This is a genomic window from Streptomyces sp. NPDC058051, from assembly GCF_042885475.1.
GTDB lineage: Bacteria > Actinomycetota > Actinomycetes > Streptomycetales > Streptomycetaceae > Streptomyces.
Map to the genome: position 1 here is coordinate 115,344 of NZ_JBHVRW010000009.1, position 52,732 is coordinate 168,075.

The 52,732-nt window shown below is 72.7% G+C and carries 40 protein-coding genes (1 of these 40 running past the window's edge); 12 read left to right on the plus strand and 28 right to left on the minus strand.

What is annotated here, in order from left to right; all coding sequences use genetic code 11:
* A protein-coding gene (locus ACFVUT_RS16750) for a hypothetical protein (RefSeq protein WP_389649002.1) crosses the window boundary here: on the minus strand, positions 1-430 show its 5' portion. Its footprint begins 398 nt before the window's first position; the window shows 430 of its 828 coding nt (coding positions 1-430); it begins with the start codon at positions 428-430; its stop codon lies beyond the left edge, outside the window.
* 119 nt (positions 431-549) lie between these two features.
* Positions 550-2,730, minus strand: coding sequence for an N-6 DNA methylase (locus tag ACFVUT_RS16755; protein WP_389648999.1), 2,181 nt, complete (start codon positions 2,728-2,730; stop codon positions 550-552).
* A 215-nt stretch (positions 2,731-2,945) separates the two neighbouring features.
* Here ACFVUT_RS16755 and ACFVUT_RS16760 point away from each other — a divergent pair, with 215 nt between their 5' ends.
* From ACFVUT_RS16760 to ACFVUT_RS16775, 4 genes are all read left to right on the plus strand, one after another.
* Entirely contained in the window at positions 2,946-3,803 is an 858-nt protein-coding gene (locus tag ACFVUT_RS16760; RefSeq protein ID WP_389648996.1) for a DUF4190 domain-containing protein, read from the plus strand.
* Between the two features lie 74 nt (positions 3,804-3,877).
* Positions 3,878-4,702 (plus strand): hypothetical protein, encoded by an 825-nt coding sequence (locus ACFVUT_RS16765; protein WP_389648993.1) that lies wholly within the window; start codon positions 3,878-3,880, stop codon positions 4,700-4,702.
* Between the two features lie 297 nt (positions 4,703-4,999).
* Complete coding sequence (locus tag ACFVUT_RS16770; protein ID WP_389648990.1) at positions 5,000-5,815, plus strand: ABC transporter ATP-binding protein; 816 nt, start codon at positions 5,000-5,002, stop codon at positions 5,813-5,815.
* Positions 5,812-8,307 carry an ABC transporter permease gene (locus ACFVUT_RS16775; RefSeq protein WP_389648988.1) on the plus strand — a complete coding sequence of 832 codons (2,496 nt, stop codon included), beginning with the start codon at positions 5,812-5,814 and terminating at the stop codon, positions 8,305-8,307. Before ACFVUT_RS16770 ends, ACFVUT_RS16775 begins: the two co-directional genes overlap by 4 nt.
* Positions 8,308-8,460: 153 nt before the next feature.
* On the opposite strand, the gene ACFVUT_RS16780 is transcribed toward ACFVUT_RS16775, so the two are convergent.
* Both ACFVUT_RS16780 and ACFVUT_RS16785 read right to left on the minus strand, forming a co-directional pair.
* On the minus strand, positions 8,461-9,216 hold the full coding sequence (locus ACFVUT_RS16780; RefSeq protein ID WP_389649288.1) for an HNH endonuclease family protein: 756 nt from the start codon (positions 9,214-9,216) through the stop codon (positions 8,461-8,463).
* Between the two features lie 344 nt (positions 9,217-9,560).
* Positions 9,561-10,352 carry an SDR family NAD(P)-dependent oxidoreductase gene (locus tag ACFVUT_RS16785; protein ID WP_389648985.1) on the minus strand — a complete coding sequence of 264 codons (792 nt, stop codon included), beginning with the start codon at positions 10,350-10,352 and terminating at the stop codon, positions 9,561-9,563.
* A gap of 87 nt (positions 10,353-10,439) precedes the next feature.
* Here ACFVUT_RS16785 and ACFVUT_RS16790 point away from each other — a divergent pair, with 87 nt between their 5' ends.
* Entirely contained in the window at positions 10,440-11,324 is an 885-nt protein-coding gene (locus tag ACFVUT_RS16790; protein WP_389648982.1) for a helix-turn-helix transcriptional regulator, read from the plus strand.
* Positions 11,325-11,555: 231 nt separating this feature from the next.
* Here the strand turns inward: ACFVUT_RS16790 and ACFVUT_RS16795 are convergent, their stop codons facing one another.
* The 3 genes from ACFVUT_RS16795 to ACFVUT_RS16805 form a co-directional block, all read right to left on the minus strand.
* Positions 11,556-12,872, minus strand: coding sequence for an MFS transporter (locus tag ACFVUT_RS16795; protein ID WP_389648980.1), 1,317 nt, complete (start codon positions 12,870-12,872; stop codon positions 11,556-11,558).
* Positions 12,869-13,477, minus strand: a complete 609-nt coding sequence (locus tag ACFVUT_RS16800; protein ID WP_389648977.1) for an ArsR/SmtB family transcription factor — start codon at positions 13,475-13,477, stop codon at positions 12,869-12,871. Before ACFVUT_RS16800 ends, ACFVUT_RS16795 begins: the two co-directional genes overlap by 4 nt.
* Before the next feature lie 530 nt (positions 13,478-14,007).
* Positions 14,008-14,874 carry a hypothetical protein gene (locus tag ACFVUT_RS16805; protein WP_389648975.1) on the minus strand — a complete coding sequence of 289 codons (867 nt, stop codon included), beginning with the start codon at positions 14,872-14,874 and terminating at the stop codon, positions 14,008-14,010.
* 106 nt (positions 14,875-14,980) lie between these two features.
* Here ACFVUT_RS16805 and ACFVUT_RS16810 point away from each other — a divergent pair, with 106 nt between their 5' ends.
* Positions 14,981-15,616, plus strand: a complete 636-nt coding sequence (locus tag ACFVUT_RS16810; protein ID WP_389648972.1) for a TetR/AcrR family transcriptional regulator — start codon at positions 14,981-14,983, stop codon at positions 15,614-15,616.
* A 185-nt stretch (positions 15,617-15,801) separates the two neighbouring features.
* Here ACFVUT_RS16810 and ACFVUT_RS16815 read toward each other — a convergent pair whose 3' ends face one another.
* Together ACFVUT_RS16815 and ACFVUT_RS16820 are read right to left on the minus strand one after the other, a co-directional pair.
* Positions 15,802-16,581 (minus strand): GntR family transcriptional regulator, encoded by a 780-nt coding sequence (locus tag ACFVUT_RS16815; RefSeq protein ID WP_389648969.1) that lies wholly within the window; start codon positions 16,579-16,581, stop codon positions 15,802-15,804.
* Entirely contained in the window at positions 16,578-17,120 is a 543-nt protein-coding gene (locus ACFVUT_RS16820; protein ID WP_389648967.1) for a UTRA domain-containing protein, read from the minus strand. Before ACFVUT_RS16820 ends, ACFVUT_RS16815 begins: the two co-directional genes overlap by 4 nt.
* A 146-nt stretch (positions 17,121-17,266) precedes the next feature.
* Here ACFVUT_RS16820 and ACFVUT_RS16825 point away from each other — a divergent pair, with 146 nt between their 5' ends.
* The gene (locus ACFVUT_RS16825) at positions 17,267-17,668 is read left to right on the plus strand and encodes an ATP-binding protein (RefSeq protein ID WP_389648964.1); all 402 of its coding nucleotides are present in this window, start codon (positions 17,267-17,269) and stop codon (positions 17,666-17,668) included.
* A gap of 115 nt (positions 17,669-17,783) precedes the next feature.
* On the opposite strand, the gene mfd is transcribed toward ACFVUT_RS16825, so the two are convergent.
* Positions 17,784-21,314: a transcription-repair coupling factor gene (mfd, locus tag ACFVUT_RS16830; RefSeq protein ID WP_389648961.1), complete on the minus strand. Its 3,531-nt coding sequence runs from the start codon at positions 21,312-21,314 to the stop codon at positions 17,784-17,786.
* Between the two features lie 114 nt (positions 21,315-21,428).
* Complete coding sequence (locus ACFVUT_RS16835; protein WP_389648958.1) at positions 21,429-21,551, minus strand: hypothetical protein; 123 nt, start codon at positions 21,549-21,551, stop codon at positions 21,429-21,431.
* A 177-nt stretch (positions 21,552-21,728) separates the two neighbouring features.
* Here ACFVUT_RS16835 and ACFVUT_RS16840 point away from each other — a divergent pair, with 177 nt between their 5' ends.
* The gene (locus ACFVUT_RS16840; RefSeq protein ID WP_389648955.1) at positions 21,729-22,727 is read left to right on the plus strand and encodes a LuxR C-terminal-related transcriptional regulator; all 999 of its coding nucleotides are present in this window, start codon (positions 21,729-21,731) and stop codon (positions 22,725-22,727) included.
* Positions 22,728-22,939: 212 nt separating this feature from the next.
* Here ACFVUT_RS16840 and ACFVUT_RS16845 read toward each other — a convergent pair whose 3' ends face one another.
* Positions 22,940-23,233, minus strand: coding sequence for a hypothetical protein (locus ACFVUT_RS16845; RefSeq protein ID WP_389648952.1), 294 nt, complete (start codon positions 23,231-23,233; stop codon positions 22,940-22,942).
* Entirely contained in the window at positions 23,230-24,606 is a 1,377-nt protein-coding gene (locus tag ACFVUT_RS16850; RefSeq protein ID WP_389648949.1) for an amidohydrolase, read from the minus strand. The genes ACFVUT_RS16845 and ACFVUT_RS16850 overlap by 4 nt, the downstream gene beginning before the upstream one ends.
* 213 nt (positions 24,607-24,819) lie before the next feature.
* Between ACFVUT_RS16850 and ACFVUT_RS16855 the strand changes: the two genes are divergently transcribed.
* Positions 24,820-24,996, plus strand: a complete 177-nt coding sequence (locus ACFVUT_RS16855) for a thiazolylpeptide-type bacteriocin (RefSeq protein WP_359213941.1) — start codon at positions 24,820-24,822, stop codon at positions 24,994-24,996.
* Positions 24,997-25,086: 90 nt separating this feature from the next.
* On the opposite strand, the gene ACFVUT_RS16860 is transcribed toward ACFVUT_RS16855, so the two are convergent.
* The 13 genes from ACFVUT_RS16860 to ACFVUT_RS16920 all read right to left on the minus strand — a co-directional run bounded on the left by ACFVUT_RS16860 (position 25,087) and on the right by ACFVUT_RS16920 (position 45,679).
* On the minus strand, positions 25,087-27,090 hold the full coding sequence (locus ACFVUT_RS16860) for a TOMM precursor leader peptide-binding protein (RefSeq protein ID WP_389648945.1): 2,004 nt from the start codon (positions 27,088-27,090) through the stop codon (positions 25,087-25,089).
* The gene (locus ACFVUT_RS16865; protein ID WP_389648943.1) at positions 27,087-27,842 is read right to left on the minus strand and encodes an ABC transporter permease; all 756 of its coding nucleotides are present in this window, start codon (positions 27,840-27,842) and stop codon (positions 27,087-27,089) included. Before ACFVUT_RS16865 ends, ACFVUT_RS16860 begins: the two co-directional genes overlap by 4 nt.
* Positions 27,843-27,907: 65 nt before the next feature.
* Entirely contained in the window at positions 27,908-28,879 is a 972-nt protein-coding gene (locus ACFVUT_RS16870; protein ID WP_389648940.1) for an ABC transporter ATP-binding protein, read from the minus strand.
* A gap of 41 nt (positions 28,880-28,920) precedes the next feature.
* Complete coding sequence (locus tag ACFVUT_RS16875) at positions 28,921-30,075, minus strand: peptidase M50 (RefSeq protein WP_389648937.1); 1,155 nt, start codon at positions 30,073-30,075, stop codon at positions 28,921-28,923.
* On the minus strand, positions 30,072-31,130 hold the full coding sequence (locus tag ACFVUT_RS16880; RefSeq protein ID WP_389648934.1) for a lantibiotic dehydratase C-terminal domain-containing protein: 1,059 nt from the start codon (positions 31,128-31,130) through the stop codon (positions 30,072-30,074). The genes ACFVUT_RS16875 and ACFVUT_RS16880 overlap by 4 nt, the downstream gene beginning before the upstream one ends.
* Complete coding sequence (locus tag ACFVUT_RS16885) at positions 31,127-33,898, minus strand: lantibiotic dehydratase (protein WP_389648930.1); 2,772 nt, start codon at positions 33,896-33,898, stop codon at positions 31,127-31,129. Before ACFVUT_RS16885 ends, ACFVUT_RS16880 begins: the two co-directional genes overlap by 4 nt.
* Before the next feature lie 47 nt (positions 33,899-33,945).
* The gene (locus tag ACFVUT_RS16890) at positions 33,946-35,538 is read right to left on the minus strand and encodes a nitroreductase family protein (RefSeq protein ID WP_389648927.1); all 1,593 of its coding nucleotides are present in this window, start codon (positions 35,536-35,538) and stop codon (positions 33,946-33,948) included.
* A gap of 14 nt (positions 35,539-35,552) precedes the next feature.
* Positions 35,553-37,559, minus strand: a complete 2,007-nt coding sequence (locus ACFVUT_RS16895; RefSeq protein ID WP_389648924.1) for a TOMM precursor leader peptide-binding protein — start codon at positions 37,557-37,559, stop codon at positions 35,553-35,555.
* On the minus strand, positions 37,549-39,741 hold the full coding sequence (locus ACFVUT_RS16900) for a TOMM precursor leader peptide-binding protein (protein WP_389648921.1): 2,193 nt from the start codon (positions 39,739-39,741) through the stop codon (positions 37,549-37,551). The genes ACFVUT_RS16895 and ACFVUT_RS16900 overlap by 11 nt, the downstream gene beginning before the upstream one ends.
* Before the next feature lie 4 nt (positions 39,742-39,745).
* A complete protein-coding gene (locus tag ACFVUT_RS16905; RefSeq protein ID WP_389648918.1) occupies positions 39,746-41,599 on the minus strand; it encodes a BTAD domain-containing putative transcriptional regulator in 1,854 nt (617 codons plus the stop codon).
* 9 nt (positions 41,600-41,608) lie between these two features.
* Complete coding sequence (locus tag ACFVUT_RS16910; RefSeq protein WP_389648916.1) at positions 41,609-41,869, minus strand: hypothetical protein; 261 nt, start codon at positions 41,867-41,869, stop codon at positions 41,609-41,611.
* Between the two features lie 439 nt (positions 41,870-42,308).
* Complete coding sequence (locus ACFVUT_RS16915) at positions 42,309-44,894, minus strand: ABC transporter permease (protein WP_389648913.1); 2,586 nt, start codon at positions 44,892-44,894, stop codon at positions 42,309-42,311.
* The gene (locus tag ACFVUT_RS16920) at positions 44,891-45,679 is read right to left on the minus strand and encodes an ABC transporter ATP-binding protein (RefSeq protein ID WP_389648910.1); all 789 of its coding nucleotides are present in this window, start codon (positions 45,677-45,679) and stop codon (positions 44,891-44,893) included. The genes ACFVUT_RS16915 and ACFVUT_RS16920 overlap by 4 nt, the downstream gene beginning before the upstream one ends.
* A 706-nt stretch (positions 45,680-46,385) precedes the next feature.
* On the opposite strand from ACFVUT_RS16920, the gene ACFVUT_RS16925 reads away from it, so the two are divergent.
* The 3 genes from ACFVUT_RS16925 (at position 46,386) to ACFVUT_RS16935 (ending at position 50,317) form a co-directional block, all read left to right on the plus strand.
* Positions 46,386-47,861, plus strand: a complete 1,476-nt coding sequence (locus ACFVUT_RS16925) for an MFS transporter (protein WP_389649285.1) — start codon at positions 46,386-46,388, stop codon at positions 47,859-47,861.
* Between the two features lie 366 nt (positions 47,862-48,227).
* Positions 48,228-48,698 (plus strand): DUF485 domain-containing protein, encoded by a 471-nt coding sequence (locus tag ACFVUT_RS16930; RefSeq protein WP_389648908.1) that lies wholly within the window; start codon positions 48,228-48,230, stop codon positions 48,696-48,698.
* Positions 48,695-50,317: a cation acetate symporter gene (locus ACFVUT_RS16935; protein WP_389648905.1), complete on the plus strand. Its 1,623-nt coding sequence runs from the start codon at positions 48,695-48,697 to the stop codon at positions 50,315-50,317. The genes ACFVUT_RS16930 and ACFVUT_RS16935 overlap by 4 nt, the downstream gene beginning before the upstream one ends.
* Before the next feature lie 33 nt (positions 50,318-50,350).
* On the opposite strand, the gene ACFVUT_RS16940 is transcribed toward ACFVUT_RS16935, so the two are convergent.
* Positions 50,351-51,250, minus strand: a complete 900-nt coding sequence (locus ACFVUT_RS16940; protein WP_389648902.1) for a cellulose-binding protein — start codon at positions 51,248-51,250, stop codon at positions 50,351-50,353.
* Positions 51,251-51,494: 244 nt separating this feature from the next.
* The coding region (locus ACFVUT_RS16945) for an SUKH-4 family immunity protein (protein WP_389670975.1) at positions 51,495-52,732 on the minus strand (1,238 nt) is incomplete at its 5' end.

A 52,732-nucleotide genomic window follows, 5' to 3' on the forward strand; every position in this document is an offset into this window, starting at 1 on the left:
CGAAGGGCGCTCCGTGCATCGGCACCGTGGGCGCGTATGCGTACCCCGGCGTCGAAGGCCCGTATCCGCCCGGGGGAATCGGCTTCGTGAGCTGGTCGTAGTGACGGATGTCCGCGACCAGGTAGTACGCGGGAGCGGCCACCATCGCCAGCAGCAGCAGCGGTATGAGGACGTAGTCGATGCCGGTCGGATCGTCGTTGCCGTCCCTGCCGAGGATCGGCAGCAGCACGCAGACGAACACGAATCCGGCCCCGGCCAGCCACCAGTCGGCCGTCCGGCGGCGCACGAACGCGAGGCGGAGCAGCGAGCTCCACAGCAGCAGTCCGAGCGAGCACACCGAGAGCGCGAAGAACAGCACACGCATCGAGACGATCCAGGCCCGGCTGGGAACGCGGCGCGGCGGCGTCGGCGGATGACCCGGGGCGTACATGGCTGCTCCTGGAGACCTGGTCGTGAACGTCCGCGCACACGCTGCGTGTGTGCGGATCCGAGCGTAAAGGGCGACACCGGCATCCGGCCCCGGGTTGTACGGAACGGCTGTGGTTCAGCTCACTCCGGCGCCACCGTGCCGTCCGTCAGTCCGTCGTACATCCCCTGGACCAGCTGTCCGCCGAGCCGGCCGGCCAGCCGCAGCGCCTCCTCGAACTCGGCCAGGGCACGGAACCGTTTCCCGTACCTCTGCTGGTCCGCCAGCGGCAGCCGGGGCAGTTGGAGACGGCGCGCGTCGAGCCGGGTGGCGGTGGAGGCGTAGCTGCTGGCCTGACGGTTGTTGGCGGTGCCCCGCAGGAAACCGGCGAGGAACCAGGGGTCGAGGGCGGCCGGGTCGGGGCGCAGCAGCTGGAGGTTGCGGCCCAGGGCGGCGCCCGCGGTGGCGTCGTCGACGACGCGCGCGGCGGAGCCGCCGCCGAGCACGGGGACGACGACGTCGCCCGGTTCGACGAGAACCGGCTCCTCCGGGGGGCCGTCGACGGGGAGGCTTCCCGAAGGGGCGGCCCCGCCGAGGACGTCGTGTTCCGTGAGGACGGGGACCTGGCCGGTGCCCGAGCCGCCGGTGCGGAGCTGGAGGGCACCGGCACGGGCGAGCTCACCGACGGTCGTGAGCGGCCAGTGGGCGGGGTCGGAGGGGGACACGGCCGGCGGCGTGAGGGTGCCGGTGAGACCGAGTGTCTCGGTGAGTCGTTCGCGTACGCGGATCAGCTCGGCCGGTCCGCCCGCGGCCGTGGGGGGCGGCAGGTGGCGGGCGGGGGCCAGGTCCACGTCGTCGTCGAGGAGTTCGATGACGGGGACGGCACGCCCGCCCGTGCCTTCGCCCCTGCCCGCGCCGTCGTCCGCGCCTTCGCCCCTGCCCGCGCCCGCGCCTTCGCCCGCGCCTTCGCCCGCGCCCCCGCCGTCGCCGTCGCCGTCGCCGTCGCCGTCGAACGACCGCCAAGCGTCGAGTACGGCGCCGCGCACCGCCTGCCAGTCGATCCGGTCACGGCCGCCGGACGGGGCGGACGCCGCCGGGCCGGCCGCGGGGGAATCCGACGGTTCGGCGGTGTCGACGAGCAGCAGCTCCGGCGAGGGGTGCAGGCCGCTGCCGGGCTTGCGCAGCACCCAGAGGTGGAGCGGGATGCCGTACGGGGGTGCGGCGCCGGCGGGGAGCGCGATGACGGCACGCAGGGCGCCGCGCCGCAGCAGATCGGCGCGGATCCGGCGGCCCGAGCGACGCGACGCGGCGGCCGGGGGCATCAGAAGCACGGCGGTTCCGCCCTCGCGCAGATGGGCCAGGGCGTGCTGGACCCAGGCGAGTTCGGACTCGGTACGGGCCGGGAAGCCGTACTCCCAGCGCGGGTCGTAGGCGAGTTCGTCGTGGCCCCAGTTGCGTTCGTTGAAGGGCGGGTGGCAGAGCACGGCGTCGGCGGCGAGTTGCGGGAAGGCGTCCGCGCGCAGGGTGTCGCCGGTCCGTACCGCGAGGGTGCAGTCACTGCCCCTCTCGGTGTGCAGGGCGAGCCTCAGCGCGGTGAGCGCGGCGAGGTCGGGATCGGTCTCCTGCGCGTACAGAGCGGCCGGGCGGCCGACGGCACGCAGCAGGGCACCGGTGCCCGCGGCGGGGTCGAGGACCGTGCGTGCGGGCCGGGCCCCGGTCTCCACCAGGGCGGCCATCAGGTCGGCGAGGCCGGGCGGCGTGAGCGTGTACTGGCGCGGGTTGGCGTCCAGTTGGCGGCCGAGCAGGAACTCGAAGGTCTGCCGCGGGTCTGTCTCGGCGGCGAGTTCCGCGGCTGCGCGGAGCAGCGGAACGGACGGCAGCAGTTCCGCGCGGCCGGGGGTGTGAACAGCCCGTCCGGCTTCCGCCGCGGGCCCGAAGCGTGCGGCGAGCACGTCGTCCAGCGCGAGGGACAGCACACCGGCCATCGCCTTGTCCGACACGGAGGTGATCTCCCGCCAGGCGGCGGGGCTGTTCCGCAGGAGCAACAGGGCGCAGCCCGTGTGGACCAGGGCGGGGACCGGGCCCGCAGGGTGCCCCGCGAGCTGCTGCCAGACCCGTTCACGGAGGGGGATCTCGGCAAGCTTCCCCTGCTCGCGCAGCCAGCGCTCGACCTCGGGCAGCGCGAAGGACGGGCTGGTCTCGGTGCCACCGACGGGCTTGGGGAAGTCGGTGTGACGGCGGCGCCAGTTGCTGACGGCGGCGCGCCCCACGCCCGCGAGCCGGGCGATCCCGGCCGCGGTCACCTCTGTCGAGTTCTCCGGCACTGACTGTCTCCCTGGTCCTGGCCCTGCCCATGTGCGCTGACCGCGAGCATACCGATCCGCATCACGCAAAATCGATTCACAGCGTGCACCAATCCATTCCATGTGAAGGGTGTTGACTCGGTTCACAAGCTCTGGTGTCATTGACTCATCGCTCCACGAGAGCGATGCGCAGAACCGCTCACCACTCATCTCTGTATTCGCCGGAGGGCACAGCCATGTCCCAGTTCACGCAGCCGCCTCAGTCCCCGCAGCCCCAGCAGCCGTACGCCCCCGCCCACGCGCCGGGTGCGCGCCCGGCCCGTAACGGACTGGGGATCGCCGCGCTCGTCCTGGGTGTCATCGGAGCCGTGTCGGGCCTGATCCCGTTCCTGTTCTGGCTGGCGGGCATCCTCGGCCTCATCGCCCTGATCCTGGGCCTGGTGGGCCGGGGCCGGGCCAAGCGGGGCGAGGCCACCAACAAGGGCATGGCCACGTTCGGTGCCGCCCTCGGCCTGATCTCGCTGATCCTCACGGTGGTGGGCGCGGTGATCACGTTCAAGGCCGTGGACGACGCGGTGAACGATCTCAACAGGGCGGTGTCGGAGACCACGGCCTCCGCGAAGCCCGAGCCCGGCGGCGCCTCCGCGAAGGGCGGGGAGGAATCCGGGAAGGACGGGGGCGCGGACAAGAAGAAGGACACCGGCGAGGCGCTGGAAGCCGGCGACTCGGCTGTCTACGACGACGACCTGACCGTCACGGTCGGCGACGCCACCTCGTACACCCCGGACGCGTACGCCGCCGGACACACCAAGGGCAACAAGGCCTACCGGGTCGCCGTCGTCATCGAGAACGCGGGCAAGGAGAAGTTCGACTCCGCACTCGTCAATGTCACGGCCCGCGCCGGCCAGGACGGTGTGGACGCCGAGCAGATCTTCGACGGCAAGGTCGGCGAGGGGTTCAACGGCACGGTCCTGCCGGGCAAGAAGGTCACCGTCCAGTTCGCCTTCGACGCCCCTGCGGACGCCAAGGACCTGACCGTCGAGGTCAACCCCGGGTTCACGTACGACGCCACGCAGTGGGACCTGAAGCTCTAGGCGGAACCTGAAGCTCCAGGCCATGTCCTCCTGGGCCCTGGGCCCTGCCCCTCCCCCTCGACCGGAGCCCGACCATGCGCCTCCTCGACCGGAGCCCGACCATGCGTCTCCTCGCCCACATCGCCGCAACCGCCGCGCGCACCGCGGCAGCGACGCTCGGCATCGTCGCGGCACTTGCTCTCACGGCCTGCAATCCGTTGTCCGCCCGACAGCAGGACAGCGCGCCGTTCGCCCGGCTGACCGGCCCCGAGGTCGTCAACAAGGCCCTCGCGGCGACCCGGGCCGCCACGTCGGTGCGTATCGCCGTGACGACGAAGCGGCCCGACGGCACCCCGGTCGAGGCGTACGTGGCCACGGACATCAGGGGCGCGTGCACGGTCACCCTGTCCCTGGGCGCGGCAGGCACGATGGACCTGGTCAGGACCGGTGGCACGGTCTCCACGCGGTCCGACGAGGCGATGCTGCGGGCGGCGTTCGCGGACCGGTCGCGGACCGCCACCGAAGCCGAGGTCAGGAGGCTGACGGGCCGCTGGGTGACGGCGGACCGCGCCGACGGCCCCACGGCCCAGGCCCTGGGCTACTGCGACCGCAAGGGCCTCCTCGACCGCCTCGCGGAGAACAGTGACACCGCGCGCCGGGGCAGGGCCACCACCATCGCCTCCGCCCCCGCCCTGTCCCTCAACGGACGGGCGGGCAGGGGAACCTGGCAGGCGGCGGTCGCCACGGAGGGCAAGCCCCACCTGCTGAGACTGCACTTCGGCACCGACACCGGAACCGACACCGCCCCTGGAACCAGCACCGAAACCAGCGCCGCCACCGGCACCGGAACCGGCACCCCACTCACCGCCGAGTTCACCGAGTTCGACAAACCGTTCACCGTGAAGAGACCGGCCCCATGACACACGGAGACCCGCCTGTACCCACGTACGGGCGGGTCCTTCCCCCACATACGGGCGGGTCCTTCCCCCACATACGGGCGGGTCCTTCCCCACGTACGGGCGGGTCCTTCCCCACGTACTTCCCTCACGTACAGGTGGGTCCTTCGCTTGCCCACCGGGTGCCGCACCCGCACAGTCGGCCCGCCGCCCGGCCTCGGGTTATCCCCACCCCGGATCCGCCAGCAGCCGCCATGGTTCGCAAGGACCGCGATCCGTAGCTTCGAGTCATCGGCTCGAAAAGATCGTGAGAGGACGGGCATGAGGCTGCGCGGCGGCAAACGGCAGAAGACGGACGACTGGCCGAAGGCCCAGGGCACACCCGGCCTCGCCGTCGAACTGCGGGGCGTCCGGCGGCAGTACGGCCGCGGCGCCGGTGCCGTGCAGGCCCTCGGAGGCATCGATCTCGCCCTGCCGCACGGCACGTTCACCGCCGTCATGGGCCCGTCCGGCTCCGGCAAGTCCACGTTCCTGCAGTGCGCCGCCGGCCTCGACCGGCCGTCGGCCGGCTCCGTACGCCTCGGCGGTACGGAGATCACCGGCATGCGCGAGAACCAGCTCACCGAGCTGCGCCGCAGTCGCATCGGCTTCGTCTTCCAGGGCTTCAACCTGCTGCCCTCCCTCACCGTGGAGCAGAACGTGCTGCTCCCGATGCGCCTCGCCGGGCAGCGCCAGGACCGCCGCCGGGCGGACACGGTACTCGCGCAGGTCGGCCTGGCCGACAAGGCGAAGCGCCGGCCCGGCGAGCTCTCCGGCGGCCAGCAGCAGCGCGTGGCCATCGCCCGCGCCCTGGTCACCAGCCCGGACGTGGTCTTCGCCGACGAGCCCACCGGCGCCCTCGACACCGGCACCGCCACCGAGGTCCTCGGCCTGCTCCGGCACGCGGTGGACACCCTCGGCGCCACCGTCGTCATGGTCACCCACGACCCGACGGCAGCCGCCTGGGCCGACCGCGTGCTGTTCCTCGCGGACGGCGTCTTCGCCGGCGGCCTCGACCGCGGCCCGGCGGAGCGGATCGCGGCGCGCATGGCCGCCCTCACCTCCCGTACGGGCGCGATGGCAGGGGCCGCGGCGTGAGGCGCTTCGCCCCCAACGGCCTCGCCCGCGCGGCCGTGCGCTTCAAACCCGCGTCGTTCGCCGGCACCTTCGTCGCGCTGATGATGGCGGCGCTGATCGTCTCGGCCTGCGGCATCCTCCTGGAGACGGGCGCCCGCGCGTCGGTGCCGGCGGAGCGGTACGCGAAGGCGCCGGTCGTCGCGGCGGCGGACCAGTACGCCCGCCTCGTCACGGGCAGCGGCGACAGCCGCTCCGAGTCGGCGAACCCGCTGCCGGACACAGCGCGCGTGGACGCTGCGCTGGCCGGCAAGGCGGCCCGCGCGCCCGGCGCGGAGGCGGCGGTGCCGGACTTCACGTTCCCGGTGCGTCAGGGCGACGGCGCACTGACGGGCCACGGCTGGGGATCGCACGCCTTCACCGGCGCCGCGCTCACCTCCGGGGCCGCGCCCCGTACCGGCGAGGTCGTGCTCGACGCCGCCGCCGCACGGGCCGCGAAGGCCGGCGTCGGCGACACCGTCGCGCTCGAAACCGCCACCGGGCGCGCCGACTTCCGCGTCTCCGGGCTGGCGAAGGCCGGACCCGGCGACGTGGCCGAGGGCGCCACAGGCTGGTTCGACGACGCCCGGTCCCCCGCGCTCGCCGGGCATCCCGGCAAGGCCGACGCCATCGCCGTACTGGCGAGGGACGGGGCGGACACCGACGCCCTGGCCGCCGGCGTGAAGAAGGCGCTCGCCGGCTCCGGCGCCAAGGTGTACACGGGTGACGACCGCGGCGCCGTCGAGGACCACGGGCTCGGGTACGCCAAGGAAGCGCTCACCGGGCTCGGCGGTTCCTTCGGCGGGATCGCCGCCGTGGTCGCCGTCTTCACGGCGTCCGGCACGGTCGCGCTGTCCGTCGCCCAGCGCGCCCGCGAGTTCGCGCTGCTGCGCGCCGTCGGCGCCACTCCGCGGCAGATCCGCCGCGCGGTCGCCGCCGAGGCACTGCTCGTCGCGCCGTTCGCCGGGCTGGTCGGCTGCCTGCCCGGGATCGGGCTCGCGCACTGGTGGTTCGGGCAGTTGAAGGACCGCGGGGCCGTCCCCGTCGCCGTGGACCTGTACGTCTCCTGGATTCCGCTCGTCGTCGCCGTCGGCACGGGGGTGCTGACCGCGCTCGCCGCCGGCCGGGCGGCCGGGCGCCGGCCCGCGAGGACCAAGCCGGGGCAGGCACTCACCGAGGCGTCGGTGGAACGGTTGCGGCCGGGCGTGATCCGTACCGTGCTGGGCCTGGGCGCCCTCGTCGGCGGCGGGTTCCTCACCGGCCTCGCCGCCCGTTCGGCCGGGGATGACGCGGCCAACGCGGCCCTCGGCGTCGTCATGCTGTTCATGCTCGCCGTCGCGCTGCTCGGCCCGCTGGTGGCGCGACTGTGCACGGCGCTGTTCGGGCTTCCGCTGCGCGCCCGCGGCGCCGCGGGCATGCTCGCCGCCGCCAACTCCCGTACGAACGCACGTCGGCTGGCCTCCGCGATCACCCCGATCGTGCTGGCCATGGCCTTCGCCTCGACGCTCACCTTCATGCACACGAGCGAAAGCCACGTCGCGGCGCAGCAGTTGCGCGCCGGCGTCATCGCGGACCACGTCGTCACGCACCCCGCCGGGCTGCCCGCGGACGCCGTCGACCGGGCCGCCCGCGCACCCGGCGTCGACGCGGCCGTGGGCCTGCTCGACACACAGGTGCTCGTGCCCGTCGGGTCGGGCGGCGACCGGTGGCTGCAGGGCGCGGCGGCCCAGGGAGTCTCCGGCTCCGGCGCGCAGCTCGCGAAGGTGCAGGACCTCGATGTGCGCAGCGGCAGCCTGGGCCGTGTCGGCAGGGGCCGTATCGCCATCGACAAGATGCTCGCCCTGTCGGCGAAGGTCGAGGTCGGCGACAAGCTGCCGATGTACCTCCCGGACGGCACCAGGACCAGCCCCGAGGTCGTCGCCGTGTACGGCCGCGGGCTCGGCCTCTCGGCCGTGACCATGGACCGCGCGTCCCTGGCCGCCCACGTCACCTCGGGCTTCGACAGCACGCTGCTGGTACGTGGCGGAGACGCGAAGGCTCTCGCCCCGCTGGGCAGGGTCGCCGACGGCTCCGGCTACGCGGTCGAGCGGACCACCGACGGCGAGCTCAACGCCTGGGCCAACTACACGATGGCCGGAGTCCTGGGCGGCTTCGCCGCCGTCGCCGCCGTCAACACCCTCGTGATGACCGTCCTCGACCGCCGCCGCGAGCTCGGCATGCTGCGCCTCGTCGGCGCCACCAGGCGCCAGGTGAGGGACATGCTGCGCTGGGAGGGCCTGCTGGTGGCGGTGGCCGGAATCGTCCTGGGTACGGCCATCGCCGCGGCCACCCTGATCCCGATGGTGCGCGGCCTGACCGGCGAGGCGCCGTACGTACCCCCGCTCGTGTACGGATCCTTCGCCGCGGCAGCGGTGGGCCTCGCCCTGCTCGCTGTCACCCTCCCGGCGCGAGCGGCGCTCCGCGACCGGGAGGGCTGACGGGGGCCGTCGGGATGTCGCAGGGAAGCGGCAACATGCCGTCGGGTGATCCGTCGTGGTGGGAGGACTACCGACGCCGGCTGGAGCGCGCGGCGCGGGAATCCGGCCGCCTCCGATCCCGTGCGGCCGGCCCTGCCGCACTCCACCACCAGGTCATGCCCCGCACTCCTTCAGCATCATCTGCTGGTCCGGCTGGGTCACCGCCATCTCGTACTTGAGAGCCACCTGCGCGAAGCGCACCGCGTAGGCGCACCTGATCTGCTTGTTGGGCGGCAGCCAGGACGCGGGTCCGGAGTCGCTCTTGGCCGAGTTGGTACGGCCGTCGACCGGAATCAGATTGAGCACATCGTTCGCCAGCTGCTTGCGCTTGCTCAGTGGCCAACGGGCGGAGCCCATCTGCCAGCTGTACGACAACGGCACCACGTGGTCTATCTGCACCTCGGCGGCCTTCTCCTTGCGCCACTCGATGGTCTTCCCGGTGTACGGGTCGTGCAGCGTCATGGCGATGACCACGCAGTCGGAGCCTGCCCGGAGGCGGATGTTCTCACCATCACGATGAAGAAGATCGTTTCGAGTGTCACATCCGTTCCTTGCCAGCGGCACGCCATCGGCCGTGTCCATCCACGCGTAGCCGAACTTGTCACGGGCGTAACCCGTCTTGGGCCCCCGCCCCTTGGTGGGCAGCTCCTCGATGAGCTTGCGGGCCGCAGCCTTGTCCGCCGAAGTCGTCAGGGGTGCGAGGCCCGGCTTCGTACCGTCGGTGTTGTCGAGCGGACTGGCCCCGAATCCGGTGACGGCCTGTCCGCCGCTCTCCGCGCCGCCGCCTTTCTTTCCGGAACCGGAGGCCGCCTGCTCGGGGTCGCAGCCGGCCAGGGCCAGCACCACCGCCGCGCTGATGGCGGGCAGCATCACTCGGTACACGCGGGGGGATATCACTCGAAGCCGTCCTGACGGGGAGAAAGCCGAACCAGAGAATCGTACGGATGTCTTCCCCGCTGACGGGCTTTCATGAGTGCGGCTGCGACCCGATGCGGCCGGAATCACATCGTCCGGCTCCCGCTCCGCCGCGACCGGACGGCTGCCGCCTCGCCCGTATGCCTCCCGCATGCGGCCTGTGTGCGGCTTGTATGCCGCCTGCATGCCGCCCGGTTTCGCTACATGGCGGAGCCCCCGCCCGGGTCGGGCTCAGGCCCGGGTCGGGCTCAGGCCCGGGTCGGGCTCAGGCCCGGGTCGGGCTCAGGCCCGGGTCGGGCTCAGGCCCGCATGCCGCCGTCGACACGGAGGACCGTTCCGGTGACGTAGGAGGCGCGGTCGCTGAGCAGCCAGGCGGCGGCCTGGGCTATCTCGTCCGGGTCGGCCGCGCGGCCCAGTGGGGTCTGGGAGTTGAGTTGCTCGACGATGCCGGGAGAGTTCGCCTCCCACTCATGAACCATCTCGGTGAGCGTGGTTCCTGGCGCGATGGCGTTGACGCGGATTCCCTCCGGACCGTACGTGACGGCGGCCGACGCGGTGAGACTGTTGACCGCCCGCTTCGCGGCGCCGTAGGCGGGCAGCCAGGGGTTGCCCATCAGACTGCCGACGCTGGAGGTGTTGACGATCGCCCCGCTCCCGGCGGTCGCCCGGATGGCGGCGATCTCGGCGGTCATGGCGAGCCACGGCCCCTTGAAGTCGACCGCGTACACGTGGTCGAAGTCGGCCTCCGCCAGCTGGTCCATCGGGCCGGGTGGCTGGGCCGTCGCGCCGTTGTTGAAGGCGGCGTCGAGGCGTCCGTACAGCTCCACGGTCCGGTCGACAGCGGCCCGGATGCTCGCCGGATCGGCCAGGTCGCACAGCGCGTACTCCGCGGTGCCGCCTGCCGCCCGGATCTCTTCGGTCACCACCTTGAGCTGGGCCTCCGTGCGGGCTGTGAGGAGCACCCGGGCGCCCTCCCGGGCGAACAGCCGCGCCGCGGCCGCGCCGATGCCGCGGCTGGCTCCGGTGATGAAGGCGACCTTGCCGGAGAGCAGGCCGGACTGTGCGGTGGATGTGGTCGGTGTGTCGTTCATGCCGACGAGCCTGCGCCGGTACGCGCCCCTCATCCAGGCACCGGCGGTACCTGGCTGGACCGGCCGGGACTCGCGCACACTGGAGGGGTGGATCGACAAGAACTGGCAGGCTTCCTGCGCAGCAGGCGCGAGCGGATCACCCCCGCCGACGTGGGGCTGCCCGCCGGGCTGCGCCGCCGCACGCCGGGGCTGCGCCGCGAGGAGGTGGCGCAGCTGGCGTTCATCTCGACCGAGTACTACACACGGCTGGAGCAGGCGCGCGCCCCGCACCCCTCCCGCGAGGTACTGGCCCAGATCGCCCGCGCCCTGCGCCTTTCGGACGCCGAGCGCGACCACCTCCACCATCTCGCCGGCACCCCGCCCGGTCCGTTGCCCGGGCCGTCGAGGGAGGTGCGGCAGAGCATCGTCGACCTGCTGCACCGGCTGCCGGAGGCCGCGTCACTCGTGCTGTCCGCGACGTACGAGGTGATCGCCTGGAACGACCTGGCGGCTGCCCTGATGGAGGACTTCTCCGCCTTGTCGCGCCGTGACCGCAACCTCATCCGGCGCGCCTTCCTCGGACCGCACCGGCACGGCCGGCCGCTGTACGGCGTCTCGGACGGGGACGAGTTCATCCGGACCTCGGCCCAGCACCTGCGCGCCGCCGCGGCCCGCTACCCCGACGATCCGGAGGTGACCGGCCTGGTCGATGAGCTCCTTGCCGGGAGCGAGGAGTTCGCCCGCATCTGGGCCGCCCACGACGTGACCGCCCGCCCCACCCTCTGCAAGACCTTCGAACACCCCCTCGTCGGCCCCGTCTCCGTCAACTGCGACATTCTGGACATCGCCGACCGGGACCAGCGCGTCGTCATCTACACCGCCGCCCCCGGCTCGCCGTCCGAGGAGGCTCTGCGGCTGCTGTCCGTCATCGGCACGCAGCGCCTGGACGCACCCGGCCGGACCGTGCCCCCACTGGATCGCGAGCGAACGTGACACGTCGGCGCCGGCTGTCACGTCGAGAAGACATGTGACCGCTCGGGCCGGCCCGGAGCACAGCCGGCCCGGAGCACAAAGGGGAGAGGCTGCTTCCGCGCTCGCCCCCTCTCCTGCGTACGGTGCCTCACGTCACATGCGTACGGTGCCCCACGCCCCCACGATTGTCGTGAGGAACTCCCCCGTCCATGCCGTCGTGGTCCCGGTAGGCCATCACTCGGGCCCGGCGGATCAACGTGTCACTGGTCGGTGGTCGTCGTCCGCGTCAGCAGGTGCATCCGCAGCGCTGTCCGGAGCCAGGGAGCGGATGCGGGGTATCGGTGAGGGCAGGAGCCAGAGCAGGGACAGGGCCCCGCCGACAGCGGCGATGAGGAGGGTCGCCCTCAGGCCGATGAAGGTGGCGAGCAGCCCTCCGACGACGGCGCCGACGGGGCGTATGCCGTAATTGATCGTGCTGTACGCGCCGGCCACGCGACTGCGCATGCCGTCGGGGATCACGGCGGCCTGGAGCGAGTTGAGGTTGACGTCGAACAGCATGACACCGAAACCGGACAGGAATTCGGCCGCGGCCAAGGCGCCGGCACGGAGCCAGAGCGGGCCGCCCGCGGCGGCGGCAAGGGCAATCGGCGCCGGGAACAGCACCGCGCCGACGACGATGCTGCGCCCCACACCGAACCGTCGCGAGACCTTCGGGGCCAACACCGCGCCAAGGAGGGAACCGGTCGCGCCGATCCCGAACGCGATGCCGATCACTCCCGCCGACAATCCGAGGCTCCGGTTGGCGAACAGTACGATCAGCCCACTGCCCGCGACAAAGGTGAAGAAGTTGACGGTCGCCGCACATCCGAGAGTCGCGCGCAGCACGGGGTGCCGGACGACGAACGACATTCCCTCTCGGGCGCGTTGCCACAGCGAGGGCACCGCCGCATCGCCGGAGACGGCAGGCGGTTCGTCGACCGAGACCCGACCGACCAGGACCGCCGACACCAGGAAGGTCAAGGCATCCACGACGACGGTGACGGGTGCGGTCAGCGCCTGGACCAGAACGCCACCGATGGCCGGACCGGCGACATACGATGCCGACCGGCTGGCGCTGAGCTTGCTGTTCGCGTCGACGTAGGACGCCCGCGGCACGAGGCTCACGAAGAACGGCGGATAGGCGGTGTTGAACAGCACCCCGGCCGTGCCCATCAGCAGCGCCACCGCATACAGCTGCCCCAGCGTCACCGCCCCCAGCAGGTAGGCCGCGGGGACACTGAGCAGCACTGCGGCGCGCACCAGGTCGGCAAGGATCATCAGACGGCGCTTGTGAGGCCGGTGGTCGACCCATGCCCCCAGGAAGATCGCGAGCAGGTTCGGGGTCCAGATCAGTGCGGTCAGCCACGCCACCTGGTTGGCGGAGGCGTCCAGGGTGCTGATGGCGATCAGGGGCAGGGCCAGTTCGGTGATCCTGTCACCGAACTGCGAGGCCGACTGACCGGCCCAGAAGCGGCGGAACCGTCGATCCCGCCACAGCGATATCGCGGCGGTCCGGTCCGGGCTGCTCACGACGTCTGCCCGGTCTGCTCCTCGGCACTTTCCGGCAGGACGTAGCGCATCAGCCGGACGCCCCGGCCGTCCGTGGGCCGCTCGGCCGGGTCGCGGGTCACGTACGGCGCGAGAACGCGCTCGATCCCGTCCTCGATGGCGGCGAGTTCCTCAGCCGAGACGACGACACGGGTGTTGGCCAGCCCGGCCAGCCTGCTCCACGCCGGATCGAGTTCGGGCTCGACCTCGGCAGCCCACTGACTCGGGAGGTCCGCATAGCGCAGGAACATCTGCTGCGACAGCACCCGCGCGGCCGACTGGCCTTCTTCATCGGCCGGGTCCTGCGGTGCCTCGAATCGGAAGCCCCGTGCCACGGCCTCCCACCGTCGCTGGCGTCGGTCCGAGCCCGGCTCACTGTCGCGGACCAGTCCGAAGCTCGCCAAGTGGCGCAGATGCCAACTGGTCACCGACGGCGTCGCTCCCACGTCGGGCGCGAGTTGCGTCGCGGTCGCAGGCCCGTGCCGGTGGAGGTGGTCAAGGATCGCCAGCCGGACCGGATGCGCCAAGGCCCGCATGGCTTGGGGGTCAGTGATCTCGATATCGCCCAGGCGATTATGGGAGGTCATGATGTGAGAGTGTCCTCTCACACTTTGTGAGAGTCAACTCTCACGTCTATGGGGGGCGACGGCCTTGGTCGGTAGCTTCTCGCCGGCAGCCTCGACGTGGCGCCCGGAGCGGCGGCCGGACAGTGACGGCCCGGAACAGCGCTCGGAACAGCGACGGCCCGGAACAGCGACGACTCGGTGCAGCGCTCGCGACAGCGACGGCCCGGCGCGGCGCCCGGAACAGCGACGGCTCGGTGCAACGCCCGGAACAGCAACGGCCCGGTGCAACGCCCGGAACAGCAACGGCTCGGTGCAACGCCCGGAACAGCAACGGCCCGGTGCAACGCCCGGAACAGCAACGGCCCGGTGCAACGCCCGGAACAGCAACGGCCCGGTGCAACGCCCGGAACAGAGATGGCCCGGTTCGCCACACCCGCCCGGCACCCGCCCTGCAGCGGCTCGGCCGAGCGGCCGCGACAGTCGTCCGTGCGCGGGCCGCGGCATCACAGAGATCAGCGAACCGGCCTCGCGTTCGTCCCGCCCGCCACGCCTCACACCTTGCCGATGCCCAGCGTCGTTTCGGACGGCAGCAGCCCTGAGCCGATCGCCGCCAGCCACGGCGGACCCAGCAGCTCGACCAGCCGCTCCCGCTCTCCCGCATCGAGCGCGCGCCACGGTGCGGCAGCCGCCTCGTCCGTGCGCCGCTCGATGTCCGTGCGCAACGCCCGCCCCGCCTCGGTCGCCGAGCCATCCTCCGCCAACAGCCCGCGCCGCACCAGCCGTTGGCGGGCCGCCTGCCAGTCCCCGTCGCTCCACCCCCGGCTCGCGAACACCTCGGGCCGCGCCGCGCCGACGGCGGCGAAGGAGACCAGCGACTCGACCGGATCGAGCCCGGCCCCGGCGAGCGCGGCGATGTGCCCGTCCCCGCGGTGTTCGCGCAGGATCGTGGCCGCCTGCCAGAGCACCAGGTGCGGCGCGTCCGGCCAAGGCAGGGCGGCGTTGGCCGCGGCGAGCGGGCGGCCGGTCGTGTCAGCGGCCTCCGCGACGCGCCGCACGAGCGCGGCGGCCTCGGCGAGACCCGGACCCGCGACCTGCTCCCCCAGCAGTGCCCGATGGGCGCGGTCGACCGCCCGCGTCCGGGCCGCGAGCACCGCACCGGAGGGAGCGACGGACCAGATGGCCGGCACGTACGCGTGCACCATCGCCGGGCTGAAGCTGTGGAAGGTGTCGATCACCTCGGCGGAACCCGCTTCGCCGAGGGGCGCGGCACGCCAGGCGAAGTAGCTCGGCCAGCGCTCAGCCGTTCCGTAGCCGAGTGCGGCGGCCTCCTCGAAGGACTCCGGTGCGTAGTACAGGACGGCATGCAGGGGTTCCAACAGGTGCCACATCTGCCGCACCCGACCCAGTTCCTCGGACATGTCTCCGACCTCCGCGTCACCACTCATCTTGTCACTGACTAGATCACCAGACTGCCCTCCACCCCTCAAACCTGTCAATGACTAGATTGCGCGTAATCTGCTGCCCATGAGCAGCGAACACACCTACCACCACGGCGATCTGCGGAGGGCCGTCCTCACCGCCGCACTCGACGTCATCCGCGCCGAAGGCCCGGGGGCGTTGAGTCTGCGCGACCTGGCGCGTCGGGCCGGTGTCTCGCACGCCGCCCCCGCCCACCACTTCAAGGACCGCACGGGCCTGCTCACCGCCATCGCGACGGAGGGATACGGGCTGTTCGCCGACGCCTTGGCCGAAGCCCCGGACCTGAAGGAACGCGGCGTGCGGTACGTGCGGTTCGCCGCCGGCCACCCGGCTCACTTCCAGGTGATGTTCCAACCGGACCTGTTCCGCGGCGACGACCCCGAACTGCTCGCCGCCAAGGCCCGCGCCACGGCGGAGCTGCGCGCGGGCGTCGCCGACCTCCCGGTCACCGGCCGCGGCGACGACACCGACGCGGACGCCGACGCCCAACTCGCGGGCATCGCCGCCTGGTCCCTGGCACACGGCTTCGCCACCCTGCTGCTCAGCGGCAATCTGAGCGGCCCGATGGGGGCGCGGGATCACGAGGACGTGTTCAGGTCACTCGCGTCCCTGTTGTTCGAGGCGGGGGCCGACCGCCCCGGAGAAGCCCCGCCCCACACCGACCGGCACAAGACAGCCTGACGCGCGAGCCACCCCCCGGACTCCCGGCGCCGGAACCGGCACGCGGCGCCGGTCAGGCGGATCGGTCCCACCGTCCGCGACCACTCCGGACAGCGGCTCGCCCGCCGAGGAAGCCGCTGGCGATCGACCAGCGGCCGGCACGCGCGCGCATGCCCACGGGGCCGAAGGAACCGGCGCGGTCACGGTCACTCCGGAACGAACGTGTATTGCACCTCGTACAGATGGCCCGCCTTGACCATCAACGTCGCCTCGACGGGCCGGTCGTGATCGCTGAGGACAACACGCAAGGTACGCAGTACGGGCAGGTCGCCGGGGAGCCGGAGAGACCGGTACTGATCCTGGGTGGCGATACGCGCGGACACCCGGTCCACACTGACCCTGGGCGGATGTCCCAGCTCCGCCAGGAGAGTGGGCGTACCACCGGGAATCCTGCGACGTTCGGTGAGCGCGGTACCGCGGGCGATCTCCAACGGATAGAAGGACGACACAAGTTCGGCTGGCTCGTCGTCGATCAACAGCAACTGGCGTCGGAGAATCGCGGTGCGGCCCGGCTGGAGCCCCAGCGCCGCGGCGACATCCGACGGAGGCTGCTCCTCGGCCACCTCCAACAACGTGCTGCGGGCACGGACACCGAAGTCCGCCGCTTCACTCAGCCAGCGGTAGGGCTCACCGGCGGCGGCCGGGGCCATGTACGCGGCGGGACGTATCGTCCGCTGCCGGTGCTCGCGGACCATTACCGAAGCGCCCGGCCGCCCGATGGCCAGCCCTTCGCTCTTGAGGAGTTGCAGCGCCTTCTGCACGGTGGCGTTCGAAGCGGAGAACCGTTCCTTGAGTTGCGCGGTAGAGGGCAGGCCGGCTCCCGGGGCCAGATCCCCGGACATGATCTCGTCGCGCAGATCCGCAGCGATCCGCTCATGGAGAGAGCGACGGTCCGCAACTTCCTCATCCGATCCGGGCACAGTCATCCGATCCTGATCTCGTACCGCAGCTTCTGGCCTCGTGGCGGCATGACCATCACATCGACCTGGATGGCCCGGTCGTCTCCGCTCAGCGTGAGCCGCGTCAGTTCGAGCACCGGCTCACCCGGCCCCAGCGACAGGGACGTCCGCTCACCCTCGGACGGCATACGGGCGAGAACATCCTCTTGCGCCCGGACGCCGGTATAGCCCAGATCGGCAAGCAGCCGGATGGCCCCGCCCCGGATCTTGCCCGTTCCGGCCAGCCCGGTTCCCCGAGCGATCTCCAACGGGTAGTAGGTGTCGGTCAGCTCGCACGGCTCACCGTCGAGGTACATGACACGCCGACGCTCGACCACATGACAGCCGCGCCGCACCCGGAGCAGGTCGGCCACTCGGTCGGGTGCGATCACCTCACCTGCGCCCACGACCTCCTGAGTGCCCCGGCGCCCGTCGGCCGCCGCCTCGACCCCCCAGGCATCGCCCGTGTCCCGGGCCGGCGGCGCCAGGTACCGGGCAGACGTACTGATCCTCTCGCCCTCACCCACGACCTTCTCCTTCACAGCCGACGCCCAAGACACCCTGCCGATGCACACGGTAAGCGATGCAATCGCCCCTCCAAAGAATACCTTGCCGCTTTTCGCGAATAGCAGTACGGTGAGCGCGTTTCCCACAAGTAAGGCGGTGAACCACCGTGCCCTTGTCGCAGCAACGGCGCTTCCCCCGACGACGCACGTCCGTCGGTGCCTCACGCGACTTCGTCGTCAACGTCCTCACGGAGTGGCAGCTCACACCCTTGATCGACGACATACGGCTCTGCGTCTCGGAGCTGGCGACCAATGCTCTGCTCCATGGCGTCCCACCGGGCAGGGAGTTCGCCGTCTGTCTCCGTACGGCAGAGGACCTTGTACGCCTGGAAGTGCGGGACAGTGGCAGCGGACGACCGGCCGTCCAGCACGCAGAGGAAGACAGTTGTTCGGGACGCGGCTTGTTCCTGGCCGCTGAACTGGCCGCGGAGTTCGGCGTCGATCACCACCTCGTCGGCAGGACCGTGTGGCTCGCGTTGACGATGCCCGCCGTTCCCCTCACCCCCTGAAGGGACTCGACACCCCGTGAAGGGACTCGACACCCCCTGAAAGGGCTCGGCACCCCGCGAAAGAGCTCGGCCCCGCTGGATGTCCGACGGGGCCGACGCGCAGAACGCTCCGGGGCTACGACCCCAGGATCGTCGTGAGGAACTCCCCCGTCCACGCGAGCAGTTCGCGGCCGACGACCGGCTTGCCGCCGATCCTGCCGGTGGTGGGGCGGGGGACCAGGATCTGGTGGGCGGCCGGCTTGATGATCGACTTCGGGTGGAGGCGCTTCAGGCGGAGCTCCTGCGATTCGCGCAGCTCGACCGGGGCGAAGCGGATGTTCGAGCCCTGGAGGACGATCTCACCGACGCCGCAGGCGCGGCCCAGCATGCGCAGGCCCGCGACCAGGAGCAGGTTCTCGACCGGCTCGGGGAGCTTGCCGTAGCGGTCGGTGAGTTCCTCGCGGACCGCCCTGATGTCGTCCTCCGTGTTGGCCGAGGCGATGGCACGGTACGCCTGGAGGCGCAGTCGCTCACCCGGCGCGTAGTCATGGGGGACGTGCGCGTCGACCGGGAGCTCGATCTTGACCTCCAGGGGCGGCTCCTCCTCGACGCCGCCTTCCAGGGAGGCCCGGTAGTCGGCCACCGCCTCGCCGACCATGCGTACGTACAGGTCGAAGCCGACGCCCGCGATGTGGCCGGACTGTTCGCCGCCCAGGAGGTTTCCGGCGCCGCGGATTTCGAGGTCCTTCATCGCCACGTACATGCCCGCGCCCATCTCGGTGTGCTGGGCGATGGTGGCCAGACGCTCGTGGGCCGTCTCGGTGAGCGGCTTCTCCGGCGGGTAGAGGAAGTACGCGTAACCGCGCTCGCGGCCACGGCCCACACGTCCGCGCAACTGGTGGAGCTGGGACAGGCCGAAGTTGTCGCCGCGCTCCACGATCAGGGTGTTGGCGTTGGAGATGTCGATGCCGGACTCGACGATCGTCGTGGAGACCAGGACGTCGAACTTCTTCTCCCAGAAGTCCACCACCACCTGTTCCAGGGCCTGTTCGGACATCTGGCCGTGGGCGGTCGCGATCCTCGCCTCGGGGACGATCTCCCGCAGCCGCGCGGCGGCCCGGTCGATCGACTCGACACGGTTGTGGATGTAGAACGCCTGGCCCTCGCGGAGCAGTTCACGCCGGATGGCGGCGCCGATCTGCTTCTCCTCGTACGGACCGACGAAGGTGAGGACCGGGTGCCGCTCCTCGGGGGGTGTGGTGATCGTCGACATCTCGCGGATGCCCGTCACGGCCATTTCGAGCGTACGGGGGATCGGCGTCGCCGACATGGTGAGGACGTCCACGTTGGCGCGGAGCTTCTTCAGCTGTTCCTTGTGCTCGACGCCGAAGCGCTGCTCCTCGTCGACGATGACGAGACCGAGGTCCTTGAACTTCGTCTCGGAGGAGAAGAGGCGGTGGGTGCCGATGACCAGGTCGACGGAGCCCTCGCGGAGCCCCTCCAGGGTCGACTTGGACTCGGAGTCGGACTGGAAGCGGCTCAGCGCGCGCACGCTGACGGGGAATTGGGAGTAGCGCTCGGTGAACGTGCCGTAGTGCTGCTGGACGAGGAGGGTCGTGGGCACGAGGACGGCGACCTGCTTGCCGTCCTGGACCGCCTTGAACGCGGCCCGTACCGCGATCTCCGTCTTGCCGTAGCCGACGTCGCCGCAGATCAGCCGGTCCATCGGGACGGACTTCTCCATGTCCTCCTTGACCTCGGCGATGGTGGAGAGCTGGTCGGGCGTCTCCGCGTACGGGAAGGCGTCCTCCAGTTCGCGCTGCCAGGGCGTGTCGGGGCCGAAGACATGGCCGGGCGCCGCCATCCGCGCCGAGTACAGCTTGATCAGGTCGGCGGCGATCTCCTTGACGGCCTTCTTGGCGCGCGCCTTGGTCTTCGTCCAGTCGGCGCCGCCGAGCCGGTGCAGGGTGGGTGCCTCGCCGCCGACGTACTTGGTGACCTGTTCGAGCTGGTCGGTCGGGATGTAGAGGCGGTCGCCGGGCTGGCCGCGCTTGGCGGGGGCGTACTCGACGAGCAGGTACTCGCGGGTGGCGCCCTGCACGGTGCGCTGCACCATCTCGATGTAGCGGCCCACACCGTGCTGCTCGTGGACGATGTAGTCGCCGACCTCCAGCGTCAGCGGGTCGATCGTCTTGCGGCGGCGGGCCGGCATCCGGCCCAGGTCCTTGGTGGCGGTGCGCTGCCCCGTCAGGTCCGTCTCGGTGAGCACGGCGAGTCTGAGGTCCGGGTCGACGAAGCCGTGGTCGATCGCACCGCAGGAGACATGGACGAGGGACGGCGAGATCTCCGCCAGGTCCGGGTCGAGCCGGGCCGCGATGCCCTCGCCGCTCAGCACCTCGACGGTGCGGGAGGCCAGCCCCTGGCCCTCGGTGACGTACACCGTGCGCCAGCCGTCGGCGATCCAGCCCTTGGTGTCGGCGAGCGCGCGGGCGGTGTCGCCGCGGTACGACTCGGGGGCGTGCATCGAGAGTGTGAGCGTGTCCTCGTCGAGCTCGACGTCCGCGGCGAACGGGGAGACCGACCACCACATCATGCCCAGCTCGCGGGCCCGGTCGCGGACGTCCGCGAGGCCCCGCAGGGACGCCGCGTCGACATCGATCGGGGCCTGGCCGCCGCCCGCGGTGGCCGCCCAGGACGCCTGGAGGAACTCCTGGCTGGTGGCGACCAGGTCGGCGGCCCTGGTGCGCACCCGCTCCGGATCGCAGACCACCGCCATCGAGCCCTCGGGCAGTACGTCGAGCAGCAGCTCCATGTCGTCGACGAGGACCGGGGCAAGGGACTCCATGCCCTCCACCGCGATCCCCTCGGCGATCTTGCCGAGGAGTTCGCCCAGCTCCGGGTGGTCCTCGGCCAGGGCGGCGGCCCGCTCGCGCACCTCGTCGGTCAGCAGCAGCTCGCGGCAGGGCGGCGCCCACAGCCCGTGCTCGGCGATCTCCAGCGACCGCTGGTCGGCGATCTTGAAGTAGCGGATCTCCTCGACGTCGTCGCCCCAGAATTCCACCCGAAGGGGGTGCTCCTCGGTCGGCGGGAAGACGTCCAGGATGCCACCACGCACGGCGAACTCGCCGCGCTTCTCGACCAGTTCGACGCGGGAGTACGCGGCTGCCGCGAGTGCGTCGACCGTCTCGCCGAGGTCGGCGCTCCGGCCGATGGCGAGGGCTACGGGTTCCAGGTCGCCGAGCCCCTTGACCTGCGGCTGGAGCACGGAGCGGATCGGCGCGACGACGACCTTGACCGGGCCGGTCTCCGGGTCGTCCTTCCGCGGGTGTGCCAGGCGCCGCAGTACGGCGAGGCGGCGGCCCACGGTGTCGGAGCGGGGCGAGAGCCGTTCGTGCGGCAGGGTCTCCCAGGACGGGAACTCGGCGACCGTGTCCGGCGGCAGCAGGGTGCGCAGCGCGGCGGCCAGGTCCTCGGCCTCCCGGCCGGTCGCGGTGACGGCGAGCACGGTGCGCCCGGCCTCACGGGCCAGTGCGGCCACGGCGAAGGGGCGGACGGCGGCCGGACCGACGAGGTCGACGTGCGTCCGGTGACCGTCGGTGGCGGCCTTCACCGCTTCGGAGAGCGCCGGGTCACGTACGACGACATCCAGCAGACCGTGCAGGCTCATGAAGGGCTTCCGTCCGGGTAACGAGGGCGAGGTCTGACAGCCGGCTGCTGCCAGGGGCAGGCGAGGGGGCAACACGAAGCACCCGACACGTCTCACGGGCCGGGGGCCTCCAGCCTACGACTCCGCGGCGACGGCCGTGTCCGCGATCGCCCCGCGCGCCGACGAGGCGGCGCGGTTCCGGTCGGCACCGCCCGTCGCGCGTCGGGTGCCGTTCGTCGCGTGCCACACGCCGTTCATCTCCGCACCCCACACAGTTGTGTCCGGGATCGTCACAGGAACGATCCCAGCGTCTACGCTTTGGCCTGGGATTCCACACACAGTTGCACGGCAGTGAGTACGGCAACCGTCGACCAGCGCTGACGGGCGACCCCCGGAGGTGCACGGCCACGCATCGACCGGACAGCGGGGGCACACGTGGGCGAGAACGAGATGTCCGTATTCGGGGTCTCGGAAGCCGAGGAACAGGTCTACCGGCACTTCCTGCGCAACCCCGGCACCGCCACCGACGATCTGCACCTCCTGCTGCACACCGACCCGCAGGCCGCACGCGCGTGCGTCGACCGGCTCCAGGAGCTGGGGCTCCTGCACCCGGAGGGCATCGACCAGCGCATTTTCCCGACCGACCCCGAAGTGGCGCTGTCCAGGCTGATCGACCTGCGTCTGCACGCCCTCCACCAGGAGCTCCAGCGCGTCACCCGGTCCCGCCATGTCATTGACGGTCTACGCGCGGAGCAGGGGGCGCGAAGACCCCCTCCCCCGGGGATCGAGCAGTTGGAGGGGCTTGCCCAGATCCGCAACCGGATCGACGACCTCGCGTTCTTCGCACGGGACGAGATCCTCTCCGTGGAGCCGTACACCAGGCTGTCGCCCGAGAACATCGCCCGTTCGCGCCCGCTGGATCTGCGATGTCTGCGGCGCGGCGTGCGCATCCGGAACGTCGTCGCACAGGCCGCGCTGCGGGATCCGGCCACCGCCGCCTATCTCCGGGAGCTGGCCGCGCACGGGGCCTCGATCCGGGTGACGGCGCACACGGCCGAACGACTGCTGGTGTACGACCGCAGGGCCGCGCTGGTCCCGCTGGATCCGCACAACACCTCGCGCGGCGCGCTGCTCGCCCATCGCACCGGCCTGGTCTCCAACATCATCGCCCTCTTCGAGAAGATCTGGGACCAGGCGGACGATCTCGCGCAGGCGAGCGGCGAGGACACCGGGGCGGCGGACGACAGCCTCACGGTGACCGAACAGCGGGTGCTGGTGTCGATGTGCACCGTGGGCAAGGACGAGGCGGGCGCCCGCGAGCTGGGCGTCTCGGTGCGGACGTACCGTCGCTATGTCGCCGATCTGATGCAGAAGCTCGGTGCGGCGAGCCGGGCCCAGGCGGCGCTGCTGGCCCGGGAGCGGGGCTGGATCTGAGGAAGCCGGGGCCGCGCGGCGGCGCCGGATCCCGTGCGGGCGCGGGGCGCCCGGCCGCGAGCCCGGATCCGGTACACGTGCAGGCCCCGGGCGGCCGTCGTCACGCATCGGCCCGGAATCCTGTGCAGGCCCCGGCCGCGAGCCCGGATCCGGTACACGTGCAGGCCCCGGGCGGCCGTCGCCGGGACGGGACCGCACCCCCACCCGTGCCCTCAGCGCTCCTCCTCCCATCCCTCCAGCGCCCGGTCGGTGAGGACGGCGGAGACGGCACGGCGGACCGTCCTCGGGTCGAGGGCGGGGGTCAGGGCGATGCACAGGGCGATCCGGTCGGGGCCCACTGATCCCGGCGTGCAGACCCAGTGGGCGGGGAGCAGGCTCAGCAGGCGCACGACGGTCGTCTCGCCGGTCGGGGCTGCGCTGTCCCGGCGGACGGTGACCACGTCGACACGGCCCGGGGCGTGGCGGGCGTCCTGCCCACGAGCGGTCTGCCGGTCGGGGCGAGTCATGGTGTGCCCCCTTCCCGGCCCAGCACGTGCGCGGCGGCCGATGCCATCGCCGCGATCCCGGCGGGCAGAGCGGTCCGCACGTCCGGGGCGAACTCCGGCGCGTGGTTGGGCGGTACGGGCGGTCCGCCGTTCCGGGCGGCGCGCCACTGCCGTACCCCTGTCACACCGAGCATCCAGTACACCGTCGCCACACCGTCGGAGCCGAACCAGGGAAAGTCCTCGGTGGCCGTGAGCGGGCCGCAGTCCGTCACCCGCTCCGGGCCGAACAGGGCCTCGTGCGCCCCGCGTACGGATGCGGTGGCGGCGGCGTCGGTCAGCAGGGCGGGGGAGCGCGCGGTGACGGTGAGGTCCGGATCCCGCGGGCAGCCGGACGCCGCGCTCTCCGCCCGTACGATCCGCGTCGCGGCGGCCGTCATGCGGTCGAGCACCGGTTCGGACAACGCCCTTATGCACAGGGCCAGTTCGGCGGTGTCCGGGATCACGTTGCCGCGCTCGCCGGCCCGCAGCATGCCGACGCTCAGCACCGCCTGCTCGGCCGGAGCGGTCTCCCGGGACACGACGGACTGGAGCCGCAGGACGGTGGCCGCCGCCGCCACGACCGGGTCGACGGTGAGGTGCGGGGTGCCCGCGTGGCCGCCGCGCCCGTACAGGGTGACGTCCACCGACGTGCTGGCCGCCATCAGGGGGCCGCGGAAGTCCGCCGCGTGCGCGAGGGTGCCTGCGGGGGCGGGCGAGGCGTGCTGGGCGAGGACGACGTCCGGGGTGCCGAACCGCTCGTACAGCCCGTCCGCCAGCATCGCCCGCGCCCCGGTCAGGGTCTCCTCGGCGGGCTGGCCCACGACGAGGACGGTGCCGCGCCACGCGGAGCGCGTACGGGAGAGTTCGGCGACCGCTCCGGCGACCGCGGCGAGATGGAGGTCGTGGCCGCAGGCGTGCATCACGCCGGGCACGGTACTGGCGTAGGCGAGGCCGGTGCGCTCGGTGACCGGGAGCGCGTCGAGTTCGGTGCGGAGCAGGACCGTCGGACCGGCCCCGTTGTGCAGGACGCCCACGAGTCCGTGCCCGCCGCCGACCTTCCGGGTGACCGTGCAGCCGCTCGCCTCCAGCCGGGCCGCGAACCGGTCGGCGGTGCGCTGCTCCGCCCCCGACAGCTCCGGATGGGCATGCGTGTCGAGGTACAGCTCGACGGCGGGGCGCAGGACCGCCCGCTCGACGACCGGGGGCGGTACGGCCGGGGGCCGTACGGACGGGGGCCGTACGGACGGCGGGTGTTCGGGCGAGGCGGGTTTGGGCAAGGCGGTTTCGGGCGGTGCGGGTTCGGGCGGCGCGGTCTCGGGCGGTGCGGGTTCGGGCGGCGCGGGGTTCTCCTTCATGTCATCTCACCTCGTTCCGCTGGGGCGTTGGGTCCTGTCCACGAGCCTGAGCCGTGCCGGCTTCAGGAATTCGACGTTCCGCTGTCATGGGGTGCCAGCGGTCTGACAGCGAAAGCGCGGCCGATCTGACAGCGGCCTCCACTGCAATGGCATCCACACAGGGGAACAGCGCCGGAGCGGCCGGCCGATCCCCGTGACCCAAGGGAGAACACCATGGCCCCGAAGACCGAGCTCGCCACCCTCGCCGACGAGATCCTGGAGCTGGAGTCGGAGACCTTCGAGATCTCGGACTACTCGGACGCCGCGGAGGTCGTGCTCGCCGGTTCGACGTCCTGCTCCTCGACGTCCACCTGTTCCAGCACCACCAGCACCACCTCCTGCAGCGCCTGATCCGGCCGCAGTCCGCGCACGTCCCCGAGCCCTCTTCGCTCAGCGAGCGCGAAGAGGGCTCGCGGGCGTCCTCGCCCCGTCCCCCGCCTGTCACGGGAACGGGTGCGGGACGCGCTTGATCGCGGACTCCGGAAGATCGTCGGCGCGCCGCCCCGCCGCCCGCAGCGCGGTCCGCAGCCGGGGCATCAGCAGGGCGCGCTGCCTCGTCCAGCCGAAGTCCAGCGGCAGGAAGCCGGGGACGAGGGCGGCGACGGTGTGCAGACCCATCCGGCGCTGCTCGGGCGTGGTCTGGTCGACCGCGATGACATCGTGCCCGGCTGCGGCGAGCGAGCCGCACAGCAGGTTCAGGTCGTCCAGCAGGTCTCCGGTGCGGGGGCGTCGCGCCTCCCAGTCGGCGAAGGTGTCGGCCGGCGTGCGGACGGCGACGGGCTCCAGGTACTCCTTCGCGTGCACGGCCATCGCGGGCAGCCCGTAGAGCTGGGCATGGTCCTTCAACTGACGCACCAGGGTGAAGTCCTGGGCCATGGCGTCGAGTTCGCCGTGGCGCTCGGCCACCTGGTAGGGCAGGTGCGGAATGTACGTGAGGACTTCGGACAGGGCCGACTCGATGGTGTCCTCCGGATCGAACCCGGCGGCGGCGGCGAACGACAGCGTCCCGTGTCCGCCGTCCCCGCGTACCGCGAGAGCCGTGACGACGGGGACGGCCAGGTCCATCCGGGTATCGAAGGCATGGACGTCGTAGCCGTGCAGCGCGGCCCGGTCGATCATCGTGCGGACGGCGGGCGAGCGGCAGGCCGCGAGGTCGATCGCGGCGAGGGGGGCGCGCCCGTACCAGGCCAGCAGGAAGGCGTCCCGTTCGACGATTTCGAGGAGCCCGTACAGGATCGCCTCCTCCAGACTGCCGCCGGTGGCACAGCCGTTGGAGCATTCGAAGACGAAGTTGTCGGCGTCGACGCCGGCGCTGTAGTGGGCGAGCCTGGCGGGCACCAGGACGGGCCGGTCGTCGCGCAGGGAGTGACCCCACACCCAGGGAATGGGCCGGTCCGGGTCGAACGGGGAGACCATCGGGTCGCTCGCGTAGGTCTCGGGGGCGTAGAGGCCGCACGCGGCCGGGTCGAGCGCGTGGTCGGCCAGTTCGGTGTAGGCGCCGACGACGGGTGAGGTGCCGCGTCTGCGGGTGGTGCCCGCGTACCGCTCCAGCCCCTCCAGGTGGGCCAGGACGCGGCTGGTGTCGTAGCGGTTGGCCTGGCCGCTCCAGGTGACGTCGTTGAGCCCGGCGTAGCCGCGTACGAAGTGGGTGCCGGCGACCGGTGCGGTGGTGGTGGACGTCGGATTGATCCAGGTGTCGGAGCCGAGGGTGCCGCACACCGGGTTGGCGAGGGCCGCGACCGGCAGGGGGTAGGAGGCGAGGGGCCGCAACCGGTAGCCGTCCGGGTCCGGTTTGGGGGCGGGGCGCAGGACCATGCGGGCCGAGGCGGCGGTGTCGGGGATCTCCTGGACGCAGGAGGGGCAGAGGGGTTCGGGCAGGAGCGGGAACGTCGCGGTGGCGAGGGTCACCAGATCGACCCGGGTGACCCGGGGCAGGGCGCGGTCGGCGGGGGTCGCGTCGGGGAGGTCGTGGCCGCCGCCGAGTACGGCGCGGTAGGTGGCCCAGACGGCGTCGACCGCGTAGTCGGTGAGGACCGGCCAGTGGGCGGCGCCGTGCGGCGCGCCGCCGCGTTCCAGTGCCTCGCGTTCCGAGCGGCTGCGCAGCCGTTGCCAGCGCATGGCGAGGCACTGCCCGCAGGCGGTGGTGCCGGGGCCGCCGCCCCACGGTCCGATGAGTACGGCGCGGGAGGTGAGCTGGACCTGCGCGGCGGGGCGGGTGTCCGCGTACGGGTCGGGGTGGCCGAAGCCGAGGGTGTCGGCCGCGCCCAGGGGGACGACGAGCGGGGCGGGAAGCACCCGCCGCGCCGACGGGTGCGCGTGCCGGGTGGTCGGAGTGTGCCGGGTCGCCGACGCGTGCCGGGTGGTCAGCGCGTGCTGGAGACCGGCGCGGGCGGCTTCCAGCGGGCTCTCGCCGCGCACGGGCGGGGTGGCGGTGGCGGTCGTCATGACTTGTCGCTCCAGCGGAAGGTCTTGAGCGCGACGGCGCACAGGACCAGGGCGAAGCCGGCGAGCACCGCGCAGGACAGGCCGATGTCCCCGGTGGTGCCGTCACCGGTCAGGGCCCCGGAGATCCCGTCGTTGAGGTAGCGCAGTGGCAGGACGCGGGAGAGGTTCTGCATCCAGGCGGGCATGGCGTCCAGCGGGAAGAACGAGCCGGACAGGAACGCCATGGGGATCATCAGGCAGTTGGCCACGGCGGCGACGGCCTCGGGGGTCTTCGCGTGGCTGCCGACGATGACGCCCAGCGCGAGGAACGCGGTGATGCCGATGACCAGCACCGGCAGGGCGAGCGGCCAGCGGCCGTCCAGCCGGAGGCCGAACGAGGGCAGCAGCGCCACGGCGACGAAGAGCACGGCCTGCACCGCGCCGATGCCCAGCGCCAGGACGTAGCGGGAGGCGAGGACGGCGGACACCGGCGTCGGGGTCATCCGGATGAGGCGCAGGATGTCGTCGCGCCGCCACTGCATGAGGACGAATCCGACGCCGAACACGGCGGCGTTGCCGACGCCCCAGGACAGGACGCCGGGGGCGATGTAGTTGATGTACGGCTTGCCGCTCTCCTCGACCGTCTGCCCGTGGAAGATCAGCCCGAAGACCACCAGGAAGATGAGCGGGAAGGCGAAGGTGAAGAAGAGCGTGGTCCTGTCGCGTGTGTAGGCCCGGTATCCGGCCTGGCTCAGCGCCGCGTATGCGCTCATCGGGGGTGTCTCCGTATCGCTGGGTGCGCGGGTGGGGGTGGCACGGGGTACTGCGGTGGGGCCCGTTACGGCCGGGGGGCTCCGGCCCGCGCCCCGGTGAGCGTCAGGTACACGTCTTCGAGGCTCACGGTGCGGGTCTGGACGCCCTGGAGGCCGGCCAGCGCGTCGACGGCGGCCAGCACCCTGCCCGATTCGAGGGTTTCCAGCACGAGTACGCCGGGCTCCTCGGTGACGCTGTCGACGCCCTCGATGGCCCGTGCCCGGTCGGCGGTCATGCGGCCCTCGGGGACCAGCAGCCGGGTGGTGGGGCCGGCCGCGGCGATCAGGCGGGCGGGGCTGTCGAGTGCGGCGACGGAGCCGTCGACCATGATGGCGACGCGGTCGCAGAGTGCCTCGGCCTCGTCGAGGTGGTGGGTGGTGTAGATGATGGTGCGGCCCGCGCCCTTCAGGTCGCGCAGCACCTGCCACAGGGCCCGGCGGGCCTGCGGGTCGAGGGCCGCTGTCGGCTCGTCCAGGAAGATCAGTTCGGGTTCGTGGACGAGGGCGGAGGCGATGGCGAGCCGCTGGCGCTGGCCGCCGGAGAGGTCGTCCACCCGGGTGTCGCCCTGCTCCACGAGGCCGACGGACTCCAGTGCGCGTTCGGCCGCCGCGTGGTCCGTCCGGTAGAGGGCGGCCAGGGTGCGCAGATGCTCGCGGGCGGTGAGGCGGACGAAGAACGCCGAGGTCTGGGTCTGTACGCCGAGCCGGGGCAGCAGGGCGGCGTTGCGCGGCCAGGGGGCGGCGCCGAGGACGGTCACGGTCCCGGAGTCGGCCTTGCGCTGCCCCTCCATGATCTCGACGAGGGTGGTCTTGCCCGCCCCGTTGGGGCCGATCAGCCCGAAGAACTCGCCGCGCGGCACGGTGAGGGACACCCCGTCGACGGCGTGCGTGCCGCCGTACCGCTTGTGCACGTCGTCGAGGACGACGGCCGCCGCGCGGTGGCCGTCGTCCGGCCCGGCCTGGCTCCCCGGGGAGGCGGAAGGGGCGGTGGGGGTCATGGACTTCTCCTTGCGGTCGTCGGTCGCACGGTCGCCCGTGGTCACACGGTCAGCAGATGGTGGGCAGCCGCCACGGCGGCGGCGAGGATCAGCGCGAGCACGAGCACCGATCCGAGCCCGTAGGCGAGGTACGCGGTCCGGGCGCGGCGCGGGTACGCGGCAGCCGCCGGGTCGCGACGGGCGGCCAGGCGCAGGTACGTACCGGTCGACGCGGCCAGTTCGGTGGCACCGCACAGCTGGCTCACGATCCGGTAGCCGTCGAGCGGCGGAAGGGGGACCAGCATGGCGAACGCCTGGACGCTGCCGAGGAGCAGCAGGCCGCCGAGCGCGTCGTGCGTGGCCGTGTCCAGGGGGGCGAACAGCCACAGTGCGCAGAACGGCAGCAGGAACAGCAGGTTCATCACCGCGCCCGCCGACGCCGTGTGGATGCGCTGCCGACGCGAGCCCAGGTAGAGGTAGTTGCCGACTGTGCAGTACATGATGACCACGGGCAGTCGCCAGCGCAGACCTATTTCGGCCACGGTGCCGCCGTGGTGCCGGGCGACGATCCCGTGGGCGAGTTCGTGCAGGGCGGTGCTGAACCAGAGCAGGGTCGCGGTGCCCGTCAGCAGCACCGGGTTGGTGAACAGGTCCCGGGTGTCGACCAGGAGTTCGCCCGCGTTCACCACGACGGCCGTCTCCATCGCCGCCACCAGGACCAGCAGGGGCACCAGCCATCCCGGGGCCAGCAGGAAGCCCACCACCCGGTGCAGCCGGGCGGTGGTGGCGTCCGCGTCGGCGACCAGCCGGACACTGCCGCGCAGCACCCCGCGTCGGGACGCCGCCGAGGGTGCGGCGGAAGACCCCCCGGCCGCAGCCGCACCGGCCACAGCGGCCTTCACGGCGGACTCCGTCGCCGCAGGTGCCCCGGCCAGCAGGCCGCGGGAGCCGAGCATCCGCAGGATCTGCTGCCAGCGCGCGCCGTCCAGCCTGCGCCCGTACTCCCGCGCGTACTCCTCGCCGATCTCCCGCAGGCTGCGCTCCCCGTCCATCCTGGCGATGAGGAAGTGCTCCTTCGGCCCGACCCTGAAGGAGCTGCCGCTGTCGGTGTCCTTGATCAGGTGCACCGTCGCGGCGCCGTGCAGCAGCGCGTCGCTGAGCAGGACCCGGGGCCGCAGTGCGGGCCGGTACTCGGCGAGGGCGTCGGCGGCGCTCATCCCGGCTCCCGCAGGGCCCGGCCGAGCACGTGCGAGAGGTACGCCTCGTCCCGGATCGTCACGTGCAGCCGGTTGTTGGTCATATGCATGTACGGGGACAGGAGCAGCGGCAGGGAGGCCGCCGGGTCGGTGACCGTCTCGTCGCGCTCGCCGTCCCAGGAGCGGAACGTCAGATCGCCGTCGAGGGTCAGCTTGACGGCCCGCTCCCGCAGTTCGGCGCAGTGCTCGGCCCATCCGGCGAGGAATCCGGGCAGGCGGGCCGCGCCCTCCTCGCCCGCGACGGCGGCCCGGACGCGGGCGAAGCGGCCGGCCAGGCCCGCGGCCATCGAGGCGTAGTTGCGGTCGTACTCGTCGCTGCCGATGAAGCCGGTGCCGGGAAAGGCCCGGTGCCAGAACGCGTAGTAGCTGTCGAGGTAGTCGGCGAGTTCCCGCCGGCCGGGCAGGAAGGCCGCGGACATCACCATCATCAGCTGGGCGGAGGTGCCGAGCAGCACGGTCCGCAGGTGGAGGTTCTTCGTCCGGAAAGCGTCGATGACGAGGTCGCTGGAGTGCCGGAAGTGCCATTCGGCCAGCTCGATCCCGGCCGGGCCGCCGTATTTGCCGTACTCCGGTTCGTAACGCTCGTCGCTGCGCGAGTTGTTGGGGCGCAGGTTCATCCGGCCCTGGTCGTCCATGTAGTCGCCGCGTTCGGCGCCGGGGAACTCGATGTCGAAGAGGGTGTTGTAGAAGTCGTTGAGGAAGCCGGAGTCGACCTCGTACAGCGCGGGCCGCTCGGCCAGGAAGGCGTCGACGGCCGCCTCGGTGCGGCGCCGGACCTCGGCTTCGGCATCCGGGGCGGACGGCCTGATCCGCAGCCGCACATGGGGGCCCTCCAACCAGTAGTTGATGAAGAAGTAGCCCGCGAGCAGGCCGTCCGCCGCCAGCTCCGCCACCAGGGGGCGGATGCAGTGGGTGAGCATCGGGCGGGGGTTGGCGGCGTAGAAGATGTGGGTGGCCTGCCAGGCCCCCGACCGGCCGGTCCGTCCGGCGGCCCGGGTGGAGGGTGCGGTGCTCATGACTGGTCTCTCCTTCGGACGGGGGTGACGGTCTCCACCGCGAGTTCGGCAACGTGCCGGCCCCGGCCGGAGACGGTGTGCAGCCCGTCCTCGTCCGGCAGCATCTCCCGGAACACGACCCGGGCCCCGGCGCTCCTGATCAGCGCCTCGAACGCGGACAGGGAGAGCGGGCTGTCGAAGTCGACGTAGCTCGGCTTGGTGCCGGTCGCCCCGCGTGCCCCGCTGTCCGCGACGGTGGCGAAGACCCGGTCCGGCAGGCCGTGGGCGCGGCGGAACGCGTGCCAGCCCAGGAACCAGGTGTCGTCGCCGGTCCCCGGCCCGCGCAGCGGCAGCACGGCGGCGGGCGCGCTCCAGCTGCGCCGGCTCAGCACCACGCTGCCGTGCCGGACCCGCGGCCTCCGGGTGACTCCGCCCTCCGCCGCGCCCTCGGGCACGCCGCCCCACACGTTGAGCGGGGACATGGAGGTCGGCGAGAGCAGCAGCAGGGTGCGGGGCAGTTCGGGCAGGGCCAGGGGGACGAGATAGCCGAGGTACACGGGCACCACCTCCTTGCCCAGCCGGGTGGAGCGCAGCACGAGCCGGTCCGTGGCCGGGTCGTGGACGAGATGCAGGTCGTCCAGGTGGATGCGGTGGGAGGCGGGGAGGGTGCCGCGCTCGCCGGGGCAGACGATCTCGTACTCGGTCAGCCGGCCGTGCAGGTTGAGGTTGCTGGTGACGGGCCCGCCGGTGACCTCGGCGAGGACGGCGTCCTCGGAGACCAGCCCGGCGGTGGCGGCGAGCAGTTGTGCGTCGAGGCCGTCGAAGAGGTGCGTGAACCTGCTGAACGGGAAGGAGACGCCTCCGTAGGAGCGGTTGAGGACGACCAGCGGATCAGCGGGCCGGTCCACGATCTGCACATGGTGCGCGAGCGGGGTGAACTCGGTCCGCAGCGGGGTGAGTTCCGCCGCCACCTCGTCGAGGAGGTCGCCGTCCACCCGGATCTCGCCGGCGCCGCCGCCCTCCTTCTCCCAGACGGCCCACAGGGCGCGCATCCGCTCCACGAACGTCTGCCGGGCCGTGTCGAGGGCCTTGAGCTGCGGCAGGGAGAGCCAGTTCTCCTCCGGTACGTAGTTCCCGTCCGCGTCGAACGCGGTGCGCTTCGCGGTGAACGACATGTACTGGTCGAAGAAGTCCTCATGGAAGTCGTGGACCAGTTTCAGCAGGTCGTCGCAGCGTCCGCCCCGCCCGTACCGGGCGGTGAAGAACCCCTTGAACGTGACGCGCTGCGGCAGCGTCAGGTCGAAGGCGGGCAGGACGCGTTCCACCGCGCCGAGCGGTCCGGCCGCCAGGTCCTCCCAGGCCCGGGCGGAGAGCCCGGTGTGCCGTCCGGCCGCCACGTCCTCGTACAGCAGGGTCTGCGGGATCCTCGCCCGCTCCACGCCGAGTTCGTCCTCCTGGACGGTGCGCAGCGCGGCCCGCAACTCGTCCATGAGGGCCCGCCGTCCGGCCGGGTCCGCGTCGGCGAACCGTGCGACGCAGGACGCCGGGGCGTCGAGCAGGCCGGCGAGCCGGTCCGCCCAGGGCCGGTCCAGTCCGCGCAGCGAGGTGCGGAAGGCGTCCAGCGGGTCCGTGTCGTGGACCTCGGTGCGCAGGCACGGGACCTGGACCATGCCGAGGTCGAGGAGTGCCTGGAGGTAGCGGGCGCACTCCTCCTCGTCGGCGCCCTGGTCCTTTGCGAGCCAGTCGGCCAGCTCCCCGTGGCGCACGGTGCCGCGCTCCTCGAACAGGCCGAGCAGCCGTTCCAGGGTGCCGCTGCGGCGGAGGAAGAACAGCCGGTCCTTCACCGCGTCGAAGGTGACGGCGGTGTCCTCGTCGCCCTGGGTGACCCAGCGGCGCACGTAGCGGACCCGGTCGTCGTCGCGGTTCCAGCCGGAGGCCGGGGCGACCGGCAGGTCGGCGCGGCGGGCCGGGTCCGCGACCACCGCCTCGGCGAGCCTGCCGACGGCGACGACGTTGAGCCGCAGCCGCCCGGTCCACGCGTCGTCGACCCGGACCCGGAACCCCCGGTCCTCGGCGGGTCCGGAGCCCCCGGCGGATTCACGGCCCCCGGCGGGTTCACGGCCCTCGGCGGGTTCATCGAAGGCACCGAGGGCGACGCCGGTGAACGTGGAGAACGGGCTGGTCTTGCACGCGGTGCGGTACAGGTACGACAGCAGCGAGCGTTCGATCTTGCGCCGCTTCTTGTCCGGGACGGTGCCGGCACCGCTCCTCGTGTACGTGTCGAGCTGGGCGTCCAGCGCCGGGGACGCCAGCAGCAGCCCCTTGCGCAGTCGTTCCTCGCCCGCCAGCCGACGCAGCGCGTCGCGGGCGCGCCGGGTCTCGTCGGCGAGCAGGGCGGCGCCCGCCGCCCGGTGCTCGTCCAGCCGGCGGCGGCCGGTCAGCCACTGTGCCAGCGCCGTGCCGGCCGCCGCGTCCCGCTCCCGTACGAGGGCCAGTGCGCGCTCTGCGGTCCCGGGGCGCGGCAGCCGGTTGTTGAAGACGTCCCGGCGCAGCCCGAGGAGCGTGCGGCGCAGGTCCTCGTCCTCGCTGCCGCCGACGAGGCCGTGGATCAGGTCGCCGATCCGCTCGCCGTCGGCACGTGACCGCTCGGTGGCGTGCAGGACCTCATCGGCCCAGCGGCGGCTCTCCGGACAGCGCAGGGCCCGGACACTGTCGACCGGCAGCCCGGCGACCCGCAGCATGAAGCGGGGGCGGGTGGCGGTGGCGGTGGATGGGTGGTCCGGCGTCATGGCGGGTCTCCCCTTCTCGTTCCGGTCGTCGTCCACGGTGGCGGCGCTCAGGCGATCTCGTACCGGAAGTCGGCCGGGGCGGGCCGCTCGTTGCCGATCATCATGATCAGCAGCGGCGCCTCGCCCGTGCCGGCGAGCGAGAGTTCCTCGATGTACGAGATGTTGTCGAAGCCGAGCGCCACCCCGCAGCCGATGCCCGCGGCGGACGCGGCGGTGTAGGCGGTCTGGGCGATCGCCCCGACGGTGGCGTTGACCAGGCGGTAGCCACGGTCCCCGACGGCGTCGAGGACGGCTTCGGTGCGGACGGTGGGCACCAGGACCGCGGCCGCCTGTTCCAGGTTGTAGTTCGACAGGAAGTAGTTCTTCTGCAGGAACTCCCCCGGTCTGCCCGCCTTCACCAGGCGCAGGCTGTGCGCGTCGGGGTCGTACGCGTACGCGCCGGGCGTGATCCCCTCGACGTGGCCGATGAACGCGTAGAGCTTCGCCAGCCGCTGCCCCCCGCTGTCCCCGCCGATCCGCGAACCGGCCGCGCAGGCCGCCAGGCAGGCCGCCAACTGCTCGGCGTCGATGGGGCGCTGCGCGTCGAAGCGGCCGAAGCTGCTGCGGCGGGCGCGCAGCGCGGTGCGTACGTCCGTGTCGAGCGGCCGGCAGGGCGGCAGCGCCACCTCGGGGCGGTTCGGGTCGGCGGGGTGCGCGGCGGCGGGGGCGAGCGCGTCCGGGCCGGGGCGGTCGGTGGCACCGGCGGCGGTGACGGCCTGCATCCGGCGGAGCGCGTCGAAGGCGAGCACCGTGCGGGAGCGCTCGCGGTCCCGGTGGCACACGGAGACCGGGGCCGGGGACGTGGTGCGGGAGGCGGCCCCGCCCCGCCGGGCGGCCCCGGCCCACTTCAGCGGTACGACGGCGAAGACGCCCTCCTCCTCGGTGTCCACGCCGAGCAGCCGTCCGAGGCGCTCCTCGTCGAACCAGAGCGCGGGCTCGACGCGCAGCCCGCGGGCGCCGGCCCACATGCGCCAGGTCTGCACGCAGGCGCCGAGGTCCATGGACACGGCGTGGAAGGAGAAGTTGTTGTACTTGAAGGCGTTCTGCCAGTACTTGATGCCGAGGACCAGGTACTGATCGGTGTCCGGGCCGGGCGCCCCGTCCCCGAGCGCCGCCCGCACCTCGTCCGACACGTCGCCGGTGAGCAGCCGCTGCATCGCGTGGTGCCGGGTGGAGTAGTAGTGCACCCCCGGGGGTACGGGGCCGCTCGGCCCGGACACCCAGTAGACGCCGACCGGGTAGAGCCCGCCGCCGGAGGCGGCACCCCGGGACCAGTTGGCGAGCGGGTAGTGCGGCAGGGCGCCGAGGTCGGTGTTGGCCTGGACGCCCAGGCGGCGGCCGGTCAGGCCGTAGGAGTCACGGAGCATCCCGGCGAGCAGCGTCAGGTCGAACTCGGCTCCCTCGCCGGTCTCCTGGGCGAGGCCCCGGTCGACGGCGGCGTCGGCCGGGTAGGGGCAGGCGGGCAGCGGGAAGCTGTCGACGCCGGGGTAGAACTTGGCCTTGCGCGGGCCGTCCGACCAGTTCGGCACGTAGTCGACGGGATCCATCGGGATCCGGCCGCGATGAAGGATCGCGGCGGCGTATTCATGGGCGTACCCCATGGCGGGCTCCTCGGTCACGGGAAGGGGTGCGGGGCGGGGTTGAGGTCGGCGTCGGTGAGATCGCGCTCGCGCAGTCCGGCCTCGCGCAGGGCGGTGCGCAGCCGGTCCATGCCGAGCGCGCGCTGCCGGGTCCACCCGAAGTCGATGGGCAGCAGCCCGGGCACGAGGACGCCGACCGTGGTCAGGCCCAGCTCGCGCTGTTCCGGCATGGTCTGGTCGACGACGATCACGTCGAACCCGGCGGCGGTGACGGCGTCCACGCACCGGGTCAGGTCGTCCCGCAGGTCGTCGGAGGCGGGCAGCACCGAGCCGTCCCCGTACAGTTCGTCGAAGGACCGCAGGGGCGGGCGCGGCGCCCCCGGCTCACCGGTCAGGAAGTGCGCGTGCCGGCCCATCTCCGGGATGCCGTAGGCCAGCGGGTGGTCGTGCAGCGCCTCGACCCGGTGGAAGTCGTCCGCCATGGCGCGCAGCCGTTCCTCGTCGCGCTCGGTGCGTCCGCGCAGGTTCACCGCGTCGGTGGCGATCTCGCACAGTGCCCCGGCCAGGGCCGCTTCCGGGTCGAGTCCGGCACCCGCGCCGAAGCACATCAGGCCCGGGCCGCCGTCCCTCCGCACGGCGACGCCCGTGACGACCGGGATGGGGAAGGAGATCCGGGTGTCGAAGAAGCGGGCCTCGTAGCCGTACATCTCCAGCCGGTCGACCATCTGACGCGTGGCCGGGCGGCGGCTGGTGCGCGGGTCGATCTCCGGCAGCGCGGCCCGCCCGTACCAGGTGAGCAGGAACGCGTCGCGCTCGACGAGTTCCATCAGCCCGAAGTAGACGGCCTCCTCCAGGCAGCCCCCGGAGGCGCAGCCGTTGGAGCTCTCCTGGACGAAGCGGTTCTCCAGGCCGGGTGCGTGGTAGTACGTGAGGACTTCGGGCACCAGGACCGCGCGCCCGTCGCGCAGGGACCAGCCGTGGACCCAGGGGACGGCACGGTCCGGGGAGAACGGGGTGATCCGGGGGTTGGCGCGGTGGAAGGCGTCCGAGTACAGCCCGCACACGCGCGGGTCGAGCGCGTGCTCGCCGCGCGCGCGCAGGGCGTTCAGGGAGTCGCGCGTGCGCGCCCCGCGGGACCGGGGCCGCATGCCCGCGTACCGCTCCAGACCTTCGAGCACCCCGATCCGCAGGCTTTCGGCGAAGGTGTCGGCGTGGCCGCCCCAGAAGGTCTCGCGCAGGTACTCCCCCGAACGCATGGAGAAGCAGCCGATGGTGGCGGAGGTGGAGGTGGAGGAGACGTCCTGGACGACGGACGGGCCGAGCGATCCGCACACCGGGTTGGCGTAGGGCGCGACAGGCAGGTCGTACGTCCCGATGTCCCGGACCCGGAAGCTGCCGGGCCGGCGTTTGGGCGCCGGGCGCAGGGTGATCGCGGCGGCGTCGGCGGTGTCCGGTTCCGTCACCCCGCACCGCGGGCACTCGGGGTCCGGGACGAGCGGGTAGTGCCGGACCAGCAGGGTCTCCAGATCCACCAGGTGCACGGCGGGCAGGGCGCCGGTGTCCGGTCCGCCGCCGCCGAGCCGGGAGGCGACGACCCCGGCGAGCGTGTGCGCGGCGAACGGGGTGAGGTAGGGGAACTCCCCGGCGGTCCGGGTGCCCGAACCGAGCTCCAGCGCCTCGCGCAGCGCGACGGACCGGACCGCCTGCCACCGCCGTTCGAGACAGTGCGCGCAGACCCGTCGGCCGGGGCGTCCGGGCGGCGCGAAGGGTCCGACGACGACGTGCCGGCCGTAGAAGCGGACGGGCACGGCGGGCACGGCGCCGGGACCGGCCAGGTCGTCCGGACCGGACCCGGCCCCGGGACCGGCCGCTTCGGGCGCGAAGGCGTCGCGTACGCCGAGCGGCGCCACGTCCAGCGGCGGCGGGGTGCCGTGGTGGGCCAGTGCGTCGTGGAGGAGTGCCGCGAGGGTGGCCGCGGCATCCGTCCACGGCGCGGGCTCCGTCGTCCGCGGGTGGTCACGGACCGGGGTCTCAACGGGCATCGGGGCCGCCCTCGCCGTCCACCGTGAGCAGCACCCGGGCGGTGCTGATGGACCCGGCGGCGAGATCGGCCGGGGTGGTGGGCACGTACAGCGCGTCGCGTCCGGCGAGCCGGAGCCGGTCGAGCACCGCGGCGAACGTGGTCGCGGGCCCGTCCGCGGCGACCGGGCCGCCGGTCACGGCGATGCTCGCGGCGGCGAGGTCGCGGACGAGCGGGTCGCCCGGGTCGACGTCCGCGTCCGGGTCCTCGGCCGCGAGCTGCGCCCGGCCGAGCAGGTCCCGCACCGCGGCGCAGGCCGCCTCCCGGCACGACAGTCCCGCGCCGACCGCCCACCGGCCCTCGCCCCCGCCGTCGGACTCCCGGGCCAGCACCACATGGGCCGAGGTGCGCTCCGCCTCCCCGAGGTCCAGCAGGTCCACCGCGAGGTCCAGGTTGGCGGCGGACTTCAGCAGGAACACCAGCTCCGGGTCGTCGCCGCCGTCGGCGACCGGGCTCACCCGCGTCGCGCCCCGGACCGCCCGCAGCAGCGCGTCATGTGCCAGCGCCGACATCAGCCCGACGCCCGCCGCCTCCCGCGCGTCCGCGCCCGCGCCCGCTCCCGCGACCGTCGCGAGGTGGATCCGGTCGCGGTTGTGCGCCCCGAAGCTCCGTACGGCGGCGGCCGGCACCCGGACCGGTTCCTTGCCGATGAGCGAGGTCGCGACGGTCCAGGCCAGCGGCGCGGCACCGCTCCCGCCCCCGGTCGTCAGGGCGTCCGGCCCCAGGGTCCGGTCCGCCGCCGTCCCGGCGGCCGGGTCGAGGGGCACGACGTGCTCCACGTACGCGGTCGCCGCCGCGTACAGCGCCCGCATCCGCGCGCCCGCCAGGTGGTGGACGTCGAAGGCGGCGATCCGTCGCCGCGGGCCGGCGCCGAGCGCCACGTCGACGCGGCTGATCTTCAGCGGGGTCTGGGTCAGCCCCTCGTCGTCGTACCGGCTGAAGACCCCGGTGTGCGGGCGTACCAGCACCGCGCCGATCCGGTTCAGGTCCTCGACCATGGCCTCCGCGTCGCGGGCGGTCTCCACGGTCGGCGTGACCGGAAGCGCCAGGCCGTCCGGCAGCGCCGGGGCCGGCTCCCGCGGATCCACGGCGGCGCAGCGGACGCAGCGGGGGTGCCGCAGGACCGGTTCGGACATCACGTCCAGCGAGGCCAGGTCCTGGACGAGGGCCTGGCCGTCCGTCTCGGCGGGCAGCGCGCCCGTGGTGAGGCGGAAGATCTCGTAGCCGAGGAGGTTGCCCACCATCGCGGCGACCGGGCCGGACACCTCGTGCCCGGACACCGGTGCGGCGCCCGCCGCCTCGCTCCACAGTTCGGCGGCCTGTCCGGCGGACACGTTGGCGCCGAGCCGCAGCACGGCGCAGGACCAGCAGCCGGTGGAGGAGGCGGTGGAGAGCGGGCCGACGACCAGGCGCTCGCCGAACAGCCAGGCGGGGATCAGGGTCCGGCCCTCGGGCACCCCGGCGGCCAGCAGCCGCTGGGTGCGGGCCCCGGCACCGGCCCCGGTCACCACGACGACGTCGTAGCCGTCCAGGTCCTGCCAGCCGGCCACGGTACCGGCGCCGACGGTGTCCACCCGGGCGGCCGACCGGTCCGCCTCGGCCGTGACCTCGCCGGACTCCGCGGTGGTGCCGATCCGCACGCATCCGTTGCGCAGCAGGCTCAGCGCGCACCACCGGGCGACCTCGTCGTCCCCGAGCACGGCGACGCGGGTGGCGCGGAAGCGGGCGAAGCGCTCCGGCGCCCCGTCGGCGTAGTGGTCGAGGTAGGCGATCTGGGCCGCGAACCGTTCCGCCACCTCGTCCGGCACCGGCCGGGCCCCGGTGCCGGCCTCGGGCACGTCGCGGGCGAACCCCCGCTCGTACAGCGTCTTGACGAGCTCCGCCGCCATCGCCCGCTGCCCCGGCCCGAAGCCCGCGCAGACATCGGCGAGCCGGTGGTGACCGGCCAGGTGCGGGACGACGAGGGAGGCGAAGCGGTACGCGGTGCGGCCGGCCAGGTGGAACCCGCCGTCGGCGTTGTGGAAGAGCACGCCGCCGGGCGTCTCGGTGAACAGCACGTCCCGGCGGATGCGGGGCCGGGTTCCGGCGAGCGCGTCGAACGTCCCGGTCGCGGCGGATGCGGCGGTTGCGGCGGTCTCGGCCATGGGGTCACACCTTCTCTGTGCGGCGGATGCGTGCCTGGTCGGTTCGTCGTACGTAGGCGCGGAGCAGTTCGTGGATGCGGTACGGGCCGGGCGGGCCGTCCTCCAGCAGTCCGGCGTCGGCCAGCCGTTCCAGTACCGCTTCGGTGACGGCCGGGATCTCCTCGGCCGTGAAGGTGTCCCGGGGTGCTGCCGCGACCCGCAGGAACGCCTCGGAGAGCCGCGGGTCGAGCCGGTTCAGCGCACCGTCGAGGTGAGCCGTCACGGAGAGGCCCGGGGTGTCGGTGAGGGCGAGCCGCGCGAGCGGGTCCTCGCCCAGCCAGCCGACGGCGTCGCCGAGCCGCAGCCCGGGCCGGGTCAGCAGACGGGCCGTCAGGATGCGCAGTGCGAGCGGGAAGTGACCGCACAGCGCCGTGAGCCGGTGCGCGGCGTCCGGTTCCGCCTCGACGCGCTCGGCGCCGAGCACGGACAGCAGCAGCGCGTACGACTCCGCCCCGGTGAACGCGGAGAGCCGGTGCACCCACCCGCCGTGCGTGGCGACGAGTCCGGCGAGCCCCATCCGGCTGGTGACGATCACGGCGCCCCGCGCCTGCGCGACGACGGGCAGCAGGGGGCGCACCTGATCGGCGTCCACCACGTCGTCGAGTACCAGCAGGGCGCGTTCGCCCGGCCGTCCGGGGTGCAGGGCCGCCGAGACCTCCGCCGCGACATCGTCGGCGGCGCGGGGTTCGCCGTCCGGCCGGGTCGTCCGCACCAGCAGCCGGCCGGCCGGGAAGGTGTCCCGCACCAGGTGGGCGACGTGGTGGGCGAGGGCCGATTTGCCGATGCCGGGGGCTCCCGACACCAGGACGGTCAGCGGGTGCCGGTCGCTCTCGCCGGGGACGGCCGGGGCGGTGAGGCGGGCCACCATGGCGGCGGTCTCGGCGTCCCGCCCGGTGAAGTTCGGTACGGCGGGAACCGGTGGGAGCGTGGCGGGCGCGGCCGTTCGGGGCCCGGCCGGGGCCGGGGCCGGGATCACTTCCCCTTCGACGACGCGCGCGGCGGCAGCGGGCAGCCCGGCGGCTCCGCGCCGCTGGACGGCGGTGCCCGGCAGCCGCGGGGTCCGGCCGGCCACGGCCCCGAGATCCTCGCCGCGCAGGATCGCGAGTTCCAGCTGCTGCAGGGCGGGTGAGGGGTCGACACCCAGCTCGTCCAGCAGGAACGCCTTGACCCTGCGGTACTCGGCGAGGGCCTGGGTCTGGCGTCCCGTCCGGTAGAGCGCTTCGATCAGCTGCTCGTGGAGGCGCTCATGTCCCGGGTATACGCGCGTAGCGGTCCACAGTTCGACGAGGGCGTCCCCGTGGCGGCCCAGTCCCAGCAGCAGATCGCAGACCCGCTCCACGCTGCGCAGTCGTTCCTCGGCGAGGCGCGGCACCTCGTCCCGGTGCAGCACATCGGAGCGCACGTTGGCCAGCAGCGAGCCCTGCCACAGGGACAGCGCGTCCTTGAGCGCGCAGAGTTCCGCTTCCGGGTCGTCCGACAGCAGCACCGCGCGGCGCACCTGGTCGCGGAAGCCGAGCAGGTCCAGGGAGTGCGGCTCGGCGGTGATGCGGTAGCCCCCGGGCACCGCCTCGATCGATGTCTCCGTCACCCCGTGCTTGGTGAACAGGCGGCGCAGCCGCAGGACGCAGGTCTGGAGCGCGGCCTTGGCGGTGGCCGGCTGTTCCTCTCCCCATACGGCCCGCTGGAGGTAGTCGGCGGACACGACGGCGTTGGCGTGCAGCAGGAGCGCCGCCAGCAGGATCGTGGGCTTCGACGGCTGGAGCACGACGGCTTCGGGGCCGTCCGTGAGGGTCAGCGGCCCTAGGAGCTGAAACCGCATCACGGCGGTCTAGTCCCAGCCGTTGACCAGCTTGCACACGTCCGGCCCCGCGGCGGGCGCGGGCAGCCGGTCGACCGCCGCCCCCAGCCGCGTACAGAACGTCCGGACGATGTGCCCCGAACCGTGCTGCCGGCCCGAGGAACCGGCGGAGGCCGTTCCCGAGGCGGCGGCGCCACCGGCGGAGAGCGTGAGCGCGACGAGGGTGAGACCGGTGACGGCGGCGGTGCGTGCGGCGCCGGCGTACTGGCGCGAAAGCGAAGACCTGAACACGATTTCCCCTTCGGCTGTTGCGTCCTGCCGGGGGTTCCCGGCAGGACGACGATGCCAGCGACGGGGGCGCGGGGGCGGGCCCGGCCGTGTCAGCTTGCTGCACGGCCCGCGGCAGCTTCGTGCAAGGGTTCCGGCCGCGGTGTCCGGAACAGCGCCATGGATCGCAGGGTCGTGCGCGGCGACGACGGCGTCGGACGACACCGCGCACGGCCTGCGGCGGCACGGCCCGCGCACTGCCACCCGCACGGCCTCCGGCGGCACTGCCACGCGCACGGCCTCCGGCGTGTGCGGCGGCCCGGGCGCGCCGGGCACGCGTCAGGCCCCGGGGTGTTTGGAGGAACACCCCGGGGCCTGTGCGTCATTCTACGTGGACCGCGGCTCCGGCCGGTGCTGTGACCGGCAGTGCCCGCGACAGGCAATGCCTGCCGGGACAGAGCGACTAGTCCGTGGCGATCGCGTTCAGGACGTTCATCCTGCCCGCCCGGAACGCCGGGACCAGGGCCGCGAACAGGCCGACGAAGGCCGAGGCGACGAAGACCGTGAGGATCGTCGGCCACGGGATCTCCAGGACGCCGAGGCCCTCCAGGGCCAGCAGCTTCTGTGCGGCCGTGCCCCAGCCCATGCCGAGGCCCAGGCCGAGCAGGGCGCCGAAGACCGCGATGACGACGGACTCCAGGCGGATCATCCGGCGCAGTTGGCGGCGGGAGAGGCCGATGGCGCGCATCAGGCCGATCTCACGGGTCCGCTCGACGACCGACAGGGCCAGGGTGTTCACGACACCGAGCACCGCGACGATGATGGCGAGCGCCAGCAGGCCGTAGACGATGTTCAGCAGCTGACCGATCTGGTCCTTCAGCTGCTGCTTGAAGTCGGCCTGGTTCTTCACCTCGTACTGCGGGTACGCGGCGAGGGCGTCCTTCAGTGCGGCGTACGCCTGCTTCTCCTTGCCGTCCACGGCCTTCGCGAACATGAGCGCACTGTCCGGCAGGGCGTCGGCGGGGACGTGGCGGGCGGCGGTCGCGAGGTCGGTGTACATCGCGCCCTTGTCGATGGTCACGTCGTCCGAGGTGATCGCGGCGACCTTGAGCTTCGCCGTCCCGCCGCCCTTGAACGCGACGGTGATCCGGTCGCCGACCTCGATGCCGTGATCGGCGGCGTAGCCCTCGCCGACCGACATGGCGTCCTTGCCGTAGGCGTCGGCCAGCTTCCCGGAGACCGTCTCGCGGCGGACGTCGTCCCTGTACGTGGGGGCGACGGCGGACAGGGCCTTGTCCTCGGTGGCGCCGTCGGGGGCGGTGAGAGTGGCGCTGACGACCTTGTAGTCGGTGAAGTGCTCGATGTCCGGCACGGCCCGGAGGGACTTCGCGGCCTGATTCACGATCAGCCCGCCGCCGCCACCGGACGACTGGACGATGAAGTCGGCGCCGACCGACTTGTCGAGCTCCTCGGTGGCCGAGGCGACCATGGAGGAACCGACGACGGAGAGGCAGGCCACCAGCGCGAGGCCGATCATCAGGGCGGCGCCGGTCGCTCCGGTGCGCCGCGGGTTGCGCAGGGCGTTGCGCTCCGCGAGCCGCCCGACGGGGCCGAACATCCGCAGCAGGACCGCGCTCAGCACCCGGACCACGAAACCGGCCAGCAGCGGGCCGATCACGATGAAGCCGATCAGGCTGAGGAGCACGCCCACCCCGAGGAGGAGCGAGCCCTCGCTCGACGTGTCGGCCCGCGTCGCGGCGAGGAGCGCGGCACCGCCGCCGAGGGTGAGGACCAGGCCGATCGCGGCACGGATCCGTCCCGCGCGGCCGTCCGCCGGGGTTCCGGCGTCGCGCAGGGCGGCCATCGGCGAGATCTTCCCGGCACGGCGGGCCGGGATGTACGCGGCGACGACGGTGACGATGATGCCGAGCGCGAGGCCGACCACCGGTGTCGTCCAGGCGACCGTGAGGTCGTCGGTGGACAGCTCCAGGCCCACGGCGCTCATGAGCTTCATCAGGCCGACGGCGAGGCCGACCCCGGCGGCGACGCCGGCGACGGAGCCGATGACGCCGAGGAACAGCGCCTCGATCAGCACGGACCGGTTGACCTGCCTGCGGCTGGAGCCGATGGCCCGCATCAGGCCGATCTCGCGGGTCCGCTGGGCGACCAGCATCGAGAAGGTGTTGACGATCAGGAAGATGCCGACGAGGAAGGCGATCCCGGCGAAACCGAGCATCGCGTACTTCATGACGTCGAGGAAGGAGCCTATCGAGTCCTTGCCGTCGTCCGTGGCTTCCTTCTGGGTGCGGAGCGTGTACGCGGAGGTGTCGCCGATGGCCGTGGCGACGTTCTGCTTCACCTGCGTGTCGCTGAAGCCCTGTTCGGCCGTGACGGAGATGAGGCTGAACACGTCCGGCTTGCCGAGCAGCTTCGTCTGCGCGGTGACGGTGTCGAAGTAGACGATCGCCGCACCGGGGTTGGTGACCTTGAAGGTGGCGATGCCGCTGATCTTCGCGTTGATGTCGCCGGTCGCGGCGATGGTGCGCAGCTCGTCGCCGATCTTCAGGTGGTGCTTCTCGGCGGTGTCGGCGTCGACCATCACCTCGTCGGGGCCGCGCGGTGCGTTGCCGGAGGTGATCTCCATCGAACGCAGCTCGTTCTTCGTCCAGTTGCCCGCGATGGTCGGGGCGCCCGTCGTCGAGCCCATGTTCTTGTTGTGGCGGTCGACGACGGTGACGGACGTGCTGGAGACCGCGCCCTCGGCGCCCTTCACCCCTTCGGCCCCGGCGACCTGCTGCACGAGGGAGGCCGGGAGCGTGACGGGCTTGCCGTTCTCCGGGGGCTGGCCGTCGTCCTCGGCGTCCTTCGGGCTCACGGTGACGTCGGCCGACGAGGCGGCGAAGAGCTTGTCGAACGTGGTGTTCATGGTGTCGGTGAAGACGAGCGTGCCGCACACGAACGCCACCGAGAGCAGGACCGCGACGGCGGAGAGCGCCATGCGTCCCTTGTGCGCGAAGAAGTTGCGCCTCGATGTCTTCCAGACGCTCATGACGTCCGCCCGCGCGCGTCGAAGTCCTTCATGCGGTCGAGGACCTGGTCGGCCGTCGGGTTGAGCATCTCGTCGACGATGCGTCCGTCGGCGAGGTACAGCACCCGGTCCGCGTAGGAGGCGGCGACCGGATCGTGGGTGACCATGACGATGGTCTGGCCCAGCTCGTCGACCGACTTGCGCAGGAAGCTCAACACCTCCGCGCCGGCCCGCGAGTCCAGGTTCCCGGTGGGCTCGTCACCGAAGATGATCTCCGGCTGGGCGGCGAGCGCCCGGGCCACCGCGACGCGCTGCTGCTGACCGCCGGAGAGCTCGGTGGGCCGGTGCTTCAGCCGCTCGGCGAGACCGACCGTCTCCACGACCTGCCGCAGCCAGGCCGCGTCGGGCCTGCGGCCCGCGATGTCCATCGGCAGCGTGATGTTCTCCAGCGCGTTGAGCGTGGGGAGCAGGTTGAACGCCTGGAAGATGAAGCCGATCCGGTCACGGCGGAGCTGGGTGAGCTTCTTGTCCTTGAGCCCGGTGATCTCGGTCTCGTCGAGGAAGATCTGACCGGAGGTCACGGTGTCCAGGCCGGCCAGGCAGTGCATCAGGGTCGACTTGCCCGAGCCGGACGGTCCCATGATCGCCGTGAACTGCCCGCGGGCTATGTCCACATCGACGTGGTCGAGTGCGACGACGCGGGTCTCCCCCGAGCCGTACGCCTTGACGACCTGCCGCGCCCGCGCGGCGACGGCCGTGTGCCTTCCAGTACCCCCGTGCCTGGGAATGGTTACAGCCGTTGTCACGGTTTTTCTCCTATGCCGGTCACTGTTCGGGATGTCGTGGTGTACGTGTGAAGTCTGGTGTTCCGAGGGGGCCCGGCGCGCTGGTGCGCGGCCCCGTCTTCGCGTGGGGTTTTCCCCACCCCGCCCCGTGTGGTCCGCCGCATGTGCCGTGGGAATCGGCCACTTTCCGCGGTGTAGGACCACGTTAGGGAACGCCGCCGTGCCGTCACGTCCTCCGCCGGGAGGAACCGCCCCCGGGCCGAACTGAGGAGCGTCCCCTAGGGGTTTCGGCCCCAGGGTGGAGACCCGTGTCGGGGACTGGACCCGAAGGTGCAGCCGGCCGGGCCGCGGAGTGCCTGGGTCCGGTCCGTCGGGCGGCGGCACCCTCCCCGCCGGGATCCACGGGTGAGACAGTGTCCCGAGAAAATACGTGCACGGGGAAGGAATCTTGGTGAGCGGCGCGGGCGGACATACGGGCGGCGGTGCCGAAGCGACATCCGGATCCGGTGGCGCCACGGGCGGGCACACGGGCGGCGGCACCGGGGCGACGTCCGAACCCGGTGGCACCGCGGGCGGGCACACGGGCGGCGGCACCGGGGCGACGTCCGAACCCGGTGGCACCGCGGGCGGGCACACGGGCGGCACGGAAGCGGCGTCCGGTGCCGGGGTGGACCCGGCTCCCTCCGCCGCGACGCCGCGCGGACGCGGCCCGGTGGTCGCCGCCCTGATGCTCGGGATGGCGCTGGCCGCCATCGACGGCACCATCGTCTCGACCGCCGTCCCGCAGATCGTCGGCGATCTCGGCGGCTTCTCCGTCTTCTCGTGGCTGTTCTCGGGCTATCTGCTGGCCGTGACGGTGACCCTGCCGGTGTACGGGAAGCTCTCCGACACCTTCGGCCGCAAGCCGGTCCTGATCACCGGAATCGTCCTCTTCCTGTTCGGCTCGGTGCTCTGCGCCGCCGCCTGGAACATGGCCGCGCTGATCGCGTTCCGGGTCGTCCAGGGGCTGGGCGGCGGCGCTCTGCAGGGCACGGTGCAGACCATCGCCGCGGACCTCTATCCGCTCAAGGAGCGCCCCCGGATCCAGGCCAAGCTGTCGACCGTATGGGCCACATCGGCGGTCGCGGGGCCGGTGATCGGCGGGCTGTTCGCCGTGTACGCCGACTGGCGCTGGATCTTTCTGATCAACCTGCCGGTCGGGGCGGTCGCGCTCTGGCTCGTCGTACGCCACCTCCACGAACCGTCCCGCGCCCGCCGGGCGGCCGGCACCCCACGCCCCCGTGTCGACTGGGCGGGCGCCCTCGCCGTCTTCGCGACCGGCGCCCTGCTGCTGACCGCGCTCGTCCAGGGCGGGGTCGCCTGGCCCTGGCTCTCCGCCCCGTCCCTCGGGCTGCTGGGCGGCAGCGTGGTGCTCGGCGCGCTGACGGTCGCCATCGAACGGCGGGCCGCGGAGCCGGTCATCCCCGGCTGGGTCTGGCGTCGCCGGACCATCGCCTCGGTCAATCTGGCGCTGGGCGCGATGGGGCTCCTGATGGTCGCCCCCACGGTCTTCCTGCCGACGTACGCCCAGTCGGTGCTGGGCCTCGGCCCGATCGCCGCCGGTTTCGTGCTGTCCGTGATGACCCTGAGCTGGCCGGTGTCGGCGGCGCTCTCCAACCGCGTCTACAACCGCATCGGCTTCCGCCGCACCGCGATCATCGGCATGGGCTGCGCCCTGCTGATCCTGCTCGCCTTCCCGCTGCTGCCGTATCCGGGCGAGCCCTGGCAGCCCGCCCTGATCATGCTGCTGCTCGGCGCGGCGCTCGGGCTGTTCCAACTGCCGCTGATCGTCGGGGTCCAGTCGACGGTCGGCTGGGCGGAGCGCGGTACGACCACCGCCTCCGTGCTCTTCTGCCGCCAGGTCGGCCAGAGCATCGGCGCCGCGGTCTTCGGGGCCGTCGCGAACGGGATCCTGGCCTCCCGGCTGGCCGCCGCACCGGTCCCCGGACTGTCGGGGGACCTGGACGCGATCTCGCAGGCCCTGGACGACCCGGGCAGGCTCTCCGCCGCGGCGACGGACTATCTGCGGCGGGCCGTCGACGCCGCCGTCGACCACGTCTACCTGGGTGCCGCCGCCGCGGCGGCGCTCGCCCTGCTGGTGCTGGTCTTCGTGACGCCGCGCCGCTTCCCGGTCCTCACCGAGGAACCCGGGGACAACTCCTAGACACCCTGGCGGACTTACACACCCCTCCGCACCTTTACGCACGCCTACGCGCACGCACGCATGCTTACGCGCCCTCAGGAAGGCCCCCGGCGGGCCCTGTGGCGTCCCGTCGGTGTCCGCCGCGTGTGCCGTGGGCCCGGGCCCGGGGAATCCGATTCGTCCATGCCGCCCACGCGGTCCAGGACGTCACCGATGGCGTCCGGTGCCGGACTCCGGTCAGTTCGTCAGCCAACGGCCCACGGCAGTTCACGCCAACGCTTCCCCAACTGCCGTACCCACAAGTAATATTCGCGCTCCCACCAGCACACCGCACTCCTGCTTTGCCGTCCAGCCCAGGAACCGAGCCATGCAAGGAGCAGCACCCAGATGTCGCACGGAAGTCCGCCCTCGTCCCCGTACTCCTCCTGGCCCGGACCGCTGCCGAAGCCGTCCACGCGGCATCAGCCCCCGCCTCCACCCCATCCCGGACGCCTCGCGCCCCGGCAGGTCCCGGACTTCTCACCGTTCCCGGCCCCGCCGAGCACGCCCACCACACCCGCGCCCACACAGGGCCACCACAGCGATCTGCGCCGGCTGCGCACCGCGTACCGGTTGCTGCGGCGCGTCACGACGCTGACCGCGCTCGGCTACTTCATCGTCTTCCTCCTGCTCTCCGGATTCGCCAAGGACCTCATGGAGCGCCCCCTGTTCGCCGGCCTCACCCTCGGCCTGGCACTGGGAATCGGCCAATTCCCCGTGACACTGCTCGCCGTCGTCCTGTACGAGCGGACCGCCCGGAACACGGTCGATCCGCTCGCCGCCCGGCTCCGGAGAGCGGGAACGGGAGCGGCCCGGTGAACGCCTTCGACAACTCCGCGCAGTCGTTCTCCCTGGTGGCCTTCCTCGCCGTGGCCACCGTGGCCCTGCTGCTCTGCGTGATGATGGGCCCGGACCGCGACGACCTCGACGAGTTCTACACCGGCCCGCGCTCGCTCTCCCCCGTGCAGAGCGGCCTCGCGCTCGCGGGCGACTACCTCTCCGCGGCCACGGTTCTCGGCACCACCGGCATCATCGCCCTCACCGGCTACGACGGGACGATCCTCGCCCTGAGCATCACCCTCTCGCTCGTCCTGCTGATGTTCCTGCTGGCCGAACCGCTGCGCAACGCGGGCGGGTTCACCATGGGCGATCTGCTCGTACGCCGCGCCCCCGGCCGCGCCGTCCGCATCACCGCCTGCGCGGCCACCCTCGCCGCGGTCGTTCCGATGATGGTCGTCCAGCTCGCCAGCAGCGGTGATCTGCTCGCGTTCATCCTGGGGTTCGACAGCTCCGGGTTCCGCGTCGGCGCCATCATCGGGCTCGGCATCCTGATGATCAGCTACGCGGCGATCGGCGGCATGAAGGGCACCGCGCTGATCCAGATCGTGAAGACCGTGGTCCTCCTGGTCGCCGCGTTCACCATCTCCGTACTGATCATGAACCGCTTCGACTGGGACACCGGCGCCCTGATCTCGGCCGCCCGGTACAGCAGCGGCGCCGGGGCCGCCTACCTGCGCTCGGGGCTCCAGTTCAACGGCAGCGGACTCGACATGGTCAGTTCCGAACTGACCGTGGTGCTCGGTGCCGCCTGCCTGCCCCACGTCACCATGCGCATGGCGAGCGCCCGCTCCACACAGGCCGTCCGCCGCTCCCTTTCCTGGGCGGTCACCGTGGTCGCCGTGCTCTGCCTGCTGCTCGTCGTGATCGGTTTCGGCGCGGCAGCGCTCGTCGGACACGACGGCATCACCGCCGCCGGAGCCTCCGGAGACAGCGCGATCCTCCAGATCAGCGGGATCGTCGCGGGCGGTGGCCGCATGGGCGCACTGGTCGTCACGACGATGACGACGGCGATCTTCCTGACGCTGCTCGCCTCCGTCGCCGGAATGATCCTGGCCTGCGCGAACTCCCTCGCCCACGATCTCTTCGCCCACGGCCTGCACGGGGTGCGCGACCCGAACAGAAAGCCGCTGCCCGGCCTGTCCGAAATGCGTACGGCACAGGTCTCGGCGGTCGTCGTCGGACTGCTCGCCACCACGCTCGCCGTCGTGGCCAGACACTGGAACGTGCAGGCGCTGGCGACACTCTCGTTCTGCGTCGGCGCGTCGGCACTGGCCCCGGCACTCGTCTACAGCATGTTCTGGCGGCGCTTCACCCGTACCGGACTGCTCTGCACACTGATCGTCGGCACCGTCACCGTCCTGGTGCTGATCACCGGCACCAATCTGGTCTCGGGTTCGCCCTCCTCGGTCTTCCCCGAACGCGACTTCAACTGGTTCCCGTTCACCACCACCGGGCTGATCTCCATCCCGGCCGGTTTCCTGGCGGGCTGGCTGGGGACCGTGTTCGGACGGCCCACAGCGGTCGAGGAGCGCCGACTGTACGAGGCCGAGGAGCCGCGGATCCTGGCGGGCACACCGCCCAGGGCAGCAACCCCCTGAAAGACCCGCGGGCAGAGGTCCCGGCGGCCGGACTCAGTCCTCCGCCGGGTCCGAAGCCACCCGCCCCGTGAGCGCCGCGAGCGAGTTCCGCACATGCGCCATGTGCGCCTGCGCCTCCTCGCGGCCCTCCTCGTGCTCCCGCAGGATCCGCTCCGTCTCCCGGACCACCCACTCCTCACGCACCCCGGCCTCCGCGATCAGCTCCGCGCCCCGCGCCTCGGCGTCCTCCTGACCGTGCCGCGCGACCTCCTCGGTCCGGGCCAGTGCGCGCCTCGCCTCCTCCAGACGGGCCTCCGCCTGCTCGGTCAGCCGGTCGTGGAGCGCGGACTGCGCCGCCTCGGCCTCCGCCAGTTCGTGCTCGGCCGCCTTCCACCGCTCGGCGTGCTCCTGCTCCTGGTTCGCGAGGACGCTCGCGGTACGGCGACGCGTCGCGTCCCTCATCGACCGGGCCCGCTCCCCCACCTCCCCGGCCTCCGTGCGGGCCCCGGCGACGACCAGCCCGGCGGTGCTCCTGGCCGCCGCCAGCGTCCCGTCGGCATGCCGGTCGGCCGCGGTCCGCATCGCCTCGGAGTCCGCACGCGCCGAGGCGGCGAGCACCCGGCCCGCCTCGTCCGCCGTGTCCCGAAGCGCCTGCGCCGCCTCCTCGGCGGCCCCGCGCAGGGCCCCGGCCTCGCTCTCGGACAGCGCCAGGATCTGCTGGGCGCGCTCGCCGAGCGACGCGTAGTCCTGCGGGGCGAGCCCGGCGACGGCCTCGTTCAGCCGCACCGACTCGGCCGACAGCTCCTCCACCAGCGCGGTCAGCCGGTCGACCCGCTCCCGTGCCCCGTCCAGCTCCGCCGACAGCCCGGCCACGGCCCGGTCCACCTGCTCCGGACGGTAGCCACGTCCGCGCACACCGACGAACTCAAGCGCGGGCACCGGTGCAGAACTCATCCCTGAAGCCTCTTTCCGACTCTCCGAACCACCAGCAATACGTCAAGGATGCGGCAATTGACACAGAAGTCGGAATCGTTTCACTGCTTTCCGGACGGAAGCGACAGGCATCACAGGCACCACAGGCCGACACGCGCCGCAGGCACCACACGCCGACAGGCATCGCATCCCGACGGCATCGCCGACAGCACGACGCCCGGCCCCCCTCTCGGGTGACCGGGCGCCGTCCACGGAGCCTGCCGGGTCAGATCAACCCGTCCCACATCTGTTCGAGAAGGACGGACCACCAGCTCTCCGGCGACGCCAGCGCCGCCGCGTCCAGCGACACCAACTGCGCCTGGAAGTCGACCGTCCAGCGGCCCGCCTGCTCCGGGTTGAGACCGAAGCGCAACCGCCACATACGGCCCAGCAGCGCCATCGAGCGCTGGAACTCCGGCAGCCCCGTGTTCACGAACTGCGGCGCCACCGACGGACCGCCCGGGCCCGCCTCGACCGGCACCGCCACGATGTTCGCGGTGCCGTACTGCACGCAGATCGCCCGCCCGAAATCGGACCCCATGACGAGGTACGACCCCGCGTCAGGAGCAGCCTGCACCTGCCGCTGCTCGGCCAGCTCGGCCAGCGTCAGCACCACCGGCTGACCCGGCTGCGCCCAGAAGAACGGCCCGAAGTCGGCGGGCAGCCCCGCCCACACCAGCGTCTGCGCCACGGTCTCGGGCACCCCCTGACGGGACACCGCGCGCTGGTCGAACCGCAGGATGCCCTGCGGGCCGAAGACCTGCAGCAACTCCTGGGCGATGACCTCCGCAGGCACCGCCGGTGCGGGCGGTGCCTGCGGCAGCGGCGCCCGCACCGGCGCCGGGCGCGCCGGCCCGTCCGCCACCTGGTGCAGCTCGCCCTGGTGGGTGAGCAGATGCTGCATGCCCTGCTGGCGGCTGGCGTGATCCGTGCCGTACGGGGCGACGCTGGTGATCCGCACCTGCGGCCAGGTCTCACGGATCATCCGCGCGCAGTAGCCGCCGGGCAGCTCGCACGACTCCAGCTCGGTGTGCAGCTCGATGACCTGCTGCGGCGGCACGTTCATGGCCCGCAGCTCGTGCAGCATCTGCCACTCGGGATGCGGGGTGCCGGGCGCCGAACGGCGGATCAGCTGCTGCTCGCTGCCGTCGGGCGCGCGGTAGCGCAGCACGGCCTGGTAGCCGGGCCCGACGGTCGGCAGACCGGCCGGAGCCTGCGGATATCCGTACGCCGGAGGCGCCGGCGTGTGCGGATTCGGCGGCACGGGCCCGGGCGCGCCGCCCGGCACGCCGGGCGGTCCGGGCGGCCCCGGAGGCTGCGGTGCGGACAGGCCGCCCATGCTCGGATCCGCAAACATCGTCGCCGCATGATGCACCCCACCACCCGGCGGCGGAGTCGAACCGGGCGGAACCGGCGGCCCCGGAGGACCAGGAGGCTGCGGCGCACCCGGAACCCCCGGCGGAC

What these genes read in the sequence shown, in the direction of transcription:
- ACFVUT_RS16760 (WP_389648996.1), top strand. Translation starts at nt 2,946, where the DNA reads ATGTCCCAGTTCACGCAGCCGCCTCAGTCCCCGCAGCCCCAGCAGCCG.
- ACFVUT_RS16765 (WP_389648993.1), top strand. Translation starts at nt 3,878, where the DNA reads ATGCGCCTCCTCGACCGGAGCCCGACCATGCGTCTCCTCGCCCACATC.
- ACFVUT_RS16770 (WP_389648990.1), top strand. Translation starts at nt 5,000, where the DNA reads ATGAGGCTGCGCGGCGGCAAACGGCAGAAGACGGACGACTGGCCGAAG.
- ACFVUT_RS16780 (WP_389649288.1), bottom strand. Translation starts at nt 9,216, where the DNA reads ATGCTGCCCGCCATCAGCGCGGCGGTGGTGCTGGCCCTGGCCGGCTGC.
- ACFVUT_RS16785 (WP_389648985.1), bottom strand. Translation starts at nt 10,352, where the DNA reads ATGAACGACACACCGACCACATCCACCGCACAGTCCGGCCTGCTCTCC.
- ACFVUT_RS16800 (WP_389648977.1), bottom strand. Translation starts at nt 13,477, where the DNA reads ATGACCTCCCATAATCGCCTGGGCGATATCGAGATCACTGACCCCCAA.
- ACFVUT_RS16805 (WP_389648975.1), bottom strand. Translation starts at nt 14,874, where the DNA reads ATGTCCGAGGAACTGGGTCGGGTGCGGCAGATGTGGCACCTGTTGGAA.
- ACFVUT_RS16810 (WP_389648972.1), top strand. Translation starts at nt 14,981, where the DNA reads ATGAGCAGCGAACACACCTACCACCACGGCGATCTGCGGAGGGCCGTC.
- ACFVUT_RS16815 (WP_389648969.1), bottom strand. Translation starts at nt 16,581, where the DNA reads ATGACTGTGCCCGGATCGGATGAGGAAGTTGCGGACCGTCGCTCTCTC.
- mfd (WP_389648961.1), bottom strand. Translation starts at nt 21,314, where the DNA reads ATGAGCCTGCACGGTCTGCTGGATGTCGTCGTACGTGACCCGGCGCTC.
- ACFVUT_RS16835 (WP_389648958.1), bottom strand. Translation starts at nt 21,551, where the DNA reads ATGAACGGCGTGTGGCACGCGACGAACGGCACCCGACGCGCGACGGGC.
- ACFVUT_RS16845 (WP_389648952.1), bottom strand. Translation starts at nt 23,233, where the DNA reads ATGACTCGCCCCGACCGGCAGACCGCTCGTGGGCAGGACGCCCGCCAC.
- ACFVUT_RS16850 (WP_389648949.1), bottom strand. Translation starts at nt 24,606, where the DNA reads ATGAAGGAGAACCCCGCGCCGCCCGAACCCGCACCGCCCGAGACCGCG.
- ACFVUT_RS16855 (WP_359213941.1), top strand. Translation starts at nt 24,820, where the DNA reads ATGGCCCCGAAGACCGAGCTCGCCACCCTCGCCGACGAGATCCTGGAG.
- ACFVUT_RS16860 (WP_389648945.1), bottom strand. Translation starts at nt 27,090, where the DNA reads ATGACGACCGCCACCGCCACCCCGCCCGTGCGCGGCGAGAGCCCGCTG.
- ACFVUT_RS16865 (WP_389648943.1), bottom strand. Translation starts at nt 27,842, where the DNA reads ATGAGCGCATACGCGGCGCTGAGCCAGGCCGGATACCGGGCCTACACA.
- ACFVUT_RS16870 (WP_389648940.1), bottom strand. Translation starts at nt 28,879, where the DNA reads ATGACCCCCACCGCCCCTTCCGCCTCCCCGGGGAGCCAGGCCGGGCCG.
- ACFVUT_RS16875 (WP_389648937.1), bottom strand. Translation starts at nt 30,075, where the DNA reads ATGAGCGCCGCCGACGCCCTCGCCGAGTACCGGCCCGCACTGCGGCCC.
- ACFVUT_RS16880 (WP_389648934.1), bottom strand. Translation starts at nt 31,130, where the DNA reads ATGAGCACCGCACCCTCCACCCGGGCCGCCGGACGGACCGGCCGGTCG.
- ACFVUT_RS16885 (WP_389648930.1), bottom strand. Translation starts at nt 33,898, where the DNA reads ATGACGCCGGACCACCCATCCACCGCCACCGCCACCCGCCCCCGCTTC.
- ACFVUT_RS16890 (WP_389648927.1), bottom strand. Translation starts at nt 35,538, where the DNA reads ATGGGGTACGCCCATGAATACGCCGCCGCGATCCTTCATCGCGGCCGG.
- ACFVUT_RS16895 (WP_389648924.1), bottom strand. Translation starts at nt 37,559, where the DNA reads ATGCCCGTTGAGACCCCGGTCCGTGACCACCCGCGGACGACGGAGCCC.
- ACFVUT_RS16900 (WP_389648921.1), bottom strand. Translation starts at nt 39,741, where the DNA reads ATGGCCGAGACCGCCGCAACCGCCGCATCCGCCGCGACCGGGACGTTC.
- ACFVUT_RS16905 (WP_389648918.1), bottom strand. Translation starts at nt 41,599, where the DNA reads ATGCGGTTTCAGCTCCTAGGGCCGCTGACCCTCACGGACGGCCCCGAA.
- ACFVUT_RS16915 (WP_389648913.1), bottom strand. Translation starts at nt 44,894, where the DNA reads ATGAGCGTCTGGAAGACATCGAGGCGCAACTTCTTCGCGCACAAGGGA.
- ACFVUT_RS16925 (WP_389649285.1), top strand. Translation starts at nt 46,386, where the DNA reads ATGCTCGGGATGGCGCTGGCCGCCATCGACGGCACCATCGTCTCGACC.
- ACFVUT_RS16930 (WP_389648908.1), top strand. Translation starts at nt 48,228, where the DNA reads ATGTCGCACGGAAGTCCGCCCTCGTCCCCGTACTCCTCCTGGCCCGGA.
- ACFVUT_RS16940 (WP_389648902.1), bottom strand. Translation starts at nt 51,250, where the DNA reads ATGAGTTCTGCACCGGTGCCCGCGCTTGAGTTCGTCGGTGTGCGCGGA.